This window comes from Micromonospora sp. NPDC049529, from assembly GCF_055586685.1.
Window position 1 is genome coordinate 205604 of sequence record NZ_JBVJHT010000013.1, and the last position, 55720, is coordinate 261323.

The 55720-nt window shown below is 70.0% G+C and carries 52 protein-coding genes and 1 pseudogene (1 of these 53 only partly in view); 30 read left to right on the plus strand and 23 right to left on the minus strand.

Going from position 1 to position 55720, the window contains the following annotated elements:
- Positions 1 to 100: 100 nt before the first annotated feature.
- From ACZ6QQ_RS23875 to ACZ6QQ_RS23920, 10 genes are all read right to left on the minus strand, one after another.
- Positions 101 to 1924: an adenylyl cyclase gene (locus tag ACZ6QQ_RS23875; protein ID WP_465879180.1), complete on the minus strand. Its 1824-nt coding sequence runs from the start codon at positions 1922 to 1924 to the stop codon at positions 101 to 103.
- Positions 1925 to 2183: 259 nt separating this feature from the next.
- A complete protein-coding gene (locus tag ACZ6QQ_RS23880) occupies positions 2184 to 3137 on the minus strand; it encodes a Dyp-type peroxidase (protein WP_465879182.1) in 954 nt (317 codons plus the stop codon).
- Positions 3138 to 3191: 54 nt separating this feature from the next.
- On the minus strand, positions 3192 to 4025 hold the full coding sequence (locus tag ACZ6QQ_RS23885; protein WP_465879183.1) for a glycosyltransferase family 2 protein: 834 nt from the start codon (positions 4023 to 4025) through the stop codon (positions 3192 to 3194).
- Positions 4022 to 4942 (minus strand): glycosyltransferase family 2 protein, encoded by a 921-nt coding sequence (locus ACZ6QQ_RS23890; RefSeq protein WP_465879185.1) that lies wholly within the window; start codon positions 4940 to 4942, stop codon positions 4022 to 4024. Before ACZ6QQ_RS23890 ends, ACZ6QQ_RS23885 begins: the two co-directional genes overlap by 4 nt.
- On the minus strand, positions 4942 to 6024 hold the full coding sequence (locus ACZ6QQ_RS23895) for a glycosyltransferase family 4 protein (protein ID WP_465879186.1): 1083 nt from the start codon (positions 6022 to 6024) through the stop codon (positions 4942 to 4944). Before ACZ6QQ_RS23895 ends, ACZ6QQ_RS23890 begins: the two co-directional genes overlap by 1 nt.
- Entirely contained in the window at positions 6021 to 6863 is an 843-nt protein-coding gene (locus ACZ6QQ_RS23900; RefSeq protein WP_465879188.1) for a glycosyltransferase, read from the minus strand. The genes ACZ6QQ_RS23895 and ACZ6QQ_RS23900 overlap by 4 nt, the downstream gene beginning before the upstream one ends.
- Before the next feature lies 1 nt (position 6864).
- Complete coding sequence (locus ACZ6QQ_RS23905) at positions 6865 to 8133, minus strand: lipopolysaccharide biosynthesis protein (RefSeq protein WP_465879190.1); 1269 nt, start codon at positions 8131 to 8133, stop codon at positions 6865 to 6867.
- 213 nt (positions 8134 to 8346) lie between these two features.
- Positions 8347 to 9429 (minus strand): LCP family protein, encoded by a 1083-nt coding sequence (locus ACZ6QQ_RS23910; protein WP_465879194.1) that lies wholly within the window; start codon positions 9427 to 9429, stop codon positions 8347 to 8349.
- 321 nt (positions 9430 to 9750) lie between these two features.
- A complete protein-coding gene (locus tag ACZ6QQ_RS23915) occupies positions 9751 to 10410 on the minus strand; it encodes a hypothetical protein (RefSeq protein ID WP_465879196.1) in 660 nt (219 codons plus the stop codon).
- A gap of 12 nt (positions 10411 to 10422) precedes the next feature.
- A complete protein-coding gene (locus ACZ6QQ_RS23920) occupies positions 10423 to 11592 on the minus strand; it encodes a DUF371 domain-containing protein (protein ID WP_465879199.1) in 1170 nt (389 codons plus the stop codon).
- A 193-nt stretch (positions 11593 to 11785) separates the two neighbouring features.
- Here ACZ6QQ_RS23920 and ACZ6QQ_RS23925 point away from each other — a divergent pair, with 193 nt between their 5' ends.
- Entirely contained in the window at positions 11786 to 13525 is a 1740-nt protein-coding gene (locus tag ACZ6QQ_RS23925; RefSeq protein ID WP_465879201.1) for an ATP-binding cassette domain-containing protein, read from the plus strand.
- The gene (locus ACZ6QQ_RS23930) at positions 13509 to 14936 is read left to right on the plus strand and encodes an aminotransferase class V-fold PLP-dependent enzyme (RefSeq protein ID WP_465879203.1); all 1428 of its coding nucleotides are present in this window, start codon (positions 13509 to 13511) and stop codon (positions 14934 to 14936) included. The genes ACZ6QQ_RS23925 and ACZ6QQ_RS23930 overlap by 17 nt, the downstream gene beginning before the upstream one ends.
- 29 nt (positions 14937 to 14965) lie before the next feature.
- Here the strand turns inward: ACZ6QQ_RS23930 and ACZ6QQ_RS23935 are convergent, their stop codons facing one another.
- Positions 14966 to 15715 carry a hemerythrin domain-containing protein gene (locus tag ACZ6QQ_RS23935; RefSeq protein WP_465879283.1) on the minus strand — a complete coding sequence of 250 codons (750 nt, stop codon included), beginning with the start codon at positions 15713 to 15715 and terminating at the stop codon, positions 14966 to 14968.
- A gap of 109 nt (positions 15716 to 15824) precedes the next feature.
- The gene (locus ACZ6QQ_RS23940) at positions 15825 to 17903 is read right to left on the minus strand and encodes a DnaJ-like cysteine-rich domain-containing protein (protein WP_465879205.1); all 2079 of its coding nucleotides are present in this window, start codon (positions 17901 to 17903) and stop codon (positions 15825 to 15827) included.
- Between the two features lie 265 nt (positions 17904 to 18168).
- On the opposite strand from ACZ6QQ_RS23940, the gene ACZ6QQ_RS23945 reads away from it, so the two are divergent.
- From ACZ6QQ_RS23945 to ACZ6QQ_RS23970, 6 genes are all read left to right on the plus strand, one after another.
- Positions 18169 to 19050 (plus strand): helix-turn-helix domain-containing protein, encoded by an 882-nt coding sequence (locus tag ACZ6QQ_RS23945; RefSeq protein WP_465879207.1) that lies wholly within the window; start codon positions 18169 to 18171, stop codon positions 19048 to 19050.
- On the plus strand, positions 19043 to 19246 hold the full coding sequence (locus ACZ6QQ_RS23950) for a DUF397 domain-containing protein (RefSeq protein ID WP_465879209.1): 204 nt from the start codon (positions 19043 to 19045) through the stop codon (positions 19244 to 19246). The genes ACZ6QQ_RS23945 and ACZ6QQ_RS23950 overlap by 8 nt, the downstream gene beginning before the upstream one ends.
- 203 nt (positions 19247 to 19449) lie before the next feature.
- On the plus strand, positions 19450 to 19713 hold the full coding sequence (locus tag ACZ6QQ_RS23955) for a hypothetical protein (protein WP_465879211.1): 264 nt from the start codon (positions 19450 to 19452) through the stop codon (positions 19711 to 19713).
- Between the two features lie 14 nt (positions 19714 to 19727).
- Entirely contained in the window at positions 19728 to 19988 is a 261-nt protein-coding gene (locus ACZ6QQ_RS23960; protein ID WP_465879213.1) for a hypothetical protein, read from the plus strand.
- Complete coding sequence (locus ACZ6QQ_RS23965; RefSeq protein ID WP_465879214.1) at positions 19985 to 20689, plus strand: hypothetical protein; 705 nt, start codon at positions 19985 to 19987, stop codon at positions 20687 to 20689. The genes ACZ6QQ_RS23960 and ACZ6QQ_RS23965 overlap by 4 nt, the downstream gene beginning before the upstream one ends.
- A gap of 64 nt (positions 20690 to 20753) precedes the next feature.
- Positions 20754 to 21068, plus strand: coding sequence for a hypothetical protein (locus ACZ6QQ_RS23970; RefSeq protein WP_465879216.1), 315 nt, complete (start codon positions 20754 to 20756; stop codon positions 21066 to 21068).
- 40 nt (positions 21069 to 21108) lie between these two features.
- On the opposite strand, the gene ACZ6QQ_RS23975 is transcribed toward ACZ6QQ_RS23970, so the two are convergent.
- On the minus strand, positions 21109 to 21516 hold the full coding sequence (locus ACZ6QQ_RS23975) for a nucleotide pyrophosphohydrolase (RefSeq protein ID WP_465879218.1): 408 nt from the start codon (positions 21514 to 21516) through the stop codon (positions 21109 to 21111).
- Between the two features lie 328 nt (positions 21517 to 21844).
- On the opposite strand from ACZ6QQ_RS23975, the gene ACZ6QQ_RS23980 reads away from it, so the two are divergent.
- The 3 genes from ACZ6QQ_RS23980 to ACZ6QQ_RS23990 all read left to right on the plus strand — a co-directional run bounded on the left by ACZ6QQ_RS23980 (position 21845) and on the right by ACZ6QQ_RS23990 (position 24889).
- Positions 21845 to 23149, plus strand: a complete 1305-nt coding sequence (locus tag ACZ6QQ_RS23980) for a family 16 glycosylhydrolase (RefSeq protein ID WP_465879220.1) — start codon at positions 21845 to 21847, stop codon at positions 23147 to 23149.
- Positions 23150 to 23254: 105 nt separating this feature from the next.
- Positions 23255 to 23779 (plus strand): acyl-CoA thioesterase, encoded by a 525-nt coding sequence (locus ACZ6QQ_RS23985; protein WP_465879221.1) that lies wholly within the window; start codon positions 23255 to 23257, stop codon positions 23777 to 23779.
- A gap of 150 nt (positions 23780 to 23929) precedes the next feature.
- Positions 23930 to 24889 (plus strand): serine hydrolase, encoded by a 960-nt coding sequence (locus tag ACZ6QQ_RS23990; RefSeq protein WP_465879223.1) that lies wholly within the window; start codon positions 23930 to 23932, stop codon positions 24887 to 24889.
- Positions 24890 to 24893: 4 nt separating this feature from the next.
- Here ACZ6QQ_RS23990 and ACZ6QQ_RS23995 read toward each other — a convergent pair whose 3' ends face one another.
- Together ACZ6QQ_RS23995 and ACZ6QQ_RS24000 are read right to left on the minus strand one after the other, a co-directional pair.
- The gene (locus ACZ6QQ_RS23995; protein WP_465879224.1) at positions 24894 to 26078 is read right to left on the minus strand and encodes a low temperature requirement protein A; all 1185 of its coding nucleotides are present in this window, start codon (positions 26076 to 26078) and stop codon (positions 24894 to 24896) included.
- 135 nt (positions 26079 to 26213) lie between these two features.
- Complete coding sequence (locus tag ACZ6QQ_RS24000) at positions 26214 to 27953, minus strand: hypothetical protein (RefSeq protein WP_465879225.1); 1740 nt, start codon at positions 27951 to 27953, stop codon at positions 26214 to 26216.
- A gap of 310 nt (positions 27954 to 28263) precedes the next feature.
- On the opposite strand from ACZ6QQ_RS24000, the gene ACZ6QQ_RS24005 reads away from it, so the two are divergent.
- From ACZ6QQ_RS24005 to ACZ6QQ_RS24020, 4 genes are all read left to right on the plus strand, one after another.
- A complete protein-coding gene (locus tag ACZ6QQ_RS24005; RefSeq protein WP_465879226.1) occupies positions 28264 to 29016 on the plus strand; it encodes a Scr1 family TA system antitoxin-like transcriptional regulator in 753 nt (250 codons plus the stop codon).
- Positions 29013 to 29198, plus strand: coding sequence for a DUF397 domain-containing protein (locus ACZ6QQ_RS24010; protein WP_465879284.1), 186 nt, complete (start codon positions 29013 to 29015; stop codon positions 29196 to 29198). Before ACZ6QQ_RS24005 ends, ACZ6QQ_RS24010 begins: the two co-directional genes overlap by 4 nt.
- Positions 29199 to 29470: 272 nt before the next feature.
- A complete protein-coding gene (locus ACZ6QQ_RS24015) occupies positions 29471 to 29722 on the plus strand; it encodes a hypothetical protein (protein ID WP_465879228.1) in 252 nt (83 codons plus the stop codon).
- Complete coding sequence (locus tag ACZ6QQ_RS24020) at positions 29719 to 30135, plus strand: hypothetical protein (protein WP_465879231.1); 417 nt, start codon at positions 29719 to 29721, stop codon at positions 30133 to 30135. Before ACZ6QQ_RS24015 ends, ACZ6QQ_RS24020 begins: the two co-directional genes overlap by 4 nt.
- A gap of 115 nt (positions 30136 to 30250) precedes the next feature.
- Here ACZ6QQ_RS24020 and ACZ6QQ_RS24025 read toward each other — a convergent pair whose 3' ends face one another.
- Complete coding sequence (locus ACZ6QQ_RS24025) at positions 30251 to 31558, minus strand: ThuA domain-containing protein (protein WP_465879233.1); 1308 nt, start codon at positions 31556 to 31558, stop codon at positions 30251 to 30253.
- 424 nt (positions 31559 to 31982) lie between these two features.
- Here ACZ6QQ_RS24025 and ACZ6QQ_RS24030 point away from each other — a divergent pair, with 424 nt between their 5' ends.
- Together ACZ6QQ_RS24030 and ACZ6QQ_RS24035 are read left to right on the plus strand one after the other, a co-directional pair.
- Complete coding sequence (locus tag ACZ6QQ_RS24030; protein ID WP_465879235.1) at positions 31983 to 33980, plus strand: acetoacetate--CoA ligase; 1998 nt, start codon at positions 31983 to 31985, stop codon at positions 33978 to 33980.
- 68 nt (positions 33981 to 34048) lie between these two features.
- Positions 34049 to 34396 carry a hypothetical protein gene (locus tag ACZ6QQ_RS24035; protein WP_465879237.1) on the plus strand — a complete coding sequence of 116 codons (348 nt, stop codon included), beginning with the start codon at positions 34049 to 34051 and terminating at the stop codon, positions 34394 to 34396.
- A gap of 69 nt (positions 34397 to 34465) precedes the next feature.
- Here ACZ6QQ_RS24035 and ACZ6QQ_RS24040 read toward each other — a convergent pair whose 3' ends face one another.
- Positions 34466 to 35230, minus strand: coding sequence for a TIGR03089 family protein (locus tag ACZ6QQ_RS24040; protein WP_465879238.1), 765 nt, complete (start codon positions 35228 to 35230; stop codon positions 34466 to 34468).
- Between the two features lie 168 nt (positions 35231 to 35398).
- Between ACZ6QQ_RS24040 and ACZ6QQ_RS24045 the strand changes: the two genes are divergently transcribed.
- From ACZ6QQ_RS24045 to ACZ6QQ_RS24060, 4 genes and pseudogenes are all read left to right on the plus strand, one after another.
- The gene (locus ACZ6QQ_RS24045; protein ID WP_465879239.1) at positions 35399 to 36547 is read left to right on the plus strand and encodes a glycosyltransferase family 4 protein; all 1149 of its coding nucleotides are present in this window, start codon (positions 35399 to 35401) and stop codon (positions 36545 to 36547) included.
- A gap of 64 nt (positions 36548 to 36611) precedes the next feature.
- Positions 36612 to 37709, plus strand: coding sequence for a mannose-1-phosphate guanylyltransferase (locus ACZ6QQ_RS24050; RefSeq protein WP_465879240.1), 1098 nt, complete (start codon positions 36612 to 36614; stop codon positions 37707 to 37709).
- A 37-nt stretch (positions 37710 to 37746) separates the two neighbouring features.
- Positions 37747 to 38808, plus strand: a pseudogene (locus ACZ6QQ_RS24055) (hypothetical protein); the annotation flags it as partial.
- Positions 38809 to 39074: 266 nt separating this feature from the next.
- Positions 39075 to 40076: an ArsR/SmtB family transcription factor gene (locus ACZ6QQ_RS24060; RefSeq protein ID WP_465879243.1), complete on the plus strand. Its 1002-nt coding sequence runs from the start codon at positions 39075 to 39077 to the stop codon at positions 40074 to 40076.
- Between the two features lie 37 nt (positions 40077 to 40113).
- Here the strand turns inward: ACZ6QQ_RS24060 and ACZ6QQ_RS24065 are convergent, their stop codons facing one another.
- Entirely contained in the window at positions 40114 to 41232 is a 1119-nt protein-coding gene (locus ACZ6QQ_RS24065; protein WP_465879244.1) for a coenzyme F420-0:L-glutamate ligase, read from the minus strand.
- 46 nt (positions 41233 to 41278) lie between these two features.
- A complete protein-coding gene (cofD, locus tag ACZ6QQ_RS24070) occupies positions 41279 to 42247 on the minus strand; it encodes a 2-phospho-L-lactate transferase (protein WP_465879246.1) in 969 nt (322 codons plus the stop codon).
- Between the two features lie 98 nt (positions 42248 to 42345).
- On the opposite strand from cofD, the gene ACZ6QQ_RS24075 reads away from it, so the two are divergent.
- The 3 genes from ACZ6QQ_RS24075 to ACZ6QQ_RS24085 all read left to right on the plus strand — a co-directional run bounded on the left by ACZ6QQ_RS24075 (position 42346) and on the right by ACZ6QQ_RS24085 (position 46728).
- The gene (locus ACZ6QQ_RS24075) at positions 42346 to 43377 is read left to right on the plus strand and encodes a hypothetical protein (protein ID WP_465879247.1); all 1032 of its coding nucleotides are present in this window, start codon (positions 42346 to 42348) and stop codon (positions 43375 to 43377) included.
- A 131-nt stretch (positions 43378 to 43508) separates the two neighbouring features.
- Positions 43509 to 46061, plus strand: coding sequence for a bifunctional FO biosynthesis protein CofGH (locus ACZ6QQ_RS24080; RefSeq protein ID WP_465879248.1), 2553 nt, complete (start codon positions 43509 to 43511; stop codon positions 46059 to 46061).
- Positions 46062 to 46470: 409 nt separating this feature from the next.
- Complete coding sequence (locus tag ACZ6QQ_RS24085) at positions 46471 to 46728, plus strand: WhiB family transcriptional regulator (RefSeq protein ID WP_101367926.1); 258 nt, start codon at positions 46471 to 46473, stop codon at positions 46726 to 46728.
- 33 nt (positions 46729 to 46761) lie between these two features.
- On the opposite strand, the gene ACZ6QQ_RS24090 is transcribed toward ACZ6QQ_RS24085, so the two are convergent.
- The gene (locus ACZ6QQ_RS24090) at positions 46762 to 47211 is read right to left on the minus strand and encodes a metallopeptidase family protein (RefSeq protein WP_326560882.1); all 450 of its coding nucleotides are present in this window, start codon (positions 47209 to 47211) and stop codon (positions 46762 to 46764) included.
- A 167-nt stretch (positions 47212 to 47378) separates the two neighbouring features.
- On the opposite strand from ACZ6QQ_RS24090, the gene ACZ6QQ_RS24095 reads away from it, so the two are divergent.
- A complete protein-coding gene (locus tag ACZ6QQ_RS24095; RefSeq protein ID WP_465879250.1) occupies positions 47379 to 47747 on the plus strand; it encodes a DUF3499 domain-containing protein in 369 nt (122 codons plus the stop codon).
- 19 nt (positions 47748 to 47766) lie between these two features.
- Here the strand turns inward: ACZ6QQ_RS24095 and ACZ6QQ_RS24100 are convergent, their stop codons facing one another.
- Together ACZ6QQ_RS24100 and ACZ6QQ_RS24105 are read right to left on the minus strand one after the other, a co-directional pair.
- Positions 47767 to 49116, minus strand: coding sequence for an NAD(P)/FAD-dependent oxidoreductase (locus tag ACZ6QQ_RS24100; RefSeq protein ID WP_465879286.1), 1350 nt, complete (start codon positions 49114 to 49116; stop codon positions 47767 to 47769).
- A gap of 23 nt (positions 49117 to 49139) precedes the next feature.
- Positions 49140 to 50486 (minus strand): aspartate aminotransferase family protein, encoded by a 1347-nt coding sequence (locus ACZ6QQ_RS24105; RefSeq protein WP_465879251.1) that lies wholly within the window; start codon positions 50484 to 50486, stop codon positions 49140 to 49142.
- A gap of 388 nt (positions 50487 to 50874) precedes the next feature.
- Between ACZ6QQ_RS24105 and ACZ6QQ_RS24110 the strand changes: the two genes are divergently transcribed.
- The 3 genes from ACZ6QQ_RS24110 to ACZ6QQ_RS24120 all read left to right on the plus strand — a co-directional run bounded on the left by ACZ6QQ_RS24110 (position 50875) and on the right by ACZ6QQ_RS24120 (position 53580).
- On the plus strand, positions 50875 to 51642 hold the full coding sequence (locus ACZ6QQ_RS24110) for a Scr1 family TA system antitoxin-like transcriptional regulator (protein WP_465879252.1): 768 nt from the start codon (positions 50875 to 50877) through the stop codon (positions 51640 to 51642).
- Positions 51633 to 51821, plus strand: a complete 189-nt coding sequence (locus tag ACZ6QQ_RS24115; protein ID WP_465879254.1) for a DUF397 domain-containing protein — start codon at positions 51633 to 51635, stop codon at positions 51819 to 51821. Before ACZ6QQ_RS24110 ends, ACZ6QQ_RS24115 begins: the two co-directional genes overlap by 10 nt.
- Before the next feature lie 268 nt (positions 51822 to 52089).
- The gene (locus ACZ6QQ_RS24120) at positions 52090 to 53580 is read left to right on the plus strand and encodes an amidase (protein ID WP_465879255.1); all 1491 of its coding nucleotides are present in this window, start codon (positions 52090 to 52092) and stop codon (positions 53578 to 53580) included.
- 131 nt (positions 53581 to 53711) lie between these two features.
- Here ACZ6QQ_RS24120 and ACZ6QQ_RS24125 read toward each other — a convergent pair whose 3' ends face one another.
- Positions 53712 to 54221: an Lrp/AsnC family transcriptional regulator gene (locus ACZ6QQ_RS24125; RefSeq protein ID WP_465879257.1), complete on the minus strand. Its 510-nt coding sequence runs from the start codon at positions 54219 to 54221 to the stop codon at positions 53712 to 53714.
- Positions 54222 to 54440: 219 nt separating this feature from the next.
- On the opposite strand from ACZ6QQ_RS24125, the gene ACZ6QQ_RS24130 reads away from it, so the two are divergent.
- Together ACZ6QQ_RS24130 and ACZ6QQ_RS24135 are read left to right on the plus strand one after the other, a co-directional pair.
- On the plus strand, positions 54441 to 55667 hold the full coding sequence (locus tag ACZ6QQ_RS24130; protein ID WP_465879259.1) for a polyamine ABC transporter substrate-binding protein: 1227 nt from the start codon (positions 54441 to 54443) through the stop codon (positions 55665 to 55667).
- Positions 55668 to 55673: 6 nt separating this feature from the next.
- Positions 55674 to 55720 carry the 5' end (the start) of an ABC transporter ATP-binding protein gene (locus ACZ6QQ_RS24135; protein WP_465879261.1) on the plus strand. Its footprint extends 1114 nt past the window's final position, so only the first 47 of its 1161 coding nucleotides appear in the window; its start codon is at positions 55674 to 55676; its stop codon lies off the right edge, out of view.

Below are 55720 nucleotides of genomic sequence, written 5' to 3' on the forward strand. Positions count from 1 at the left end.
GGCCGGAACCAACTAGTGAGGACCAGTGGGGGAGGGGGGGGTGCCCCGCCCCGGGGGCCCCCCCCCCCCCCCCCGCCGGTGGTGCTGACCGCTGTCCCGGTCAGCTTTCGGGGTAGCTCACGATGGTGCTGGTGCCGTACGAGCCGACGACCGGGGTGCCGGCGTCGTTGATGGTCCGTTCGATTCCGCCGCTGCCGTCGAGGAAGACGGTGACCATGTTGTGGAACTTGACCTTCGGGGTCTGCGGCACCTCGATGCCCCGGTCGGCGCGGATGTCGACCTCCTGGTTGAAGTACGAGTAGACGCCGAGCCCCCAGGCTTCGTGTTCGCGTACGTGCCGGCCGACCTTGTAGGAGGCGTAGCCCTTGCCGGTGGGGCTGGTCCAGGCGGCCTGGCTCGGCGGGTCGTACGGCAGTTCGCTCTGGTAGAAGATCGTCCGGCCGTCCTCGCCGTTCCAGATGGTCTGGTACTTCTGGTAGTGCTCGACGAAGAGCCCGTACGCGGTCACGTCGTCGCCGTTGATGACGACACCGGTGTCGGCGGTGTTCTCCGACCAGCCGATGCCGTTGCCGTGGTCGCCGCGCCAGGCCCAGATGTTGTCGATGATGGTGTCGTCGCTGTTCACGACGAGGCTGGTCTTGGCCTTGCCGACCCACGGGCCGCCGATGCGGAAGAAGACGTCCTGCAACGAGATCGGGTTGCGGGAGTGGTCCTTGCGGCTGTGCCGGTCACCGACCTCGACCAGCACGTCGGATTCGCGCGCACCGGCGTCGACCAGCACCCCGGCGATCCGTACGCCGTCGACGTCGTCGATCCGCAGTGCCGCGTCGCCCCGGTCGGGGGCGAGGCTCGGCATGCCGAGGCCGAGTACGACGGTGTTCTTGTGCTTGACCCGCAGGGCCCGGTCGAGGTGGTAGACGCCGGGGGTGAGCAGCAGGTGCTTGCCGCGCGCGAGGGCGTTGTTGATGGTGTGTTCGCTGTCGGACGGCTTGGCGATGTAGAAGTCGCCGATCGGCAGCGAGTAGCCCTGCTCGCGCTGCCCGTCACCCCAGGTGGTGCCGGAGGTGTTGTGCCGCAGGGTCGGCACGAAGACGCGGTAGTCGCCGCGCGCGTCGACGTACAGGTAGGGCTTCTCGCGGGTGACCGGGCTGGTCGGCAGCGTGGTGTACGGCGGGTTGGGGAAGCCGGTTTCGGGTGCCCCGACGACACCGGAGAAGACCTGGTTCCAGACACCGTTGGTCCAGACGTCGCCGAGGTGGCTGTCCCGGGTGAGCCACTGCTGCTGGGAGCCGTTGATGGTGACCCCGTCGACCTTGGAGTCGGCGATGTAGCCGCCGCTGGAGTACCCGGCGTTGCCGGGTTCGAGCCAGAGCACGCCCTTGATGTGCACCCGACGCATCGGCGACGCCTGCGACACCGCCCACTGGTTGGACCAGTCGGTCGGCGTCACGGAGAGGTTCTCCGCCGAGCGCCAGAAGTTGGTCAGGGAGGAGATGCCGGCGATCGAGTCGGGGTCGGCCTGGCCGATGACGCGTACGGCACCGCGGATGTCGACGTCGTCCGGGGACTGGCCGAGGCCGGCGACGGTGGTGTAGTAGCCGAGTTTGCCGTTGACGTCGTACTGGCCGGGCTTGAACAGGATGGCGTACCGGTCCGTACCCATCTCGTTCTCTTCCTGCTGTGCGAAGAGTTCGTCGAACTTGGCCTGGATCTGGGCGACCGGTGTCGACGGGTCGTAGATGAATACGTTCGGTCCGAAATCGGGGCGTCCGCCCCAGTGTGCGGACGCGCTGCCGGCGAGCGGCACCAGGCCGCCGGCGGTGAGCAACGCGGCCGAGGAGATGACCGTGCCGAGGCGGCGCAGCGTGCCACCGGTACGCGGGCGCGCGTTGGCTCGTACGCCCTGGTCGTGGATCGGTTTCATCGACCTGCCTATCGGGGACGGCGGCGAGTCGTCACCGACCGGCGAAGAGAGCGCTCTCTTTGCCGACCCGGCCCGGTCCAAGCCGCGAAGGAAGGGATCGGTGTGTTTCTACCCCGTCGATCGCCCCGGCGCTATAGCTGGCACCCGCATTTGCCAACCCGATTCACCGACGGTCCAGGTCCACATCGGACAGAGCCGCCATCAATCGCGCTATATCCGGCGGCCGCGAAGGCGATCTGCCGCGCCGTGCCCGCACCGGCTACCGGTCGGGCAGGTCGTCCAGGAAGTCGAGGGAGGGTACGAAGAAGAGGTTCCCGGTCACCGCCGTGGAGAAGTCCAGGATCCGGTCGTAGTTGCCCGGCGGATCACCGACGAACATGTTCTCCAGCATCCGCTCGGTCACCTCGGGCGTGGCCGAGTAGGCGATGTAGTAGGTGCCGAACTCGCCCCGTCCCGGCGATCCGAAGGCCATGTTGTCCCGCAGCACCTGCCGCTGCCGGCCGTCCGCGTCCTCGATCACGTTCAGCGCCACGTGCGAGTTCGTCGGCTTGACCTCGTCGTCCAGCTCGATGTTGTCGAGCTTGGTCCGCCCGATCACCTTCTCCTGCGCCTCGACCGGCAGCGCGTTCCAGGCCGTCAGGTCGTGCAGGTACTTCTGCACCACGACGTAGCTGCCACCGGCGAAGTCCGGGTCCTCGTCGCCGATCACCACCGCCGAGTGCGCGGCCGCACCGGTGGGATTCTCCGTACCGTCGACGAAGCCGAGCAGGTCGCGCCCGTCGAAGTACTTGAAGCCGTGCACCTCGTCGACCGCCCGCGCCGCCCCGGCCAGCCGCCTCATGATCTGCGAGGCCAGTTCGAAGCAGAGGTCGAGCTGCCCCGCCCGCAGGTGGAACAGCAGGTCGCCGGGGGTCGCCACGGCGCGGTGCCGGGAACCCGCGAACTCCCGGAACGGGTGCAGCCCGGCCGGACGCGGCCCGGCGAACAGCCGGTCCCAGGCCAGCGCGCCGATGCCGGTGACGCAGGAGAGCGCGGCCGACTCGGCCCGGGAGCCGACCGACCGTTGCAGCCCGGCGATGTCGGCGAGCAGATCCCGTACGACCTGCTCGCCGCCGGGGTCGATGGTGACGACGAGGAACATCGCCGAACTGGTCAGCGGGCTGAGCACCGACTGCGGCGTGACCGGTGCGACCGGACGTTCCGGCTGCGGCATCGGCGCTCCCTTCCCTGGTCGCGGGGCGGCCGCCCGCGCGCTCGGATCCTAGGCCTAGGCCCCGGTCGGAATGTGCGTGGCCCGCACCGGTGACCCGATCAGGGCCGCCGCCCGGGGATGACGGCGCGGTGCCGGCGGCATGCCGACCATGAACTCGGGGAACATGCCGTAGAACGTCCGGGCGCTCTCGATCTCGAAGGTGTGCGCCTTCGACCACCGGAACGAGTTGGTGGCGCGGGCCCAGTGGTGGGTCCACCGGACGTCGCCGATCAGCGCCACCGGCTCACCGTGCCGCCAGGCGCGCAGGCCGAGCTCGTGGTCCTCGTAGTAGAGGAAGAACCGCTCGTTCCAGCCGCCGATGCGCATGAAGTCCGCCGTCCGGGCGGCAACCGCGGCCCCCATCACCCAGGCCACCCAGATCGACTCGCCGGGATCGGCGATCAGCCGGTACGAGGCGTGCATCCGGGACAGCGGCCAGATCTTCCGGTTGCCCAGCTTGGCCGTGGCGTAGGGGAAACCACGCCCGTTGGGTTGCAGGGTGCCGGCCGAGGAGAGCAACTGCGGGGCGGCCAGTCCACCGTGCACCTCAAGATGGCCCCGCAGCACGTCGAGGCCGTCCGGGCGCACTTCGAGGTCCGGGTTGGCGAACAGGACGTACTCGGTGGTCACCTGGCGTACGGCGACGTTGTTCGCCTTGGAGAAGCCGACGTTCTCCGGCAGCCGGATGACCCGCGCGCCCAACTCCTGCGCGACCTCGGCCGAGTCGTCAGTCGAGTTGTTGTCGACGACGATCCATTCGTAGGGCTTGGGTACACCGCCCCAGCACTGCCTCAGCGCGTCCGCCGAGTTGTAGGTGACGGTCACCACACTCCAGAGGTGTCTGGTCATCCCGCTCTCCGAACCCTCAGGTAACCCAACAGCGAAGCGATTCCGAACCGCGCACCGGTCCACTGCCGGCGGGCACCCGGCGCCTCCCGCAGGCCGCGCCACACCCCCCGCAGGAACGGCCGCAGCAGGCCCTGGCGGATCCGCCGCAGGGCCAGGCCGCAGTGCGCCACCACGATCAGCGGGATCGCGAAGACCATCAGCGGCCGGGTGAAGGTCCTGGCCGCCACCAGCACCCTGTTGCGGGCGAGCAGGAAGGCCCGGAACCCGAGCAGCTTGCTGTCGCCCTCGACGCTGTGGCCACCGGCGTGCGGCAGCACCAGGTCCAGCGCCCGGGTACGCAGACCGCTGGCGTAGAGCCGGAACGCCAGGTCGGCGTCCTCGCCCCAGGCGAACAGGTGCTCGTAGAGCCCACCGAAACGACGCCAGAGCTCGATCGGGAAGACGGCGGCGCCGCCCGACGGTCCCAGCGGTCCGCGGGCCGCGTCGATCGGCCGGTCGATGAAGAGCGAGATCGGGTTGAGGTCGATGCCGACGTACTCGCCGCCGTGCATGGCGAGGCCGACCGCGACCGGTGCACCGGGGTCCTCGGCGATGGCGGCGAAGATCCTGGTCAGTGCGTCCTCGGGCAGCCAGACGTCCGGGTTCAGCAGCATCACGTGCCCGTCCGGCACGGCCGCGACGGACCGGTTGCACCCGGCCGCGAAGCCAGGGTTCGACGAGTCGGGCAGGTAGGTGTACCGGTCGGCGTCGAGCAACTCGGCGATCACCTTGTCGCAGCCGTCCTCGGGCCAGTTGTCGGCGAAGACGAAGTTCACCGGCAGTCCGGCAGCGCTGCGCACCCAGGTCGGCAGCGTGTCGGCGAGCATGTCGGCGGAGCGGTAGAGCACCGTGACGACGGTCAGCGTCTGCGTGGCCATCAGAGGAGCGACCGGTAGAGGGTCTGCCACCGCTGCACGCACCGGTCGAACGCGTACTCTTCCGCGTACCATTTCGCGATCGTCTGTCTCCGATCCGATGGTGTCCCCACGGTCGCCTCGCGGATGGCCGCGGCGAGCGCGGCGGGGGTGAGGTCCGCGCGGAAGGCGAGGGTTCCGGTGGCGTGCCGGGTGACCTCGGCCAGGCCGCCGGCCCCGGTGTGGACCACCGGTACGCCCAGCGACAGTGCCTCCAGGGCGCTGAGGCCGAACGACTCGACCCGCGACGGCACCACCAGGCAGTCGATCCCGCGCAGGAAGTCGGCGGCGTTGACCCGGCCGACCAGTTCGAGGTTCGGCTGCGGGGCGATCGGCACCGAACCGGCGCCGGCGATCTTGAAGTCGGCCTCCGGCAGGTTGGCCGCGACCTCGGAGAGCAGGTCGACGCCCTTCTCCTCTTCGAGTCGGCCCATGTAACCGATCACCGGCCGCCGGCCTGCGGCAGCGGGCTCGGGTGCGAACGTCGGCGCGGGCCAGGTGACCGGCAGCGGGTTCGGGATCAGGTGGATGTTCCTGGTGACGTGGCCACGGTTGCGCAGCTCGTCGGCCTCGAACTCGGAGACCGCGACGGTGGCGTGCGGGCGCAGCCGGCGCATCGCCAGGTCGAGGGTGATGTTGGACTGGATCGCGGCCTTCCGCTTCAACGACAACGCCATGTCACGGTACTGCCACAGGCTGTTGTGCAGGGTGACCACGAGCGGCGTACGGCGTTCGGTGCTCAACGCGGCCCGCGAGTGCATCGCGGCGGAGAGCAGGTGGGCGCAGACCACGTCCGGCTTGACCTCGTGCACGAGGCGACGCAGGTCCCGTACGTAGTTCAGGTCGATCCGGCTGGTGGCACTCAGCCCGACCCACGGCACCCCGGCCTCGCGCAGTTCGTGACCCACCTCGTCGTCGGTGGTGGCGGCGACGACATCGACGCCGCTGCGGGCGTGGGCCGGGATGATTTCGGTGAGGATCCGTTCCGCCCCACCGAGTTGCCGGCGACCGGAGCCACCGGTGGTGCACACGAACAACACCTTCATCGGGCGCGCAGTCCCTCGACCGCTCCCCGGGCGATCGCCCGGCGGACCGCGTTGCGGCCGATCGCCGCCCGCAGCACCGTGCCCCAGACGTACGCGGTGCACGCCGCCCGACCGCCCATGCTCCTGCTGGCCCGGATGAACTCCCTGGTCCGGCGCTGCGAGATCTCCTCCTCGGACCAGCGCCGCTTCGCGGTCGCGTCGTCCTCGTGCATGATCACCGCGTCGGGCAGGTACGCGAGGCGCATCCCGTGCTGGCGTACGGCCCAGCAGAGGCGCATGTCCTCGGAGTAGAAGAACGACGTCTCGTCGACGCCACCGATCGCGTCGAACGCGTCCCGCCGCATGGCGACGAACGGCCCGGTCAACCAGTCCGCCTTCTCCGGCGGTGCGATCAGCCGCAGGCTCGGCACGACCAGGCTGAGCCCGGTGGCGTGGGCGAGCCCGACCCGCATGCTCAGGAACCGCCCGCCCTCGGTCTGCTGCACTCCCTCGGGCGTGACCACTCCGGGGAAGGCCGCGCCCACCTCGGGGTCCTCCAGCGCCTTCAGCAGTCGGGCAACGGCATCCTCGTGGACGAGGATGTCGTTGTTCGACAGGATGACGTTCGACCGGGTGGTGTGCCGGACGCCGAGGTTCATCCCCCGGGCGTAACCGAGGTTCGAGCCGGACTGGACGTAGGTGACGCCCTGTTCGGCACAGAACTCGCTCAGTGCCCGCTGGATGTCCTCGGAGCTGCCGTTGTCGACGACGACGATCTCGGCCTCGACCGGCAGGGACAGAACGCAGGCGCGGGTCCGTTCGAAGTCCTCCCAGGCGAGGACCACAATCGAGACATCCATCTCAAACCGTCCCATTACTTGGCGGCTGCGGCTTGCGCAGGCTCGCTCGTGAGGCGAAGGCATGTACGGCGTAGGCAAACGACGAGGCGAGCGCCGCCCCGATCAGCCCCGCCCACGGGATGATCCCGAAGTACGCGGGAATGGCCGCCGCCAGCGTGATGAAGGCGACCACGGTCGTCGCCTGTTCACCCCGCTTCTTCAGCAGCATGGCACTCCAGGTCTTGCCGGCCGCCGTGGCAAGCGAACCGGGCAGCAGGCAGAGCCCGAGAATCCAGGCGTGCCGGTATTCCGGGTTCAGGAAGCCCAGCACCGCGAGCCCGACAACGGCCGCCAACGCGATCGGCAACGCCGCCTTGACCACCGCCCGGGTCCGGTCCGGCCCGTTCTCGTTGCCCCGCTCGGCGAGGATCTGCTGGGCCCGTACCACGGAACCGGCCTGCGCGAACTCGAGCGCGGCAACGGCCAGGGCGTACACACCGAGCGGTCCGGCTCCGGCGAATCTGGCCACCAGGATCTGGTTGAGCCGGAGCGTCAGCATCTGCGCGAAGACCCCTATGTGAAGCTTGCCCACCGCGACCACGTCAGCGCGGTAGTCCGAACCGGTGGCAGTCGCCGCCGGCATCGGGCCGGCACGCCACAGCAGGCGTAGTACGACACCGCAGACCGCAACGGCGCCGAGCCACTGAACCGCGAGCCAGACCATACTCCACAGACCACCGTCGAGATCCCCGCGGGCATAGAGGATCGCGTACCCGCCGACCAGGATCACGCCGCTGACCGCGCGCATCGAATAGACCAGCCAGAACCGTTTCTGCCGCAGGGCGAGCGACGACACGGTGTTGAAAACCGTCAGGCCGGCGGCGGCCCCGATGCCGATCACGTAACTGCCGATTCCGGCAATCGCGGTGAGTATCCCGGCGGCCACGCCGGACAGGAGCACCGAGACGGCGAGGATCGCGAACACCCAGAGACGGCCTCGGGAGAAAACCCAACCAGCCGGCCGGGACAGCAGGAACGTGTCCAGGGAGAGTCCGCCGATGGCGGCACCGAGGGTGGCGCTGACCATGTTGGCGGCGAGTTCGCCCCGCTCCGCCGCCGGCAGCGTGACCGACACCACCGCCGCGAGCCCGGTGAGGCCGAGGGCGCCGATGTAGAGGCGTTCGGGAGAGAGCAACCGCAGGCGGCGTCGCGGTTCCCGCGTTTCTCCGCCCGGCTCGCCGTTTCCGGCCGTGCCGCCTCGGCGCCTCTTGAGCAGGGTAACGCCCCCCACCGGGTCCTCCCCTATCAGAAGCGCGACGAAACTGTTTCGAAACCTGGGCTACGGCGTAGTTGTGGCCAATGTCGCTCGCACTTTGTACCCGACCACGCGGGGCCCCGCAACCGGCCCCCGAGCACGTTCACTCGGTCACTGCTAGCGGCCCGGGCCACCGGCGACGAAACTCTCGAAATGCACCACCGTACGGATTGTCGGGGTGACGTAACGCTACTTCGCGACTCCGGCGGCCAGGATCTCGGGAACGGCGTCACGGCGCATGGCATCGTAGAGAAGTTTCGCCTTCGCGGTATCCGCCACCACCACGCTCTCGTTGCCCCGCGTGCCGGTGCCCTCGGTGGGGCTCGTCATGAACGTCAGATTGCTGCTGCGCAGATGACGCAGGCTCATCGCCATGTCGGTGAGGGAGAGCGTGTCGTCCACCTTCACCGTGTCCGAGGAGGCCTTGACGAAGCTGTTGAGCTTCGCCGGGTTGGTGAGCAGCCCACCGGAGGCGGCCTTGTCCAGGATCGCCTTGATGACATCCTGCTGGTGCCGGATCCGGGCCAGGTCCCCGTCGGCAAAGGCGTGCCGCTCACGGGCGTAGTCCAGGGCGGCGGCGCCGTCCAGGGTCTGCAACCCCTTCGTGAACGTCCGCCGTCCGCTCGGGCTCAGCGAATAGACGGTGGTGAAGCTCTTCTCGACGTTGACCTTGACTCCGTCGAGCGCGTCGACAATGTCCTTGAACCCGGCGAAGTCGATGACCGCGACATGGTCGACGCGGACGCCGGTGAACGACTCGACCGTCTGCACCATCAGCGGAATACCGCCCCAGGCAAAGGAGGCGTTGATTTTCGCTTCCCTGTTGCCGTGCCGGCCGTCCTTGGACGCCGGCACGTGCACCCAGGTGTCCCGTGGGATCGAGACCAACTGGGCGCTCGACCGGTCCGCGGTCAGGTGGGCAAGAATGATCGTGTCGGTACGCGCTCCGGATTCGCTGCTGGGGTCACGGGTGTCACTGCCCAGCAGGAGAATGTTCATCGCACCGTCGGCCACCTTGTCCGGCCGCGACTCCTCCGGCACCTCGTCGAAGGCGTCGACCCGGGCGATACCCGACTCCAGCGAACGCAGGTAGAGCCCCGCGGCCATGGCACCGCCACCACCGAGCAGCGCGAAAACCAGCGCCGTGATGAGGATGGCCTTCTTTGCCCGTCGATGCTTGGAGGGGGCCTTCTTGGTCTTCTCCCGTCCTCCCCCGGACATGTCGATGACCTGTGTCGAGTCGCGCTCCGCAAGCGGTGTACGGCGTGGCATGGCACCGATGCTACTGACTCGGGGCACAGGACGCGTACCCTCGGTCGGCTCATCACACGGTCGCTGACGGGTACCCGACCACCCGTTCACGCAATGCCACCCCGACGACACTGTGCGAATCCGAATCCATCGATGAACACCAACCTGTGGATGGGACGAATACACAGTCCACGGGCGATGCGACCAGCCAACCGCCAGGTGGGGAACGGCCGCGGGCCGGCTGCCCTCCCCCACCTGGTCGGCGTACTTTCCACCCTCCACCCATCGACGGGTGACGTGACGCACCTGGTGTGCGACCGTACGAAACCGAAACGCTCCCCCTCAGCCCGGTGACCCGGCCGTCGCCCGTACGTGAATCACGACCTCCGGGTTGCTGGAACCGAGCCGACGCGCCCACGAGGAACTCATCCGGTCCATCGCGGCACCGCTGATCACCTCTGCTCCGGACACCTCCCAGCCGCAACCGGCCAGCCGCTCGGCGAGCACGGTGTCGACGTACTCGGGGGTGAGTTCGGGCAGCTCGCGGATCTCCAACGGCACCGGGTCCCGCCAGATGCTGGTGCCGACGGTGACGTCGAGCGTGGCCCCGGGCCGGGCCACCGACCGCAGGCCGGCGCAGACGTCCGCGTCACCCTGGACGATGCCGCGCAGCAGCTTGCCCCAGGGCATCAGCACCGACACCTCGTCGGCGATTCCGTGCAGGTCGGTCGGGACCGACTCGATCGCGGAGTTGACCAGGAGCAGGTTCGGCGCACCGCCCTTGGCCGGCTTGCGGCTCGCGCGCACGCTGGTCGGCGACATCCGCTGCCAGGCCGGGTCGACCCCGATCACCAGCCAGTCCGGCTGGGCCCGGGCAAGCCGGTACGCGGTACGCGCGTCACCCGTACCGACGTCGACGATCACCCGAGCGGCTGCGGCCCGGAGGGAGTCGAGCACCTCGCCGTCGGGCGTGACCAGGCGCTTGCCCTGTACGACCTGCATCCGGCGATTCTGTCAGGTGCGTACGGGCACACCGCCCGGACCGCCGGCGGACCGGTCCGGGCCCAGCGCGTCGTACACCCGACGCCGGGTCAGCCCGAACGGTGCCAGCGCCTCACTCAGCGTGCGCGGCGACACCCCGGCGGTGGCCAGCGCCCGGACCAGTGCGTCGAGGTCCACCGGCTGGTCGGTGACCGGCGACGCCGCCAGCACGATGGTGACCTCCGGCACACCGAGCCGGCGTACGGCGGCTCCGGCGCGCCCGGCCGTGGTCCAGCGCATCGCCGTGCCGACGTCCGGCTGCCCGTCCGGTACGGCCACCCGCCGCTCGGGGGTCGCCGCGACCACGTGTTCGAGCACCGCGTCGACCTCGTCGGACGGCAGTGCCAGCACGGTCGGTGCCAGGGCGGAACGCAGCGCCACCTCGACCTCCGGCCGACGTACCGCCCGCCGGTCGACCCGGCCCAGCGAGAGCGCCGGGGTCGGCGGCAGGCCGGCGGCGAACAGTGCCTCGGTCGGGCCGCCCACCGCGTTCAACAGCGCGAACCGGGCGCCGGTGCCGGCGGCGGCCAGCCACCCGAGCGCACCGGTGGAGAGGGGGTCCGCCGGACCGGGCAGGGTCACCGCGACGATCCCGGCCCGCTCGACGACCGCCCCCGCCGTCACCGGCTCACGGCCCCCGACGAGGTCGACCACCGCGTCGGCGTGCCGCCAGAGCAGGTCGAGCCGGCCGGCGGCCACGGCCGCCCCGGTCGGCCGGAGCAGGAACAACGGCGCGGGAGGGGCCACCTCGACCAGGGTCAGGGTCACCACCGTCGCCGGGTCGGTGAGCGCGGCGGCCAACTCGCGGTCGAGGTCCTCGGCGGTCAGCGTCGCCGCCACGGCCAGCGTGCCGGGATCGGTGTGGTGGCTGCGCCGCAGCACCAGCCCGTCGCGTACGGCATGGTCGGGGTTGATCGTCGCCTCGCCGCTCGCCTCGTGCCCGGCGGCCTCGACGGTGAAGCGCACCCGGCCGCGCAGCAGGCCGAGCTCGCTCGGATCCAGCTCGGCGGCGACCCCGACCACGCAGGTGGCCCGCTCGGTCACCTCGGCATCGTGGGTGAACTCCAGCGTCTTGGCGTGGGTCGCCCGGATCCGGGGGTGGCCGTGGCCGCGTACCAGCGCTCGGCGCCTCGTCCTCGCCACCAGCCAGCTCCTCCTCGAATGCCGCCCGACGCGGGGCGAGCCAACGCCAAACGATATCCCCTGCCCGATCCACGACCGGCGGCGTTGCCGCGCGGGGCGCCGATATCCGACTGGAATGAGCGCTGACGAAATGTGAATGACGTGCCATATTCGTCACACCCGTGAACGAACAGCCTCGCAGAAATCGACGAACATGATCCCCTCCGAAGTCACCACGGCACCACCCGCCGGGGTACGCGTCACCGCGTCCCGGCTGGGCCAGACCGTCCGCGGAGGTCGGCAGACCCTGCGCGACGTCTCGCTCACCATCGAACCCGGCGAACTCGTCGCGATCATCGGCGCCAGCGGCTCCGGCAAGACCACGCTGCTGGAAACGCTGGCCGGGATCCGACCACCGAGTACGGGCACAGTGGACCGCCGGCACAACGAAGCCGCCGACCCGACCGGTGCACCGACCGCCGTCGGCTACGTGCCGCAGGACGACATCATCCACCGCGAACTGCCGCTGGAACGGACCCTGCGGTACGCCGCCCGGCTCCGGCTGGCACCGCAAACCGAACCGGCCGCGCTCACCCGCCGGGTGCACGAGGTGATGGCCGAACTGGGGTTGACCGAACGGGCCGGGGTGCCGGTCGGGCGGCTCAGCGGCGGCGAGCGCAAACGGGCCAGCATCGCGGTGGAACTGCTGACCCGACCCGGGGTGTTCTTCCTGGACGAGCCGACCTCCGGGCTCGACCCGGCGATCGCCGTCGACCTGCTGCGCGTACTGCGCGGGCTGGCCGACTCGGCGGCCACGGTCGTGCTGACCACGCACCAGGTCACCGACGTGGAGTTCTGCGACCGGGTGGTCGTACTGACCCGGCAGGGGACACTGGCCTTCGTCGGCAACCCGGCGGCGGCGCGGGAGTTCTTCGGGGTGGGCACGCTCGCCGAGGTCTACCTGCGACTGGACGAGGAACCGGAGCCCGACGCGTGGCCCGACCGGTTCGCCGCCCGGCCCGAGCGGCGCGACCCGGAGCCGGCCGCCGTCGAACCCACGGCGCCGACGACACCGCCAGCCGGCAGACCGGGTACGCCCGGCGGGTCGCGTCGGCGGGTCGGCCCACTGCGCCAGTGGGCCGTACTGACCGGCCGCAACCTGGAGATCGTCGGCCGGAACCGGCTGACCCTGGCCATCCTGCTCGGCTCACCGCTGATGGTGCTCGGCATGTTCGCGCTGCTGTTCCGGCCCGGAGCGTTCGACCCGACCGACCCGAGCCCGAACGTGACGGTGATGATCCTGTTCTGGATCGCGTTCGGCGGTTTCTTCTTCGGGCTCACCTACGGGCTGCTCCAGATCTGCACCGAGCTGCCGATCGTCCGGCGGGAACGACTGGCCGGCGTACGCGTCGGACCGTACCTGTTGGCGAAGGTCGCGGTGCTGCTGCCGCTGCTCGCCTTGGTCGACCTGGCCCTGCTCGGGGTGCTGCGCGGCATCGACCGGCTGCCGGCGGCCGGCGGCGCCGCGTTCGCCGCCCTCTACCTCACCCTGCTCCTCTCCTCGGCCGGCGCGCTCGCCCTCGGCCTGCTCTGCTCCGCGTCGGTGGCCGACGCCGCCCAGGCGACCCTGCTGCTGCCGATGCTCTGCTTCCCGCAGGTGCTGTTCGTCGGCGCGATCCTGCCGGTGCCGGAGATGGCCGTCGGCGGGCAGTGGCTCAGCTACGCCATGTCCAACCGGTGGGCGTTCGAGGGACTCGGCCACACCGCCGAGGTGGAACGAATCTGGCGCGACGGCGCCTCCCCGCTCGGGCCGCCGCTGCTCGCCAGTTACGGCGACAGCTTCGCCCGACCGGTCTGGGTGAACTGGGTGATCCTCGGCGGGTTCCTGCTCGCCTTCCTCGGCGCCGCGTGGACCGTCCTGGCCCGGAGGGACTCCCGTGGCGCGGCGGCCTGACCCGCTGACCGCCGACAATCCGGTGTACGCCGGCACCGGTCGGATCGACGAACTGCGCGGCGACGAGTACGCCCACCTCGACCGCGACGGCCAGGTCTACCTCGACTACGCCGGTGCGGGTGTGCCCGCACGGGCCCAGATCGATGCCCACCACCAGCGGTTGACCTCGGGTCTGTACAGCAACCCGCACTCGGAGAACCCGACCTCGGTGGCCGCGGGTGCACTGGTCGAATCGGCCCGACGGGCGATCCTCGACTACTTCAACGCCGACCCGGCCCGGTACGCGGTCGTCTTCACCCCGAACGCCAGCGGCGCCTGTCGGCTGGTCGGCGAGGCGTACCGGTTCGGGCGGGGGGTGCCGCTCGTGCTCACCGCCGACAACCACAACTCGGTCAACGGCATCCGCGAGTACGCCCGCACCGCCAGCGCGACCTGCCGGTACGTGCCCCTACGCGGCGCCGACCTGAGAGTCGAATGGTCCGATGTAGAACGGGCACTGACCCGGCGCAATAATCGGCGGGGACTGTTCGCCTTTCCGGCGCAGAGCAACTTCAGCGGGGTGCAGCATCCGCTGGAGTGGGTCGGGCAGGCCCAGCGGCACGGGTACGACGTCCTGCTCGACGCCGCCGCGTTCGTACCGACCAACCGGCTGGACCTGAGCGCGGTCCAACCCGAGTTCGTCTGCCTGAGCTGGTACAAACTCTTCGGCTACCCGACCGGGATCGGCGCACTGGTCGCCCGCCGCGACGCCCTGGCCCGACTGCGCCGGCCATGGTTCGCCGGCGGCACCATCCGGGCGGTCAGCGTCCAGGGCGACTGGTACGAGTCGATGGACGACGAGTCCGCCTTCGAGGACGGCACGCTCAACTTCCTCGGCATCCCCGACGTCGAGTTCGGCCTGCACTGGATCGAGTCGATCGGGATCGACGTGATCCATGCCCGGGTCGGCGCGCTGACCGGCTGGCTGCTCGACAACCTCACCGAGCTACGGCACCGCAACGGTGAGCCCCTGGTCCGGGTCTACGGCCCGGCGACCAACGACCGCCGGGGCGGCACCATCTCGTTCAACTTCCTCCACCCCGACGGCACCCTGGTCGACGAGCGACTGGTCGCGGCCGAGTCGACCGCCGCCGGCCTCTCTCTGCGTACGGGCTGCTTCTGCAACCCGGGCGCGGGCGAGGGCGCGTTCGGGATCACGAAGTGGCGCCTGGGCCGGGCCCTGTTGCACAACCCGAAAACCGTGGACGAGTACCTCGACGTGCTGCGCGTACCGACCGGTGGCGCGATCCGGGTCTCGTTCGGGCTGGCGTCCAACGCCGCCGACGCCCACCGGTTCCTCAGCTTCGCCGAGTCGACCTACCTCGACCGGGCCCGCCCCGAGGTCGCCCTGCCCCCACGACTGCGCTGTTGAGCCGGTGGTCCGGCGCGCGGTAACGGAACTCAGCCGGCGACGTGCCGGGCAGGAGTGCGAGTGCCGTGGATCCGCTTGGCGTACGAGCCGAACAGGCGCGGTGCGAGGATCGGGATGAGCAGTCGCGGCGCGAGCGGCATCGTGGCGACGATCCCCTGGATCACCTCGGGGTCGCCCTCGTACATCGCCATGCCGAAGAGCAGGGGCAGCCGGTTCTTCGGCAGGCTCGCCATGGAGTGCTGGCCGAGTTGCTCCCACTCGGGCGCGGTGACGTACTTCGCGGCGAGCGGGAGAATGTGCTCCTCTTCCATGTTCAGGTGCTCGACCAACGGGACGTACAGGCGCTCCAGCGCATCCGCCAGCGTCTCCCGCTCGGCGGACGACGCGGTGCCGCGCCATGACACCAACGCCGCGTCGATGTCCGTGATGACCTTGTCCACCGCCTCGTGCTGGGACTCCATCGTGTGGACCAGGGGCGCGATCTCGGCGGAGCCCCGGTCGAGCAGCTTCGGCCAGAGCAGTTCGTCCTCGCCGCTGTGGTGGGAGTGCAACATGCCGCAGAGCAGTTGGACGTGACCCGCCAGCAGTTCGGCCCGCGCGGTGTCGCCGTCCGGTACCGCCCGGACCAGCGACGGCAGCTGGCCGAATTCACGCCGGAACACGATATGCACGGTGTACATGTCGCGGACATCGGCCATCTTGACGCTCATGGTGGGGTTCAGCTCTCTCTGCTCGGCACTGCTGGGCGTACGCCGCGAAGGACGACTGTTCCACAGCATCAGCTCCACCACAAAAAGGGCCATTAGTGATGCACCGCACATGACTACGGTGCTACGGATCGTGTCCCCTGCACCGTCCGGGCCCCTCGACGCAGCGGTCGGTGGTCGTCTACGCAGACATGCCCATCGCGGCGACAGCGCCGGCCAGGTCGCCCGCCATGGCCAACTGACGGAGACCGTCCCGCTCCCGCAGGTAGACGTGGCAGCCCGAGGCGGCAAAGTGGACCGACACTTGCTTACCCCCGTGTTCTGCGGCAAGGGCGGAGATGAGCGCCTCCGGGTCGTCGACCGTGACCGGATCAAGGCGGACCGGTACGGGTATCGGCTGGTCGGGGTCGGTCGGCACCTCGTCGGCGAGGGCGTTCTCCAGATATTCGAGGCTGTACGCGATCGCCGCTGGCAGGCTCGGCCGGGTGGCCGGGTCGATGGTGACGGTCGGCGGGTCAGCGGGCGTGAACTCGACGTGCCACGACCTGCCGTGGCGTCGGACGGGATCGTCCGCGTCGATCCGGTTGTCCCGAAGGCTGACCGTCAGACCAAGCCCGAGGCCGATGGCGAGCCGGATCAGGTCGGCCAGCGGCGGTACGTCGGGCGGGGCGGCAAGCACGAGCAGCCGCGCGCCGGGGTGCCCCCGCGCAGCTCGGGCGACGAACTGACTGAGCCCGTCGAGGTCGGTCCGGTGCACGGTGACCAGACCCTCGCGCAGGTCCTGGTCGACCGGCCAGCCGCCGTCGAGCTCGGTGAGGTCCTCCGGCCGTACGCCGAGCCTGCCGGCGTGGGTGTCGAGCCGGTAGCGCTCGGGAAGCTGGACCAGGGCCTTGCCGTTCGGGTGGACGGCGACCAGCGGGGTCGGTACGCCATGCCCGGCCCGCCAGTTGAGGTGCTCGATCCGGCGGTCCAGGTCGGTGATGGTCACGACAACGCCGGAGTGGACCCGGTGGGTGTCCCCGCAGGTGTGGCAGGGCAGCGCGAAGGCGCGTCTGCCGGATCCGCCGCAACTGGTGCAACCCGGGTCGACCTGACCGCCGCCGATGGTTCTGCAGAGACAGGCCCGCATCCTGCTGCCGGGCTCGCAGTCGGGGCAGGGCGAATGCTCGATCGGCTCGCCCGTCCAGGACGGTTCGGGCGGTTCCCAGCCCCGACGCAGCACCGGCGTAACCCGTCGGACGATCTGTCCGGTCTGCTGCTCGGCAAAGCTCTCGACGTGGCCGGCGATCCGCAGGCTGGTGTGCCACCACCTCCCGCTGCGCCAGATCGCCTGCGCGCCGGGCAGCACCGAGCCGGTACGCAGATCGGTGCAGTCGGCGACCACCCGCCGTTCCAACTCGTCCAGGTTCACGTGCGCACGCGCGGTCGCCGACCCGGCGTCCGCTGTGCCGGCGGACCGGTCGACGTAGTGGGCGGGGGCGGTCAGTCCGCGAGCGGAGATGCCGCCGATCGCGCGTACGACAGTAGCGGCGGCTGCGGCGCCGGCCAGGCTCGTCGCGTCCAGATGGGGCGTCGCCGGCACCGTGGCACCCGGTACGTCGTAGCGGACGTTCCAGTAGAGCGGGTGCTCCGTACGGTTGCGACGAGCCTCCACCACGAGGTCGAGACGGAGCAGGTCGGCGAACGCGCAGAGCTGACTCAACCGGTGTTCCGGGTCGACCACCGGCGCGGCCGTGCTCCTGCCGAGGTAGAGGTGCCACCCCTCGCCGGCCTGCGCGGCGATCGCCGCCGCCTCCAGTGCCCGCCACCGCTGCAACGGAAGGTCGGGCCGCCACTCGCGGGGCAGCGACACGTCCAGTTCGTTGTCCGGCCTCCCCCACAGATCACGCCAGGTGGCGGCCCCGACCGTGGCGGCCAGTTCGCCGACCAGCGGGCCGAGACGCAGCCGCCAGCCACCCCCGACGTCGGACACGGGGGTCACGCTGCCGGGTTCGACGCTGGTCGACGCGACCGCGCCGGTGTCGACGTTGGCGACCGTGAGCACGATCTGTGCCCGCTGCCGGCCGCGTTGTCCGCAGGTGCGGCAGGCGGTCACGACCGTGCCGGATCCGCCACATTTCCGGCAGTCCCGGTACGCCTCACGCGGCACCGGGTCGTCGGTGACCAGGGCCCGGTTGCCGCCACTGAGGCATCCGTACTGCTCCTCGGTAACCGTCTTTCCCGCGCATCGTTGACAGGTGACGATGATCGGCCCGCTCATCGGCGGTCCCCGGCCCGATGGCGACGGATAAACGTACGCACGACAGCATCGACCTTTCGACGGGGAATTGTTGATCAGCCCGGAGAACGGGAATCGGCGACATCGATATTCGCCCCTACCGACCCCATCTTGTAATGTGCGCTACGGGGACGGCAATGAATTCATAGGGGAAATCCGACCCAGCCGACTGACTTGCCTTCACCCAACTCGCAGGCGTTGCAGTGGAGACGACCGGATGTTAAAAAATCGAACGGGGCGTGATCAAATGACAGAGGACATGGGCTCGACGGTGCCTCGGCGGCAACTCGGCCGGAAGCTGCGTCAACTCCGTACCGAGGCCGGGGTGACCCTGGACGGGGCAGCCGAGGCACTGGAGTGCAGCCGACAGAAGGTCTGGCGGATCGAGAGTGGACTCGGAGCGGTCCGTTCTCTCGATGTCAAGGCAATGTGTCAGCTCTACGACGCGGCCCCGAAGCTGGTGACCGCCCTGGTCGGACTGGCCGCCGAGACCAAGGCCAAGGGCTGGTGGCACGCGTACGGCGACGCCATCCCCGAGTGGTTCGAGATGTACGTCGGCCTCGAAACCGCTGCCTCCCACATCCGCCGGTACGACGAAGCCCTGATTCCTGGCCTACTCCAAACCAGGGACTACGCCCGCGCCGTCTACGACCACCGCACCGAAGTTAGCTACGACGAACGCGAGCGCCTGGTCGACATCCGGTTACAGCGACAGTCCCTGCTGACCCGTCGTCTACCCTCGGCTCCCAAGCTGGAGGTCGTCATCCACGAGGCCGCGCTACTGCGCACGGTGGGCAGCCGGGCGGTGATGGCGGACCAGTTGCGGCATCTGCTCGTGGTGAACGACCTGCCCTCCACCTCGATCCGGGTCCTGCCACTGTCGGCGGGCCTGCATCGGGGCGTGGAAGCGGGAACCTTCGTCATGCTCGACTTTCCGCCGGGCAACCGGGCCACCCCGGAGCCGTCCGTCATCTACAGCGAGTCCTGGACCGGAGCGCTTTATCTGGACCGGCCGGACGAGGTCGCCGCCTACGAAACGATCTGGGACGGCCTGAAGCATCTCGCGCTGGATGAGGGACAATCGAAACACATGATCAACAAAATCATCGGGGAGGTTCACCATGCTTGACCTGACCGGCGCCCGATGGCGCAAAAGCACCCGCAGCGGCAGCAATGGCGGCGACTGCGTCGAAGTCGCCGACAACCTGACCGACGCCGTCGCCGTACGAGACAGCAAGGACCAGGCCGGACCCGTCCTTGTCTTCCACCCGTACGCCTGGTCCACCTTCGTCTCGGGAGTCAAGGCCACCATCCTCACCTCCTGATCGACCTGGCTCACTCGTGCCCCGGCCAGCTGACCGGGGCACGTTCGTCTTCGCTAACACGGCTGTCGGCTTCGGGGCAGCGAGAGATTGAATGCTCCCGATAGTGTTCGGTCGACTACCCAAACGTGACGGCCGCTCGGGTTGCTCACGCGCAAGTGCCCGCGAGTGGGCAGCCATGGCAACGGCGAGCCGAGGGAGCGGACGTGGCCAGCATCGAGGAAGTGAAGGCGGCCCTGATGCAGGCTGCCGAACAGGGCAGCAGCACGGTCAACCAGATCCAGGGCGCGATAAGCAGCACCGAACAGTTGCTCGCCCGACTCCGCGCGGTCGCATCCGGCAGCGGCCACCAGACAATCGGCGAGGCCATAGCCAGGGCCGAACAGAGCAAGCAACGCCTCACCGAAGCCGCGACCCTGATTCAGGGCAGCGAACAGGCTGCCCGCGCCTACATCGGCCTGCTCGGCTGACGGGAGCCGGAGCGGTGAGCGTCAACGAGGTGAAGGCGACCCTTCGCGAAGGCATCCAGGCGATCAAGCACGGCCAGAACACCTTCGAGCGGGCCGCCAGTGGCGCGGCCGAAACATCCCAACGCGCGCTCCAACTTCTGCACGACAGCCGGAACGCGGATGTCGAGAAGGTGCGGAAACTGTTGGACGAGGCGCAGACGGAGGTCGGCCCGATTGTGAGCAGGTTCGCCGCCGCCGCGTCGAACGCTGACGACTACCTCACCGGCCTCGGATGACAGCCAGCGTCGGCGACGTCGTCGCACAGCTACGTGCCGTACTCGAAAGCTTGGACGCCGCCGTCATCACCACGTTGCGCGCCCAGGCCGACGCCGACCAGGCGAAGGCCCACTTCACCGAAGCGGCAACCGGCACCGACCACAGCAAGATCCGCGCCGCCGTCACCGCCAGCCACACCGCCAGCGAAAAAACCGCCCGGTACGCCCGACTTCTGGCCAAGGCGAGCGAGAGCCTGACCAGCTATCTCAACACCATCGCCCCAGGCTCGGTGGCCTTACTCGCCGCAGATTCCGCTACGCCCACCGGCGAGCAGATTCTTGCGGACTCAGTCGAACGGTCAAACTCTCGACGAAGCATCGACAGCTTCCTGGGCAGGATGACGCGGGATGTCGAGAAGTTGCAGGATGGCGCCAAGTCCGGCACGGATCTCACCCAGCAGGTAATCGGAATCTTCCGCAGCCCATCGGGTCCCTCCGGAGGTCAGCAGGCGACCACAGGAACACCAAGCTTGCCTGCCTCGACCCCGAGGACCAAGATTGACGTGCCCGAGGCCGCAGGGCACGTACTCGTCGTCAGTCTGGTGGTCGGGATCGCGTTGCACCGATCAGGTCAGTTGATTCTCCGTGAGATAGCGAGGTTCAAGAACCGTGGGCACAAGGATCGAACTGAGCGACCTGATCCGCGCGATAGCTCGCCGTGACTGGGGTAGCGCCGACCGTCTCGCATCCGAGTTGGGCCAGTCGGGGTGGCAGGGGAGCACCCAGGTGATTGGTGCGGCGTTCGCGATAGCGGTGAATGAACGATTCGACTCGACCACGGACAGGCGCGAAATAACACGCTTCGTAGCCGATGCGCGCTCGCGCTACCAGGACGCGGGTCAGCTATCCGCCCTCGAAATGGAGGGGATGATCAGAGCCGCCCTCGGTGAGGTCGAACTGGTCGACAGCATCAGCCCCGAGGTTGCCTTCCAGCTACAGATCTTCGTCCTCGGGAATCTCCTGCATGACGCGGACTTGACCGAGACTCAGCTCGAAGAGTTCATCTCCGAGGTCGAGGAAACCGCGGCAAGGTTCATGTAACCCAGGGCTTCGCTGGTTGTAGCCAGCGATCGACCGGAGGCTACAACCCGGACGGTTGGTTGGGCGGGACCTTCGCGGCCGAGCCCCTGGACCGTTCGACGGTGTAGCGCAGGGCCGAGTCGTCGAGCTTGTCGTGGGCGGCGGCGACCAGGTCGATGTCGAGTACGTCGGCCAGCCGGGTCAGGTACGTCATCACGTCGCCGATCTCGGCGCGGATCCGTGCACCGGCCGCCGGATCGTCCGTCATCACCCGTGCCGCCTGGTCCGGGGTGAGCCACTGCAACTCGGCGACCAGCTCACCGACCTCGCCTGCCAGCGCCATGGCGAGGTTCTTCGCGGTGTGGAACTGCTGCCAGTCGCGCTCGGCCACGAACACCCGTAGCCGCTCGGTCAGCTCCGGCACGGTGTTGGCGCGGTCGTCACGGCCCGGTGCGGGTTCGATGCTCATGGCCAGGACGATATCGGCGAAATTTTTTGAGCAACCTGCGGAGCCGCTTCGAGCCTCGTGATCGACCACCCCGACCCTTGTTGCGGGAGCGCTCTCTACCTGGCAATTCAGACGTATCGTCGACTCGCAGGGGCGGCTGCCGGCCGGTCCGTGGACCAGAGCCGTGGGAGCGCTACCCCGGCCAGAAAACGCTCTCCGAGCCCTCGTTCGAATTGACAGCGGTGATGGTGCGGTTAAGAGTGGGTTACAAGGGAGCGCTCTCTTCATCCAGATGTCACTGATCCGTCACGGTTCGTTGACATTCGTCCTACTCCGCGAAGGAGGACTGATGGATCGGGTTCCTACTGCTCCTGCCACCGCAAGGTGGCGCGGCATCGCCACCCTGACCGCGTTACTTGCCCTGCTCGGCGGCTATCTGAGCATCACGCCGGGCACCGCCAGCGCCGCCGAGGAAGGGCTGCTGTCGTACGGCAAGCCGGCTGTCGCCTCCAGCGACCAGAGCGACGCGAACTGCTACCAGTGCACCCCGGCGAGGGCGTTCGATCTCGACCCGGCCAGCCGTTGGGCGACCAGTTCCACCACCGGTTGGGTCGACCCCGGCTGGATCTACGTCGACCTCGGCGCCACCGCCACGATCTCGCAGGTGGTTCTCCAGTGGGACCCGGCCTTCGGTCGGGCGTACCAGATCCAGGTCTCGCCGGACGCCACCACCTGGACCACGATCTACTCCACCACCACCGGCGCGGGCTTCAAGGAGACCCTCAACGTCTCCGGCACCGGCCGCTACGTCCGGATGTACGGCACCGCCCGGGGCACCGCGTACGGCTACTCGCTCTGGGAGTTCCAGGTCTACGGCACCGGCGGCGCCCCGACCACGCCCCCCGCGCAGCCGGCCGACCCGACCTTCCCGGCGACCCGGCTGGTCTGGAGTGACGAGTTCAACGGTGCGGCCGGCAGCAAGCCGGATCCGGCGAAGTGGACCATCGACCCGGGCACCGGGCAGAACAACGAGATCCAGTACTACACGAACAACAACAACGCGAACATGGACGGCACCGGCTCCCTCGTCATCGAAGCGAGACGGGAAACCGCCGGCGGACGCGACTACACCTCGCACCGGATGAACACCGGCGGCAAGTTCACCGTCCAGTACGGCCGCGTCGAAGCCCGCGTCAAGGTCCCGAAGGGCAACGGCCTCTGGCCCGCGTTCTGGATGATGGGCGCCGACTTCCTCACCGGCCGCCCCTGGCCCTACAACGGTGAGATCGACATCATGGAGGTCCTCGGCCGCAACACCTTCGAGGGCTACTCCACCCTCCACGCCCCGGCCTACAACGGCGGCGGCGGGTACGGACAGAAGTACACCACCCCCGGCAACCTGGACCTGTCCCTGGACTACCACGTCTGGTCCGCCGAATGGGACAGCCGGGGCATCACCTTCAAACTCGACGGCACCACGGTCTTCTACGCCAGCAAGGCCACCGTCGAGGCGACCCGCGGCCCGTGGGTCTTCGACCACCCGTTCTACATCATCCTCAACCTCGCCGTCGGCGGCGACTTCCCCGGACCGGTGGACCCCAGCACCCCGTTCCCGGCCCGGATGCTCGTCGACTACGTCCGCGTCTACCAGTAATCACCGCTGGTGATCGATCGGCGGGTGGCTGGCCAGCGGAGACGCAGGTCATCCACCCGCCGGTGTCCGTACCGGCGGATCCGGCGGGGCCGTACCGTCTCGGGCATGACCGAGCAGACCACGGCCCCGCTGTCGGGCAAGCCGACCTCGTACTCGCGGGTGACGCTGAGCCGCATCATGACCGCGGTCGACGTCAACCTCTACGGCACCGTGCACGGCGGGGTGCTGATGAAGTTCGTCGACGACGTGGCCGGTGCCTCGGGAGCCCGGCACAGCGGCGGTACGGCGGTCACCGCCGCGATCGACGAGATCGTCTTCTCCGAGCCGGTCCGGGTCGGTGACCTGGTGCACGCGCACGCGCAGGTCAACTGGACCGGCAGCACCTCGATGGAGGTCGGGGTGAAGGTGGTCGCCGAGCGCTGGGACAGCGCCGAGGACCAGCCGTTGCGGGTGGTCACCGCGTACCTGGTGTTCGTGGCGGTGGACGTGGCCGGCAACCCGCGCGAGGTGCGCCCGGTGCTGCCGGAGACGCCGGAGGACGAGCGGCGGTGGCGGGAGGCGGAGATCCGCCGCGCGCACCGGCTGGCCAAGCGGAAGGCGATCCAGGCGAACCGGGCGGCGACCGAGTAACACTCGGGGCGGGTTTCGGCGCTGGCCGAATGGAGTGGTCTCGGGGATCGGGCGGGCAGCCGGGAAAGTTGTTGCCCCGTAAGCTTTGCGGCACCGATTCAGTCGGATCCCCGTACCCCCTCGGCCCCGCCCCTCTGGAGCCCGCCACTCATGCGCCCCCGCGTGATTCTGCTGTTCGCCGCCGCAATGATTGTTCTCGGTGCCGGTCTGCTGGTCCCCGCCGCGTACGGCAAGCTCACCGCGACCGACCCGACCGGGCCCGACCCGGTCGCCGCCGCCACCGCGCCGGCCGCGCTCGCCCCGCCGCCGCCACCGACCCTGGGCGCGGCACCGGTCTCGGTGCCGGCCGACGGTTTCGTCGCCTGGGCCCTGCGCGACCGCAGGAGCGGGCAGACCACCGGCTCGCCGAACAGCGCCGAGGCGACCAACTCCACCGAGTCGATGATCAAGGTGTGGATCGTCTCGGACTTCCTGCGCCGGACCGAGGAGGCGGGCAAGACCCCCTCGGCCGACCGGCTGAAACAGGGCAGCGCCGCGCTGCGGTACAGCGACGACAACGCCACCTCGGCGCTCTACGACGCTGGCGGCGGAACAGTGGTGACCAAACGGATGATCAGCATGTGCAAGCTGACCAAGACCCGGCTCGGCACCGTCCCCGGCTACGTCGGCTGGTGGAGCTTCACCGAGATGACCGCGCAGGACGCCGTACGGCTGGGCGAGTGTGTCCGCGACGGCACCGCAGCGGGTCCGAAGTGGACCGAATGGGTGCTGGAGGAGATGCGCAACGTCTGGGGCACGGCGGCCAAGAAGGACCAGCAACGGACCCGGGGCGGAGGCCGCTGGGGCATCATCGACGGCCTGCCGCCCGAACTCGTCCGGCACGATCCGGTCAGTATCAAGAACGGCTGGACCAGCCTGCTCTACGACGGGAACTGGCACGTCAACTGCCTGGCGATCAGCAACAACTGGGTGCTCGCGGTGCAGCAGCGCTATCCCGACCGGCGCGGCCTGGAATACGGCGCCCGGGTCTGCGCGAACGTCGCCGCCCAGCTCGTCACCCCGGGAGTCGGCGCCGCGCTGAAGATTCCCCTGCCCCTCACCCGAACCTGACCGGTCAGCCTCCCGGAAGGCTGAAATCGGGCCTGGCCGACGAGCCGCGCCGGGCGCGCACCGCGTCGGAGACCACGACGCCGAGCAGGATCACGCAGGTGGTGGTCGTGACCAGCACCGGCGGCAGGAGCACCATCGTCGGTGCCGCCAGCAGCAGGAGCAGCACCCAGCCCAGCCGCCACCGCGAGACGGTCCGGAACACCGCGTACTCGAAGACGATCCGGCCGACGAGGAACAGCAGCGGCCCGCCGAAGATCACTCCGACCCAGCGGGCCGGCGTCGATCCGCCCGGTTGGCCGATCACCAGGTCGAATCCGGCCGCGCTGGAGACGACGCCGACCACCATCAGCAGGTGGGTGTAGGGCGCCCACCGGGTCACCCGGCTCGGCTTCACGTGCAGGGCCACCTGGAGGAAGGCACCGGCCCGGAAGACGTAGATCTGCCAGAACATCAGGGTCGTGACGAAGGCCAGCGCGAACGCCCCGACCCGCATCGCGCTGAAGTCGCTGCTGCCCATCCGCAGGGTCGGGATCAGTAGCAGATCACCGAGCGCGAGGATGAGAAACTGCTGGTAACGCTCGCCGAGATGCTCGCTGGCCTTCTCGTACTGCTTCATCGGCACCCGGCCGACGAAGGGCGTGGGATACCGGATCGCCCCCGCGACATAGTCGATCGTGATCGCGACGGCCCAGCACCCGAAACGGTCCCAGCCGTCGACGAAGATGCCACCGACCCAGAACACCCCGGACACCACGAACCAGAACAGGAAACGAGCCGCCCGGGTCTGGGCAATATGCCCGCGCAGCACGCTCACCAGCACGATCCCGCGCCCGACGTGCATCGCCACGTACGCGCTCGCGAAGATCCAGCCCTTGGTGCCGAACGCGTGCGGCAGGGTGGCCGCGAGCAGGATGCTGCCGAGCAGCTTGCCGGCGATCATCGCCTGGATCGGCAGCCGCTCCGGATTGTAGAAATCGGTGAGCAGTGCGGTGATCGCCCAGGTCCACCAGATGGCCATCAGCAGCACGAGCAACTTCACGGCCCCGGTCGGGGTCACGTCCCCGGCCAGCCGGATCGACGTCAGGGCGAGCGCGGCGACGTACGCCACGTCGAACAGCAACTCCAGCAGGGTGGCCCGTTCCGGCGCGTCGGAGCTGCGGATCAGCCCGGTCCGACCCTCGTCCGTCATCGATCAGCCGTCCCGGTCCGCGCTCGGCGCAGGCCGGGCCGAGGTGCTCAGGTTGACGAAGGAGCCGGCCACACCTGCCCAAGTTAAGCAAGCCGGGGGACCGCCGGTGCCGGTACCGGAAAATCGACGCCCCGGTCAGGCCGGCGGGCGGCAGTGACCCGTGCGGTAGACCCAGATCCGGGCGGTGCCGGTCACGACGTACGCGCGGTAGGTCCGCGTACCCACCAGTTGCCAGCCGGGCTCCCCGGTCTGGGCGGAGGAGGCGAGCACGAAGCAGGGGCGGTTGTCGGCAAACTTGTTCGCGTACCAGTTCACCCTGGGGGCGCCCGCCGGTGCCCAGTTCACCCCGTCCGGAGAGTGGTAACCCGACCACTCGAAGCCGGCGTCGACGTCGGTCGGCGGCACCCCGTCCGCCACCAACCGCTCGGCGGCGTGCCACCGGGCCGCGTCGAGCGCCGACCCGTACGCGGTGACGGTCAGCGCCAGGACGGCCAGGAACCCGCCGGCCGCGACACCGACCGCCGTACCGACCCGGCGGAACCGGGCCCGGACCCGGCGCGTGCGCCCGGACCGCGCCCGCTGGTGCGGCTGGCCCCCGACGAGCACGACAACCAGCAGGACCGGCACCAGGACGACGAGGTAGCGCCCGAAGACCGTCTGACCGGCGGCCCGGGTCGCGAGCATCCCGGCCACGGTGAGCAGCAGGAACCAGCACAGCAGCGCGGCGGGCCGCCGGGCCCGCGTCACGACCAGACCCGCCAGGAGTACGCCCGAAGCCCCCGCCAGCAGCGCGAGAAGCTGGAGCACCCAGTCGCCGAACATCTCCCGCTCGCCCCGGAACACCGCCGGGTACGGCCCGCCCGGCAGCAGGTAGTCGCTCATCAGGAAGCCCCGGAGCCCGTAGTCGTGCCAGCCGAGGGCGGCGACCCCGGCGGTCCCCGCCGCGACGAGCCATGCCCCGACACCCCACCGCCACGGCCGGGCGACCGCCAGCACGGCCGGCGACACCGCGAGCGCGAGCAGGAAGTACCCACGCACCGTCACGTCCAGTACGTCCGGCAGCACCGGACCGGCCGGCGGTGGCGGCGGCGGGTCGTCTCCGGGGAGGGAACGCCGCCACCACTCGAACGCCACGAACCCGACCGCGAACAGCGCACCCAGCCCGACCACCGCCCAGCCCCGCCCGTTCAGCACGGGCTTCCGGCTGTCACCCCCGGTGGCCGAGGCGCCCCCGCTCGACGCCCGACCCGAAGGGTCGCCGCTGGACGTCTGACTGGAAGCGTCGCCGCTCGACGTCTGACCGGAAGGGTCGTCGCTCCACGTCTGACCCGAAGGTTCGCCTCGCCACGCCTGCCACAGTGCGGTGAGCAGGACCGCCGCCGGTGCGGCCAAGACCTGCTCGCGGATGGTCGTACCCCAGAGCCCCACCGCCAGTGACGCCGCGAGCAGCGGCAACGACGGGCCGGCGAGTGCCCGGCGGGCGAGCGCGAGGCAACCGAGGGTGGCGGCCAGCGCCGGCACGTCGCTCATGAACGAGGTGGCCAGCAGCCCGAGTTCCGGCCACACCGCCAGCACCAGCGCCGCCACGGCTGCCCGTAGCCGGCCCAGCGCCGGGACCAGCAGGTCGTAGCAGGCCAGCACCGCCACGGCCGCGAGCAGGGCGACGAAAACGTGCTGCGCGGTGATCGATGCCGCCAGCGGCCCGAGCACCACGATCTGCCCGACCAGTGCCGAACGATTCCACCCCAGCAGCCTGATCTCACCCGTCCGCCCGAACTCCTGCCCGATCCGGCTGTACGCCCACGCGTCGTTGTGCGGAATGGAAAGGCTCCCCGAAACAGCGGCGAGTACGACCGGCGCCACGGCCACGATCAACAAAGCGAAGCCGAGGATAATTCGCGGCGCGGTAACCGCCGTGAACCACATGGGCCGCCGTATCGGCTCGGGTTCGGATATCCCTTCCGCGTCCTCGGTGAACCGCCCCGGCTGCGATGTTGTCGAGGCCATTCATTTCCTCCACGGTCTCCGGTCCGCACGAAAGATCGATTCAAACTACCTACCAGCAGGGCGAACGGTACGCATTGTCGAGCACACATTCGTACGGACACATCGGTCTGTCCTGTTCGTGTCCCTGACGTCATCGATAGGGTGCGTCTTCGGGCCTCCTCACAAGGAGAGATCATCAATGAACGAAATCTTGCGTCTGGCCATGGTCGAGAAGGGTTTCACCACCGATTCCCTGGCCGAGGCCGTCGGTGTGGATCCGAAGACGGCCGCCCGGTGGATCAGCCCCGCTCACCGCATCCCACATCCGAAGACCCGCACCGCGGTCGCCACCGTCCTGGGCCGCGAGGTCGGCGAGCTGTGGCCAGAGGTTATGCGGCCGAAGGAGCTGTCGTGGTTCCGGCCGTGGGCCGAGGTCGAGGAACTTGCGACGTCTCTTCGGTCGTTTCAGTCCAGCGTGATTCCGGGCTTGCTCCAAACCGAGGACTATGCCCGTGCGGTGTTGTCAAGTGGTCCGCTGATCAACGACGACATCGAGCAGCTCGTTGCGAATCGTCTGCAACGACCTACCGTCGTGTTCGAACGGCCTTGCCCGCCCATGTGCGTGTTCGTAGTGGACGAGGCCGCGCTCCAACGCGGGGACCCCGAGATTCTGCACCCGCAACTCGACCACTTGGAGATCATGGCGACTCGGCCGAACCTGTTCCTGCACGTGCTGCCCCTGCGAGCGGGATTCCACCCCGGCCAGGCAGGGGCGTTCGTCATTGCCTGCATCGAAGGCGCGGACGACAGGGGCTACCTGGACGACCAGGAGGCCGGACGGGTGACTGACAACGTTGCCCCGCTCTGGCGCACCTGGGACACTCTGAGGTCAGTCGCGCTGCCGCGTGACCAGTCCATCGAGCTGATTAAGGCGCGCCCATGGATGAGATGACCGGTGCCCGTTGGCACAAGAGCACGAAGAGCAGTTCCAACGGTGGGGATTGCGTCGAGGTGGCGGAGAACCTGCCCGGTCGGGTGTACGTGCGGGACACCAAGGACCGCGACGGCGGCACCCTGACCTTCGAGCCGGCCGCCTGGAGCGTGTTCGTCGCGGACGTGACCCGTACCCGGTAAGCCCCGAAACGATTGATGACGGCCGTGGCGCGCTGGTGCGGGTCGCGGCCGTCATCTCGTACGGCTGGGGCGGTGGTGCAACACGACCGAGCGCTGGCGCCTCCGGGAAACTTACGCCTTCGTCTCGTACATCGTTTTCGGCATAGGCACACCCAAGACGATGTTCGAAATTGACGCGTTTGCGTGCGACGAGTGTCCGTTTTCCGCGCTTCCAGCACCTTCGTCGGCGTGGTAGCACCGGTGGTAATACCGGTTGAGGTAGGCTCGGCCACGTGACCGTGAAGCGCAGTATCAGCGTCCCGGACGACGTCGGCCAGTGGCTGGACGACCAGCCCAATGCCTCGGCCGCGATCGCCGCCGCCGTGCGTGCCCAGATGGCCGGTGGACGGGTTGACGAGGTGATGCGTCGGGCCGGGATCGAGGTCACCGAGGTGGGCAAGGCCCGTTGGCGTGACCGGCTGGCCGAGCCGATGCCGGCCGATGTGCTCGACGCCGGACGCCGGCTGCTCGACGGCGCCGCATGAGCCAGGAGATCGCGATCGTCCTCGACGACACCGCGCTGCGGGCGTACGTCGCCGGCCATGTCGCCGTCGGCGAGCTGATCTCCGAGATTGCCGATGAGGAGCGGTCGGTCGGTGTCCCGGCCGCGTGTCTGGCCGCTGCGTACGCCGCCACCACCGACGAGTTCGGTAGCGCGCTGCTTGCCCTGTTGATGACCACCCCGGCCGTGCAACTCCTGCCGCTCGGGGCGGAGCCGGGTGGTGACGATGTGCGGCAGACCGGGGCGTTCGCCCGTGCGGTCGGCGACGATCTCGCCGCCGGCCACGCCATCCGGTCAGCCCTGGCCCACCAGGCCCACTACGTCACGGCCAAGCCCGGCCCGGCCGCCGCCGTCCTCCCGCACGGATGGGGCGTGATCGACCTCAGCGAGTCCTAGCCACTGTCTCGCGGGACTCCCGCTGGGTGCTCCACGATCTCGGAGAGTTTGGCCGGTCATAGCGAGCCAAACTCTCCGAGATCATGAAGGCGGACAGCCGTACGGGTGGGACGGGTCAGGGCTGCTGGACCAGGCGGAACGACTGGGCGGCGGAGCCGTTGCAGGCGTACTGGACGAGCTGGACGCTGTTGGCGGTCGACGCGCCCGGCACATCGAGGCACTTGCCGCTGAGCCGGTTCACCAGCCGGTAAGTGCCACCGGTCTCGGCGACCGGCTGCCACTGCTGGTTGTTGCCGCCGGTGTAGGTCCAGAGCTGGATCGGCGCGTTGTCGGCCGTGGACACGTTCGTCACGTCGATCGACCGGGCGCTGTTGCCACGGTTGTTGACGCGTACGAAGCCGCCGCTGGTCGGCTGGAACTGGAACTGCTGGGCGTTGCTGTTGTTGCAGGTGTACTGCTGGATCGCGGTTCCGTTGGCGGTGCCGGCGGCACGGCTGTCGACGCACTTGCCGTTGCCCGCGTTCGCCACCGTGTACCAGGCGGTCGGGGAGATCGGACCGGTGGGCGGGGGCGTGGTGCCGCCGCCACCGCCGAGCCAGAGCAGCCCGTCGATGATGAACCGGTTCTGCACCTCACTGGCGAAGGTGGACGAGAGCGGGGTGTTGTTCTCGTAGTTCATCGCGTTGTGGCCGAAGTTCGCGTACAGCATCTTGTAGTTGACGTTTCGCCAGATGATCGGGTAGTAGCCGTTGTACCAGGTCTGGTTCGGGTCCGTGCCGAGCGGGAAGCTGCTCTGGTCGACCGAGGCGAGAATGTCGATGTTCGGGTTGTTGCGCAGGTCGTTGTTCCAGCTGTACCACTCGCTCACCGACGAGGTGAAGGTCAGCGGCAGGCGCGCGGTCGACGGGTGCGACTGGTCCTCGACGCGCAGGGTGGCCGTGGTCGGTCCCCAGGTGTTGTTGCGGAACGCGCCGGTGCCGAGGAACTGGTTGTGGTACCAGTCCCAGCCGCCCGGATTCGTGTTGAACGCGGAAACGTGGAAGCCGAGCCAGGCGCCACCGTTGCGCATGTACTGCTCGAATGCCGGGCGTTGCGCCGCCGGCGGCAGGTCGTCCAGGAAGAGCACCACCTGGTACTGGGCCAGGTTGCTGGTGTTGAGCCGGCTCCAGTCGGTCGTCGCGGTGTAGGTGAAGTTGTTCTGCGCGGCGATCTGCGGGAACCACTGGTTGGCTTCCCGGACGAAACTGATGTGCGCCGCGTCCCAGGTGCCGTTGTAGAAGGCGATGACGTTGAACGCGGGTGCGGCGGCGGCCGCTTTCGCGTTTCCGATCGCCGGGCTGGACGACACGCAGATCAGCGCCAGGAAGAGCGCGAGGAGTTGGACCAGTCTTCTGCTGACTGGCCGATGGGCACCGATATTCATGACAGGTCCTCTCGGACCGCCGGCGGCTGGTCACGGCTGACCAGGGCGATGCCGCAGACGATCGACCACACGCTATGTCCCCCTGGATCATGTGTCCACCCACTCCCCGCCCGCCCAACCCCCCTCGCGATCTAGGGCAAATACGTGTGAATGGAGATCAACAAGCACGTATTTGCCCTAGATCGACGAGGAGAGGGGGTGGGGGGGTGGGGGTGGGGAGGGCAGGGGGTGGGGGTGGGCAGGGGGTGGGCAGGGGATGGGGGTGGGGGTGGGGCACATGGGTGGGGGGAAAGGGTGTGGGGTGGGCACGCGTTGGGTGGGGTGGGGTGTGCGGAGAATGGCAGCCTTGGGGTGCGGCAGGATCGGGCCGGATGGCGGGCTGGGTCGGGTCACGGTGTTGTGGCGCGGCGGGGAGGGGAGGACCATGGGTGACGTGCTCTGGGAGCCGCCGGTAGATGTCCGCGAGACCACGCGGATCGGTGACTACCTGCGCTGGTTGAAGGAGCACCGGGGGCTCGACTTCGCCGACTACCCCGCCCTGTGGCAGTGGTCGGTCGACGACCTCGACGGCTTCTGGCGCTCGATCTGGGACTACTTCGAGGTCATCGCGCACACCCCGGCGAGCGAGACGCTGCGCGGCGACCGGATGCCGGGCGTCGAGTGGTTCCCCGGCGCCACCCTCAACTACGCCGAACACGTCCTGCGGATGCCCGGCCTGGCCGACGACGACCCGGTGGTGATCGCGCACAGCCAGACCCGCGCGCCGGTCACCCTCACCGCCGGGCAGCTCCGCGAGGACGTACGGCGGGTGCGGGCGGGACTGCGCCGGCTCGGCGTGGGTCGGGGGGACCGGGTGGCGGCGTACGCGCCGAACATTCCCGAGACGTTCGTGCTGATGCTCGCCACCACCAGCCTCGGGGCGATCTTCTCCTCCTGCGCACCCGAGTTCGGCACCCGCAGTGTCACCGACCGGTGGCAGCAGATCGAGCCGAAGGTCCTGGTGGCGGTCGACGGCTACCGCTACGGGGACAAGCCGGTCGACCGGCGGGGCGAGGTGGCGGCGATCCGGGACGCGCTGCCGTCGCTCGTACACACGGTGATCTTGAACTATCTGCATCCGGACGCGGCGCCGCCGGACGGCACCCTGGCCTGGGCGGACCTGGCCGCCGTGACCGACGAGCCGTTGGCGTTCGAGGCGGTGCCGTTCGACCACCCGCTGTACGTGCTCTACTCCTCCGGCACGACCGGGCTGCCGAAGCCGATCGTGCACGGGCACGGCGGGATCCTGCTCGAACACCTCAAGATGCTCGCCCTGCACCACGACCTCGGCCCGGCCGACCGGTTCTTCTGGTTCACCACCACCGGCTGGATGATGTGGAACTTCCTCGTCTCCGGGCCGGCGGTCGGCGCGGCGATCGTGCTCCACGACGGCAACCCGGCGGTCCGCGCCGAACCGGGCCGACCGGCCGAGCCCGACCTCGGCGCACTGTGGCGGCTCGCCGACGAGACCGGCACCACCTACTTCGGCACCTCGGCGCCGTTCCTGCTGGCCAACCGCAAGGCCGGGGTACGGCCGAAGGAGATCGCCGACCTGAGTCGGCTGCGCGGCCTCGGCTCGACCGGCGCACCGCTGCCCGCCGAGGGCTTCACCTGGGTGTACGACGAGGTCAGCACCACTGTGCAGCTCCAGTCGCTGTCCGGTGGCACCGACGTCTGCACCGGCTTCGTCGGCGGTGTCCCGCTGCTTCCGGTCTACGCCGGGGAGATCGCCTGTCGGGCCCTGGGCGCCAGGGTGGAGGCCCGCTCGGCCGACGGGAAACCCGTCGTCGGCGAACTGGGCGAGCTGGTGATCACCGCGCCGATGCCGAGCATGCCGGTCGGCTTCTGGAACGACCCGGACGGGCGCCGCTACCGGGAGGCGTACTTCGACCACTATCCGGGTGTGTGGCGGCACGGCGACTGGATCACGATCAACGAACGCGGCGGTTGTGTGATCACCGGCCGGTCCGACGCCACCCTCAACCGGGGCGGCGTACGCCTCGGCACGGCCGAGTTCTACTCCGTCGTCGAGGGGTTGGACGAGGTCACCGACTCGGTCGTGGTGCACCTGGAGGACAACGAGGGCGGGGCCGGTGAGCTGCTGCTCTTCGTCGTCCTCGCCGACGGGCTGGAACTCGACGACCCGATGAAGAAGAAGATCGCCCGCGAGCTGCGCAGCGCGCTCTCGCCCCGGCACGTACCGGACGAGATCCACCAGGTCCGGGCGGTGCCCCGGACGCTCTCGGCGAAGAAGCTGGAGGTGCCGGTCAAGAAGATCCTCACCGGTACGCCGGTGGCCGCCGCCGCTGCCACCGGGGCGCTGGTCAACCCCGAGTCGCTGATCGCCTTCGAGGTCTTCGCCAAGGAGCGGGCCCGGGGCTGACCGATGGGTCGGGTATTTGATCCACCCGACCGACAACGTGAGTACGCCTCCGGAGCGTTTCACCTTTCGTGGGCGCCTACCTACAGTTGACCATCACCGACACCGTTGATCCGAGCACCGGCCGTGGCGAGGCGCTGAGCCCGTTCGCCCGAATGGTCCGTACCGCCTGGTGCCACCTGCCGGCGGACTGGGTCGTCGACGGGGCACTCGTCTCCGGCCGTCGAGCGGTCCTGATGGACGGGCTGGTGGGTCCGGGGCGGACGCCGTACCGGGGGCGGTTCGTGGTGCTGCGGGTCCAGGCCACGGTGCTCACCCCGGCCGAGGCGAGGGCGCGCCCGTGGCTCGGTGACGTCGCCGGCTGCTACCGCTGGGGCCCGGACGGGGTGCTGCGCGAAGTTTCCCCGTCCGAGCTGTGAACAGCGGGTGACCCGTCCGAGCTGTGAACAGCGGGTGACCCGTCCGAGCTGTGAACAGCGGGTGAAAGGTCAGGACAGGTCGAGGGTGACCCGCTCCGAGGCCAGCCGGTCGGCCAACCGGGCCCGGTCGAGGTTGCCGCAGAGCACCACGCTGGCCCCGGCGACCAGGGGCGCGAGCAGCCACTCCACCGGATCGGGGTGGGTGGCCGCGTCGATCAGCACCCGTGCCCCGGCGGTGATGCCGAGCGTCGCCGCCGACTGGGCCGCCAGCCCGGTCAGGCCGGCGTCCTGCGGGCCACCGCCCGGTTGCGGGGTGAAGTGGTCGCCGTGGCCACGCACCTCGACCACGTAGTCGGCGAAGCCCGGCGGGACCGTACGCAGCGGGGCGGCCATCGGGGCGAGCGCCAGCGCGTACCGGTCACCGGCCGACCAGGCGGCCGCGGTGTCGATCCGGTCGGCGGCGGCGAAGAGCACGTCGACCGGGCGCGGCGGCTCGGGACTGTACGGGCCGGTTGGCGCCGCTCCGACGCCCGGCACGGCCAGCCCGGCCCCGTGCACCGCCAACCCCGCCGACCAGCAGCCGAGCAGTACGGCGGCGGTCTGCCAGTGCGGCGGCAACAGCACGCAGGCCCGGTCGCCGGGAGCCAGCCCGGTCGAGTCGACCAGCAGGTTCCCGGTCTTGGCGACCCAGTTGGCCAGCGTCGCCCCGGACAGCTCCGTACGGTCGCCGGAGGCGTCGTCGTACCAGGTCAGCAGCGGTCGGGTCGGGTCGGCGGCGACCGCTGCGGCGAGCACCCGCGCGATGTTGTCGGCCGTCGTGGTTTTGTCCGTCATCGCCACTGAGGATAGCCTTCGCGGCTGGGTCCGCGCCCGGCCGCCGGCTCACGTCAGTCGCCGGAAAGACAACCGGCTGTCGGGTCGCAGTCGACGCCGGGACAGCGGGGCGGCGTAGGCTTGGCAAGAGTGTTGTTCCCCACAACCCGCAGTTTGAGGAGTCGCCCAGTGACCCCCGGTCGCCCGCCCCGCGTGCTCATCGACGCCACCAGCGTCCCCGCTGACCGTGGCGGCGTCGGTCGATACGTCGATGGCCTGCTCGGCGCGTTGGGCAAGCTGTGCGCATCCGGCGGTGTCGATCTGGCCGTGGTCGGGCTGCGCACCGACACGGAGCGATACACGCGGATGCTGCCGGCCGCCGAGGTGATCTCCGCCCCGGCCGCCGTCGCCCACCGCCCCGCCCGGCTGGCCTGGGAACAGACCGGCCTGCCACTGCTCGCCCAGCAGGTCGGCGCACAGGTGCTGCACTCGCCGTTCTACACCTGCCCGCTGCGGGCAGGTGCCCCGGTGACGGTCACCGTGCACGACGCGACCTTCTTCACCGAGCCGGAGCATTACGACAAGTCGCGGCGAACCTTCTTCCGCAGCGCGATCAAGACCTCGCTGCGCCGGGCCGACCGGGTGATCGTGCCGAGCAAGGCCACCAGGGACGAGCTGATCCGGCTCCTGGACGCCGACCCGACCAAGATCGACGTCGCGTACCACGGGGTCGACCAGAGCGCCTTCCACGCCCCCAGCGAGGAGGAGAAGGCCCGGGTACGCGCCCGGCTCGGCCTCGGCGGGCACGACTACGTGGCGTTCCTCGGGGCCAAGGAGCCGCGCAAGAACGTGCCGAACCTGATCCGGGGCTGGGTGCTCGCCGTACAGGACCGGCCGGACCCGCCCGCCCTGGTCATCGCCGGTGGTCAGGGGCACGACGACGACATCGACCAGGCCGTCGCCGACGTACCCGGACACCTGCGCCTGCTCCGCCCCGGCTATCTGCGCTACGCCGACCTGCCCGGTTTCCTCGGCGGTGCCCTGGTCGCCGCCTACCCGTCGTACGGGGAGGGTTTCGGCCTGCCGATCCTGGAGGCGATGGCCTGCGCGGCGCCGGTGCTCACCACCCCCCGGCTGTCGCTGCCCGAGGTCGGCGGCGACGCCGTCGCCTACACCAGCGAGGACCCGCAGCAGATAGCCACCGACCTGGCCGCGCTCCTCGACGACGAGGCACGCCGCCTGGCGCTGGCCAAGGCGGGCCTCGACCGGGCCAAGGAGTTCACCTGGGAGTCCAGCGCCGAGGTGCATCTGGCGGCGTGGACCCGGATCAGCGGATGAACCGGACGTCCAGGGTGAGGGCAAGCATGCATATGAGGGGCAAAACGTCCGGCATGATGTGTTGATGTTTTTCGCCGTCATCCCGGCCGGCGGCAGTGGCACCCGCCTCTGGCCACTGTCCCGCGCCGGACACCCGAAGTTCCTCCACCCGCTCACGGGCACCGACGCGTCACTGCTCCAGGCGACGGTCGACCGCATCGGCCCGCTCACCACCCCCGACCGCACGATGGTGGTCACCGGGGTGGCGCACGTCACCGCCGTCGCCCGCCAACTGGCCGAGCTGCCGGAGGAGAACATCCTGGTCGAGCCGTCGCCGAGGGACTCCTGCGCGGCGATCGCCCTGGCCGCGTCGGTGATCGCTCTGCGCGAGCCGACGGCGGTGATGGGCTCGTTCGCGGCGGACCACCTGATCCGCGACCCGGCCCGCTGGGTGGAGACGGTCCGGCTGGCGATCACCGGTGCCGAACAGGGCCTGCTGATGACGGTGGGGATCACCCCCACCCGCCCCGAGACCGGCTACGGCTACCTCCAGTGCGGTCCACTGATCGACGGCGGCCCGTTGCGCAAGGTGGACGAGTTCAAGGAGAAACCGGCCGCCGACGTCGCCGAGGCGTACGTCCGGTCCGGGCACTACCTCTGGAACGCCAGCATGTTCGTCTGGCAGGTGGACGTCTTCCTGACCGAACTGGCCCGGCAGCAGCCCGAGTTGCACGCCGGGGTGACCGCCATCGCCCACGCCTGGCACACCCCGGAACGGGAGGACGTACTCGGCCGGATCTGGCCCACGCTGACCAAGATCTCGGTCGACTACGCGGTGATGGAGGGCGCGGCGGCGGCCGGTCGGGTGGCCACCGTTCCCGGTGACTTCGGCTGGAACGACATCGGCGACTTCCACACCCTCGGTGACGTACTGCCGGCGGACTCGGCGGGCAACGTGGTGCTCGGCGGCGAGCAGACCGGCAAGCCCGGCGTCCTGCTCTGGGACAGCACCAACCTGGTCGTGGTGCCGCACTCCGGCCGGATGGTGGCCGCGCTCGGCGTACACGACCTGATCGTGGTCGACACCCCCGACGCACTGATGATCTGCCCCCGCGACCGGGCCCAGGACGTGAAGAAGCTGGTCGACGAGTTGAAGCAGCGGGACGAGGAGAGCTACATCTGATCCGGTGGCGTTGGCGCCGGTCCGTACCCTGATCCACATGACCGGCGCCGTGCACACCGTGGACCTGGCCCTCGGCGGTAACGAGGCAAGTGACCTGCTGCCCGTACGCGCACCCGGGGTGCTCGCCGCGTACGACGCCCGGCGGGCGTTCTGGACTGTGCTCGACGAGGCCCCGGTCGAGCGGAGCATCGGCCTGCTGGTCCAGCACCACAGCGGCCGGTGGGCGGCGTACCCGCTGACCGGGGACGCGGGGCCGGAGCAGGGCCGGACCGAGGACGCCGAGGCGCTCGCCCGGTCCGGCGAGTGGATCTACGTGTTCGGGTCGCACTTCGGCTCGAAGGCCGGCCCGCTGCGCCCCCGCCGCGCGTTCGTGGCCCGGTTCCGGGAGACCGACGCCGCCACCGGACTGGTCCGGCTGCGGGTGGTCCGCAACCAGTTCCGCCTGCACCGTGCGGTCAACGACGTGCTGGCCGGCGCCGACATCGCCGTCCTGCCCTCGGGCGAGCGGGTCCGGCACCGGTTCATCGCCGAGACCGTCGCCCGGGGCACCGCGCGGGCGAAGACCTGGGTCAGCCGGCTGGCCCCGGACGACCATCCGCTGAACGTGGAGGGGGCGGCCTTCACCCCGACCGGGTCACTGCTGCTGGGGCTCCGGTTCCCGGTCACCGACCGGGGCGAGCCGATCCTCGTCGAGGTGGCGGGAATGGCCGGCATGTTCGAGTCGGGCGGCTGGCCGGTGGTGGTCCGGGCGTACGCGTTGACCGGGGTGACCCCGCCCGGTGCGCTGACCGGGTTCCGGGCGCTGTCGGCCGACGCCGACGGGTCGTACTCGGCGGTGATCGGCTCGATCGACGCGCTCGGCAAGGGTTCGGTGCTGCTCGACGACCACCCGAGCGGCGGGGACGTGACCTCGCGCCACGTACGGTTCCGGCTGCCGGCGGATGCCGAGGTGCCGCCGACGGTGGACGGACCGGGGCGGCGGGAGATTCCGGCGGAACTGGTGGCCGATCTCGCCCCACTGCGCAATGTGGAGGGACTGGCCGAGGCGGCGGGCGGGCATCTCTACGTCACCGACGAGGACCAGCGGATCGGGCTCTGGTCCAGCGCCTCGCTGGAGTGGGACGTCCGGGCGGCACCTCCGCGGATCAACGGCCGCGAAACCTCGTGGTGACCTGCCCGGACGTCCGTACCTCCCCTTACCCCCGGCAAGACTTGCGTTCCGCTGGGCAATAGCGAGCATGCCGGCACGGCACCGGCTGCGTCGAGGTCTTTCACCTCAGACTGAAAGATGCACGTGGATCCAGCCGGGTACGATCCGACAGGTGTCGGAATGCCGCCTGGCCGCCACCATCGGGAGCCGCCCGGATGCTGAAAATCTTCTTCTCCAGTGAGGACATCGCCCGGACCCGCGTCGCCGCCGCGGCCGATCCGGTCTGGGAACTGATCCTGAGCCTGCACCTGTTGCAGGGCCGCACCCACGACCCGGTCATGTCCGGCTGGCGGCGGGACGTCTATCGGGGCCTGCGCGGGGAGAACCTGGCCAGCCAGCAGAGCCTGCTCTTCGCCCTCAACCCGCCGCGCGGCTACTTCCCCGACTTCCTCACCCCGGCGCAGAGCTCCCGGGGATTCGACGCGGGCCTCGACGCGATCCGGTCCACCCCGGCCCGGCTGCTGCGACGAGACCTGTCCGTGCTCGCCACCGAGAACGCCCTACCCGGTACGGCCCAGGCGCTCGCCCGTGGCGAGCCGGAGGTGCTGCACCACCTCACCGACTCGATGCGGCAGTACCGGTCGGTGGCGCTCGGACCGTACTGGGACCGGGTCGAGGCGGCGATCGAGGCGGACCGGATCCGGCGGGCCAGGGCACTGCTCGACGGTGGTGCCGAGGGGCTGCTGGCGAGCCTGCGCCCGGCGGCCCGCTACTCGGCCGGCGTACTGGAGGTGTCGGACTACCCGTACAGCCGGGAACTGCACCTCGGCGACCGTGGGCTGCTGCTCATCCCGTCGTTCTTCTGCTCCCGTACGCCGGTGGCGCTGTTCGACCCGGACCTGCCGCCGGTGCTGGTCTATCCGGTCGACCGGCTCGGCGGACTCACGCCCGCTCCCGGTGAGGGGGCCGGTCCGTTTCCCTCCGCCGGCCGGGAGGCGCTGGCCGCGCTGCTCGGCCGGACCCGGGCCAACGTGCTGGAGGTGGTGGACGAGGGCTGTTCGACCGGGGAGGTGGCCCGCCGGCTGCACATCTCGCCCGCCGCCGCCAGCCAGCACGCGACCGTGCTGCGCAACGCCGGGCTGCTGGTCAGCCAGCGGGACCGCAACACGGTGCGACACACGCTCACCCCGCTCGGCCGGGCGATGCTGCACCAGTGACCCGTCCGCTGCCGCCTGCCGGTGGCCGGGTTGGGGCTCAGAGGGCCAGGGTGGCTGCCGCGCTGCTGCCGGCCGGCGGTGCGGTGACCGAGGACGGGACCCCTTCGGCGGCCAGTGCGGCGCGCAGCCGGTGCAGGTCGGCGCCGAACCGGACGAGTGTTCCGGCGACCGGACCCGTCGCGGCGGTGTCGTCCGGGGGAGTGCAGAGCACCATCGAGGTGGCGCCCGCCGGCCAGTCCGGCACGGTGCCGGCCAGCCGGTCGCGTACCTCCTCGTGGGTGACCGGGGAGAAGAGCGTGCCGGGCGCGACCACGTCGGCCACCGTGGCGATCGCCCGGTCCACCGCCGCCGGGTCGACGCCGGTGCCGTCCGCCCCGGTCGGTGCCGCCTCGGCCAGGGTGGCGGCCGCCCGCAGCCCGCTGGCCCGCGCCTCGGCCGTGCCGAGCGAGAACAGGTCCTGTTCCGCGTTGCGCACCAGGACCGCCGCGCCCGGCCCGTCGGCCGGTCCGGTGGCGTTGAGGTAACCCCGGATCACCGCCACCGGCACCTGGTCGCGCTTGCCCTTGACCAGCTCACCCGCGCCGGCCAGTTCGTCGACCACGGCCATCTGGGTGATGCTCAGTTCGTTGCCGTACGGGTCGACCTCGCCCCGGTGGTCCCGGATCGCACCCATGCCGGCGACACCGAGCGCCACGTCGGTCAGGCCGTTGCGCCACGGCCGCCCCATCGTGTCCGACACGATGACCGCCACGTCGGCGCCGTGCCGCTCGCGCAGTGCGGCCCGCAGGCCCCGGGCGGAGGCGTCCGGATCCTTCGGCAGCAGCACCAGCCGTGAGGGGTCCACATTGGACGCGTCGATGCCGGCCGAGGCCATCACGAAGCCGTGGTGGGTCTGCACGATCCGGGTGGGCCCGCGCCGGGCCACCGGCCGGGCCGTCTCCGCGTTCAGCACCTCCTCGCGCGCCGCGTCCCGCTCCGGTCCGTCGGCCGCCGGTACGTCGACCAGCCGACCCTCCGCCTTCGAGACGATCTTGCTGGTGACGATCAGTACGTCCCCGTCGCGCAGCCACGGCGCGGCGGTCGTGATCATCGCCGCCAGGTCGTCGCCCTCGGCCACGTCACCGATGCCGAGCACCGGCAGGATCTCCAGTTTCATGCCAGCTCCAGGGTCATCCGGGGAACACGGGGCGCCGGTCCCCGGGTCATGCCAGTTCCAGGGCCGCCCGGACCATTTCCACGGTCGCGGCCTCGTCGGTCATCCAGAGCGGGGCGGCCCGGACGGTCAACTCCGGCACCGTCGTCCCCGCGTCGGTGGTGTCCACCAGCCAGCCGTCGAGAATCCCGCCGGTGGCGCGGGCGCCGTACAGGGCACCGACCCCGGCGGCCGTGACCGGCACGCCCAGCACCGACAGGCACCGGTCGGCCATGCCGCGTACCGGCGCGTCACCGATGATCGGCGACACCCCGATCACCGGAGCCCGGTTCGCGGTCAGCGCCTCCCGCAGCCCCGGCACCGCGAGGATCGGAGCGATGCTCACCACCGGGTTGCTCGGCGCCACCAGCACCACGTCCGCCCCGGCGAGCGCGTCGAGCACGCCGGCCGCCGGTTTCGCCGCCTCGGCACCGACGAAGACGAACCGGTGGGTCGGGATCGCGCCCCGGTGGCGTACCCACCACTCCTGGAAGTGGATCGCCCGCTGCCCGGCGGCGTCGGCGTCACCCTCGGCCGGTGCGTCGACGACGACGTGCGTCTCCAACCGGTCGTCGGTCGCCGGCAGCAGCCGTACGCCGGGCTGCCAGCGGGCGCAGAGCGCCTCGGTCACCGCGGAGAGCGGGTAACCGGCGTTGAGCATGGTCGTACGCACCAGGTGGGTGGCGACGTCCTTGTCACCCAGACCGAACCAGCTCGGCTCGGCGCCGTACCCGGCGAGTTCGTTCTTGATCGTCCAGGTCTCGCCGACCCGTCCCCAACCGCGCTCCGGGTCGGCGCCGCCACCCAGGGTATACATGACGCTGTCCAGGTCGGGGCAGATCCGCAGCCCGTGCATGATCACGTCGTCGCCGACGTTCACCACGGCGGTCACCTCGTCGCCCGACTGCCGGGCGTACGCCCGTACGCCGGTCAGGAAGCGGGCCCCGCCGATGCCGCCGGTCAGTACCACGATGTGCATGGCTCCCATCCTCCCGCACCCGGCGCGCCGAGCCGTGATGCGGGTTGGCGACTAGGCTCACCTGCGGCACCCGTACGCACACCGCCCCAGGGGGAGCTATGACCAGTCAGCCTGGGCCCGCGCCGACCGATTCGACGCAGGCCCGACAGATAACGCACCCACTGCGGGAGCCGGCGGCGCTGGCCCTGGTGGGCGCCAACGCACTCCTGCTCTTCGTCGCGGTGATCAACCTACTGATCCCGCGCGGCGAGGGTGACGAGTTCACCCGCCGGGCCGGGAGCAGCTTCGGCGACTTCGTCGGCCTCACCGCGATCCTGCTGCCGCTGCTCGCCGTGCTGATCGCCACCCACCTCCAGCCGATCGTCGGCCAGGCCAAGCTGATCACCCAGATCGCCCTGGTGGAGTACGCCGTCTCCGCGCTCTTCGGGGCCATCAGCGTGCTCGCCTGGCTGGTCGGCACCCTGGCCGAGGGGGAGTTCCGGCAGGCGTTCACCGGGCTGCTGACCCAGATCGCCTTCCTGGCGGTCTTCGGCGTCGCCGCCTTCCTGGTCTTCAAGGTCTGGCGGACCCTCTACTACGTGCCCAAGCCCAAGCCGCAGCCGGGTTACTACGGCCAGCCCGGCTTCCCCCAGCAGGGCTTCCCGCAGCAGGGCTACCCCCAGGGCTACCCGCCGCAGGGTTACCCGCAGCCGGGCCAGCCCCAGCCGGGTCAGCCGGGCTACCCCCAGGGTTACGGGCAGCCGGGGCAGCCGCAGCCGGGCTACCCGCAGGGTTACCCGCCGCAGGCGTACCCGCAGGGTTACGGTCAGCCGACCGGGGGCTTCGGCGTACCCGCACCGGCGTCCGCACCGCCGGTCTCGGCACCGCCCTCGGCGTCCACCTCCGGGGCCCAGGCACCGGTGTCGCCGGCCCAGGCCCCGCCGCCGGTCGGTTCGCCGTTCGCCGCTCCGACCTCCGCGCCGCCGGCCACCGCCGAGCCGACCCAGGTGATTTCGCGGGCTCCGGAGGGCGACGACAACGCCGAGCGGACCCAGCTGATCAACCCGGCGAGCCAGCAGCCGACCGCCGGTGGCCCGCCGCCGGCCAGCCGCATCGACGGCGACGAGCCGACCGAGCCGTACCAGCGCTGAGCGTCGACCGGAGCGGACCCGGCCGAGGTGTCCGCTCCGGTCGAGCTGACCGGGAAGCATGTGACCGGCACCATGCGATCGTGTCGCCGGCAGCATGCGATCGTGTCGTCGGTACGGCCTAGGCTGCACGGGTGGCTGATCGCACCGACTCCGGTCCGAACCAGGCGAGTCCGACCGAGGCGAGTCTGCGCCGGGCGCTGCGCCGCGTCGCCGACGGCCGGGCCGTGGACACCGACGAGGCGGCCGCGCTGCTCACCGCCCGTGGTGCCCTGCTCGACGAGCTGCTCACCGTCGCCGGTGGAATCCGGGACGCCGGGCTGCGCGACGCCGGGCGGCCGGGTGTGGTCACGTACTCCAAAAAGGTTTTCATCCCGCTGACCCGGCTCTGCCGGGACCGGTGCCACTACTGCACCTTCGCCACCGTGCCGCACCGGCTGCCCGCCGCCTACCTGGACCGCGACGAGGTGCTGGCGATCGCCCGCGAGGGTGCCGCGCAGGGCTGCAAGGAGGCGCTGTTCACCCTCGGTGACCGCCCGGAGGAGCGGTGGCCGGCGGCCCGACAGTGGCTCGACGAGCGCGGTTACGACTCCACACTGGACTACGTGCGCGCCTGCGCGGTGGCGGTGCTGGAGGAGACCGGCCTGTTGCCGCACCTCAACCCCGGTGTGCTCTCCTGGGCCGAGTTGCAGCGGCTCAAGCCGGTGGCGCCGAGCATGGGCATGATGCTGGAGACGACCGCCACCCGGCTCTGGTCCGAGCCGGGGGGCCCGCACTTCGGCTCACCGGACAAGGAACCGGCGGTACGGCTGCGGGTGCTCGACGACGCCGGCCGGGTCGGGGTCCCGTTCACCACCGGACTCCTGATCGGCATCGGTGAGACGCTGGCCGAGCGGGTGGACGCGCTCTTCGCGATCCGCCGCAGCGACCGGGAGTACGGCCACATCCAGGAAGTCATCGTGCAGAACTTCCGTGCCAAGCCGGACACGGCGATGCGCGGCATGCCCGACGCCGAGCTGCACGACCTGGCGGCGACGGTGGCGGTGGCGCGGGTCCTGCTCGGCCCGAAGGCCCGGATCCAGGCGCCACCGAACCTGATCGCCGGTGAGTTCGACCTGCTGCTGCGGGCCGGCATCGACGACTGGGGCGGCGTGTCGCCGGTCACCCCGGACCACGTCAACCCGGAACGCCCCTGGCCGCAGATCGAGGAGCTGGCCCGGCGTACCGCCGCCGCCGGCTTCACCCTGCGGGAACGGCTCACCATCTACCCGGAGTACGTCCGTCGCGGCGACCCGTGGCTGGACCCGAGGATCGGCCCGCACGTGAGCGCGCTGGCCGACCCGGCGACCGGGCTGGCGGTCGAGGCGGCGCTGCCGGTGGGGCTGCCGTGGCAGGAGCCGGACGACGCGTACGTGCCGGGCGGCCGGACCGACCTGAACACCACCATCGACACCAGCGGGCGGACCGACGACCGGCGCGGCGACTTCGACAGCGTCTACGGCGACTGGGCGCAGCTCGCCGCCCAGGTCGACCAGGACGCGGCGGCGTTGCGGGCGCACGACGGGGCGTCGCCCCGGTTGCCTGCCGACCTGCTCGCGGGGCTGCGCCTGGCCGCCGACGACCCGGCCGCGCTGCTGGAGCCACGGCACGAGGCGGCGGCGATGGCGTTGTTCGGCGCCGACGGCACGGCCCTGGACGAGCTGTGCCGGCTGGCCGACGACGTACGCCGGTCGGCCGTCGGCGACGACGTGACGTACGTGGTCAACCGCAACATCAACTTCAGTAATGTCTGCTATGTCGGGTGCCGGTTCTGTGCCTTCGCCCAGCGGGAAAAGGACGCAGACGCGTTCCGGCTCTCCGTCGAGCAGGTCGCCGACCGGGCCGAGGAGGCGTGGCAGGCCGGCGCGACCGAGGTCTGCATGCAGGGTGGGATCGACCCGAAGCTCCCGGTCAGCGTCTACGCCGACATCGTCCGGGCGGTCAAGGCGCGGGTGCCGGGCATGCACGTGCACGCGTACTCGCCGATGGAGATCGTCACCGCGGCGGCCAAGGCGGGCGTGTCCGTACGGGACTGGCTCACCCGGTTGCGCGACGCCGGGCTCGACACCATCCCCGGCACCGCCGCCGAGATCCTCGACGACGACGTGCGCTGGGTGCTGACCAAGGGCAAACTGCCGACCGCCACCTGGGTCGAGGTGGTCAGCACCGCCCACGAGTTGGGCATCCGGTCCAGCTCCACGATGATGTACGGCCACGTCGACCACCCCGGACAGTGGCTCGGGCACTTCCGGGTGCTGGCCGGGATCCAGGACCGCACCGGCGGCTTCACCGAGTTCGTGGGGCTGCCGTTCGTGCACACCAACGCCCCGATCTACCTGGCCGGCATCGCCCGCCCCGGACCCACCTGGCGGGAGAACCGGGTCGTGCACGCGATGGCCCGGCTGCTGCTGCACGGACGGATCGACAACATCCAGTGCTCCTGGGTGAAGCTCGGCGACGAGGGCACGGTCGAGATGCTCCGGGGCGGCTGCAACGACCTCGGCGGCACGCTGATGGAGGAGACGATCTCCCGGATGGCCGGCTCCGACAACGGCTCCGCCCGTACGGTGGCGCAGTTGGAGGCCATCGCGGCGGCGGCCGGACGGCCCGCGCGGCGACGTACCACCGCCTACGGGCACGCCGGCTGATCCGTCGCCGGGTGCCCCGGACGGTCGTCCCGGTGACTGGGCGGTTGCGGCCGGATCCAGGGTTGGATATCCGACAGTTACCCGGCGACACGCCGATCGCCCCCTTGGCGTGTCCCGTCGCGCCACGCCGGATTTCGGCCACAACTCGCCGATGAGGCGTTACTCCCGCCGGGTCTCAATCGGTAGGGCAGGCGGCGAGACCGGAAGGCCCCGCAGGTCGTCCGAGGCGTACCGGAAGGGTGACCCCATTTATCAGGTTCGGCTTGACGACGCACGCATTACACCCGTGTAATTTCAGTGGGGTCGTTCGAACGGAGCGCATCAAACTGCCACCGTACGGACAAAAACACGCCTTCCGCGTGGGGGGTTGCGCCGGCCTTGTTGCCGGCGCGCGATAAGGAGGCATCTGATGGACGGCCGACTCGAGGTGGCCGACCTGCTCGGGAATGCGCCGGAGTGGCAGGAGCGGGCGCTCTGCTCGCAGACTGACCCGGAGGCGTTTTTTCCCGAGAAGGGCGGCTCGACCCGTGAGGCAAAGCGGATCTGCTCGCGCTGCGAGGTCAAGGCCGAATGCCTGGAATACGCGCTCGGGCACGACGAACGGTTCGGCATCTGGGGCGGACTCTCCGAGCGGGAGCGCCGCAAGCTCAAGCGTCGGGTCGCCTGACGTACGCCGGCCGGGCGGTGGGGGCCGCCCGGCTCAGGCTAGTTCGTCCGGATCGACGCCGAGCAGGTTCGCAACCTGTTCGATGATCACATCGTGGACGAGGTCGGCCAGGTCTTCCCGGTCCATCGCCCGGAACTCCAGCGGTCGGCGGTAGAGCACGATCCGGGGCGGCACCTCCTGCCGGCCCGGTCGGCCCGGCAGCAGCCGCGCCAACGGCACCTCGCCGTCCTCCAGCACGTCGGAGTCATAGACGTTCAGGTCCGGGGGTACGTCCTCGACGGCGAACTCGACACCCGCCAACTCCTTGGCGAACCGCCGCTCCAGAGTCTCCACGGTGTCCAGCACGAGATCGTCGAAGATCTCGGCCTTGGTACGCGCCAGCGGCACCGTCGCCGGCACCAGCCGACCGCGCAGGCCTCGGCCGTGGCGGTCCCGGCGGGTGCGCCGCCCGGGCCCCGGCCGGCGATGGTCCGGACTGGTCATGTGCACAGGGTAGACCCAGGTTGGCCGGATCCCGGATCGCGGACCACCCCGTGTCGGGGCCGGGATCGGGTCCGGTTCGCGCTGTTGCCCGAATTGTGGTCAGGACGGTCGGCGTGTCGTACCGGCAAGCGGTGTGTTGGAGGCGGTAAGAGAGATACCGTGCCGCCGTGAGGTCACCACGGCGTTGTTCGCGCAACGGCTGCCCCCGACAGGCCGTCGCCACGCTGACCTATGTCTACAACGAGTCGACCGCCGTGGTGGGACCGCTGGCCGCCTTCGCCGAGCCGCACACGTACGACCTCTGTGAGCAGCACGCCCGCAGCCTGACCGCCCCGCGCGGCTGGGAGGTGGTCCGGCACGAGGGCGAGTTCGAACCGCCGCCGCCGACCACCGACGACCTGGTCGCGCTCGCCGAGGCCGTACGCGAGGCGGCCCGCCCGGTGCAGCCGCGTCAGGACGAGATCGACATCGACCTGCCGCCGGGGCAGCAGACCGGCCGGCGCGGTCACCTCCGGGTCATCCCGCCCACGCACTGAACCGGGTTCTGTGCCGGTGTCAGCCGCCGAGGTAGCGATTGAACAGGGCGGCCCGGCGCGAAGGTGCGTCGGCTCCCGCCTCGGCGGTGTCCGCCGACGACATCACCCGTAGTCCAGCGTTCACCCCGAGCCAGCGCAGCGGCTCCGGCTCCCAACGCCGGGACCGGTGCCCGACCCAGGGCAGCGTGGTCAGGTCGCTCGGCACGCCCCGGATCAGGTCGGCGAGCGTACGCCCGGCGAGGTTGGTGGTCGCCACCCCGTCGCCGACGTACCCGCCGGCCCAGCCGAGCCCGGTGGACCGGTCCAGCCCGACCGAGGTCGACCAGTCCCGGGGCACCCCGAGCGGTCCGCCCCACCGGTGACTGATCGGCACCTCCGGCCCGAGCACCGGAAAGAGCGCCGCGAGGCAGTCCCGCAGCGCGTCGAAGATCCGTGGCTCGTGGTCGTACTCGGGCCGCACCCGCGACCGGAAGTGGTACGGCGCACCCCGACCGCCGAAGGCGAGCCGATTGTCGGCGGTCCGCTGACCGTAGATGATCATGTGGCGGAAGTCGGAGAAGGTTTCCCGCTCGGCCAACCCGATCCGCTCCCAGACCGCCGCCGGCAGCGGCTCGGTGGCCACCATCAGCGAGTAGATCGGGGCCAGCGTGCGCCGGTGACCCGGCAGACCGGCGGTGTAGCCCTCGGTGGCCCGGATCACGATCGGCGCCCGGACCGTCCCGGCGGGGCTGCGCACCCGGCCCTGACCGATCGAGGTGACCGGGGTCCGCTCGTGCACCCGTACGCCGTGTTGCCGGACCACCCGGACCAGGCCGCGGGCCAGCTTGGCCGGGTGGATCGCGGCGCAGTGCGGGGTGAAGGTGGCGCCGAGCACGCCGTCGGCACCGCACCGGCGGGCCGCCTCGGTCGCGTCGAGCAGGGCGAGGTGGGACTCGTCGAAGCCGTACTCGCGTGCCTCGTCGACCTCGGCGCGGGCCCGGACGAGTTGGGCCGGGGTCCGGGCCAGGGTGACCGTGCCGCCCCGGGACCAGTCGCAGTCGATGCCCTCGGCGGCGGTGACCCGACCGACCTCGTCCACCGTCGCCTGCATCGCCCGCTGCATCGCGATCGCCGCGTCCCGCCCGTGCCGTCGGGCGAGCTTCGGCATGGTGGTGGCGAACAGCGCCGAGCACCAGCCGCCGTTGCGCCCGGAGGCGCCGTAGCCGGCAATCTCCTTCTCCAGTACGGCGATCCGCAGCGACGGGTCGGCGACGGTCAGGTAGTACGCCGTCCAGAGCCCGGTGTAACCGGCGCCGACGATCGCCACGTCGACGTCCCGGTCACCGGTCAGCGGGTCGTGCGGGGTCAGCTCGCCTTCTACTGTGGACATCCAGTAGGAGATGTCCCGGTAGCTCACACCAATCGCCACGCCTCGGTCAGCACGCCGCGTAGGATCTGCTCGATCTCGTCGAACTGCCGCTGGTCGGCGATGAGCGGCGGGGCGAGCTGCACCACCGGGTCGCCCCGGTCGTCGGCCCGGCAGTAGAGCCCGGCCTCGAACAGCGCCGTGGACAGGAAACCGCGCAACAGCCGCTCGGACTCGGCCTCGTCGAACGTCTCCCTGGTCGTCTTGTCCTTGACCAGCTCGATCCCGTAGAAGTAGCCGTCGCCCCGGACGTCGCCGACGATCGGCAGGTCGTTCAGCCGCTCCAGAGTGGACCGGAAGGCGTCCTCGTTCCTGCGTACGTGGCCGACCAGGTCCTCGCGGGCGAACACGTCGAGGTTGGCCAGGGCCACGGCACAGGAGACCGGGTGACCGCCGAAGGTGACGCCGTGGGCGAACATCTCGGTGTTGGCGAGGAACGGTTCGATCAGCCGGTCGGTGGCGATCATCGCGCCGAGCGGGGCGTAGCCAGAGGTGATGCCCTTGGCGGTGGTGATCATGTCGGGCTGGAAGCCGTACCGCTGGGCGCCGAAGTACTCACCGAGTCGGCCCCAGGAGCAGATCACCTCGTCGGAGACGAGCAGGACGTCGTACCGGTCGCAGATCTCGCGTACCCGGGCGAAGTAACCCGGCGGCGGCGGGAAACAGCCGCCGGAGTTCTGCACCGGCTCCAGGAACACGGCGGCGACGGTGTCCGGCCCCTCCCGTTCGATCGCCCGGCCGATCTCGTCGGCGGCCCACCGGCCGAACGCCTCCGGGTCGTCACCGTGCTCCGGCGCCCGGTAGAAGTTCGTGTTCGGCACCTTGATCGCGCCCGGCACCAGTGGCTCGAAGTCGGTCTTGATGCCCGGCAGCCCGGTGATCGACAGCGCACCCATCGACGTCCCGTGGTACGCGATGTACCGGCTGATCACCTTGTACTTGTTCGGCTTGCCGGTGCGCTTGAAGTACGCCCGCGCCAGCTTCCACGCCGACTCCACGGCCTCCGAGCCACCCGTGGTGAAGAAGACCCGGTTCAGGTCGCCCGGCGTCAGCGAGGCGATCCGCTCAGCCAACTCGACAGCGGTCGGATGCGCGTACGACCACAGCGGAAAGTACGCCAACTCGGCGGCCTGCTTGGCGGCTGCCTCGGCCAACTCCGTACGCCCGTGTCCGGCGTTGACCACGAAGAGCCCGGCAAGCCCGTCGAGATAGCGGCGCCCCCGGCTGTCCCAGACGTACGCGCCCTCGCCCCGGACGATGGTCGGCACCTCCGCGTCGCGGTAGCTCGACATCCGGGTGAAGTGCATCCAGAGGTGGTCGGTGGCGTTGGCCATGGCTGCCTGCCCCTGTTCCGTGATCGGGCCGGATCCCGGCCGCTGTGACCACGGTTATCGCACACGCTGCCGCCATGACGCAAGTGTTAACGCCACTCATTCGCGCTCACGACGACGGTTTCTGTCGGCTGTGTCGCCCTCCGCAACGAAATCCGTAGGACCTGGTGAGGGGTTGGGGTCCACTGCCGGAGGGACGTCCTACCGGACATCTGTAGGGCCTTTTCGGGGCGGTTCGCGGGTTCCCGGCTGATCCGATCTGATCCGTGAATGCCCAGCTCATGCCCCACAAATGATCGATGTTCGGCGTGTTGCTCTGCGGGACGCATATTGATCTCCGTCATCGATATGGTGCAAGGGGCGTTCACAAGACCGAGGGAGGGGCTGGACGATGAACGAGGTTCTGCGGTTGGCGATGGCGAAGGTGGGCGTGACCGCCGAATCGCTTGCGGCACAGGTGCAGGTCGATCCGAAGACGGCGGCACGGTGGGTGGCGGTGGGACGGATCCCGCATCCGCGTACCAGGGTGGCGGTGGCGAAGATCCTGGGCCGGGATCCCGCCGAGCTGTGGCCCGATCCGTTCCGGCGGCGGGACATGCCGTGGTTCCGCCAGTGGGCCGAGGTCGAACCGGACGCCGTCGCGATGTGGGCGTATCAGCCGCTGCTCGTGCCGGGCCTGCTCCAGACCGAGGCGTACGCCCGCGCGATGCTCAACGTGGGCCGGGTGCTGCCGCCGGAAACGGTGGAGCAGATCGTGGCGAGCCGGCTCAAACGACAGTGGATCCTGTCGCGCGACCAGCCACCGCAGTTCCACGTCGTGATCGACGAGGTGGTGCTCCGGCGGCTGCTCGGCAGCCGGGACCTCATGCGAGAGCAGCTCGAACACCTGGCGAAAATGGCCGAGTTGCCGTATGTGCAGTTCCGCGTCATCCCCAGTGACACACCGTGGCACACCGGCCTGGCCGGTCCGTTCGTCCTCGCCCAGCTCAGGGACGGCAAGGAGCTGGCCTACCTGGACAACCAGCTCCGTGGTCAGATCGAGAAGGAGGCGTCCGACATTGTTATGCTCAAAAAGCGTTGGGACAGCCTGACCGGTGAGGCGCTGTCCCGCCGGCAGACGATCGAGCTGATCAGGGATGTGGCGCAGACATGGACATGACCGACGCCCGCTGGCGCACCTCCACCCGCAGCAGCAACAACGGCGGGGACTGCGTCGAAGTGGCGGACAACCTGCCCGGACGGGTCCTGGTCCGGGACACCAAGAACCGCGACGGCGGCACCCTCAGCTTCGCCCCGTCCGCGTGGCAAGCCTTCGTGGCCCTGGCGAAAGAGCACTGACCTCTCTTCTCTTCACCGCACGCCCCCGCCGCCGACTCCCTCGGCGCGGGGGCGTCGCCGTTCCTGCGCGCGGGGTGTCGCCGTCCCGAAACGTGTAACGCGGAAAGTTCGTACACCAAAGATGGCGCACCTACACCATCCCCGATGTCCCCCTCCAGCGCCCCACCCCACCTGCACCCCCGGCGACCGAAGTTGACCATGAAGTTAGCGCGGGAGATCGGCCTATTCTGTGTCGCTAACTTCATGATCAACGGGGTCTGGGGGGTGGGTGGGGGTGGGTGGGGGTGGGTGGGGGGTGGGGGAATGGGGGCTATTTGCTTCGGTGGGGTGGCTTTTGCGGGAGGATTTTCTCGTGAGCACTGATCTCAATCGTTTGGACGCGACCGAGCTGGCCGAGCTGATCCGTACCGGGAGGGCTTCCTCTGTCGAGGTGGTTCGGGCGCACCTCGACCGCATCAAGGCCGTCGATTCGAAGATCAACGCCATCGTCACGCTCGCCGACGGTGCGCTCGACGCCGCGAGGGCGGCCGACGACGAGCTTGCGGCGGGGGCGGAGGTCGGGCCGCTGCACGGCGTGCCCTTCACGGTCAAGGACTCGTTCGACACCGCCGGGGTGCTCACCCAGCGCGGTTCGCCGATCTTCGCCGGTCGTGTCCCGGACACGGACGCCACCAGCGTGGCGCGGATGAAGCGCGCCGGTGCGATCCTCCTGGCGAAGACGAATCTCCCGGAATTCGCGTACTGGATCGAGTCCGACAACCTCCTGACGGGCAGGACGAACAACCCCTGGGACCTCGACCGCAGTTCCGGCGGGTCGAGTGGCGGGGAGTCCGCAGCGATCGCTGCCGGGATGTCGCCGCTGGGAGTCGGGAGCGACCTGTCCATCTCGTTGCGCGGGCCGGCGGCCGACACCGGTATCGCGGCCCTCAAACCAACGCACGGGCGCATCCCGATGACCGGGACCTGGCCGCGGGAGCCGCGTCGTGACTGGCACGCCGGCCCCATGGCCCGCAGCATCCGCGACCTCGCACTGGCGTATTCGCTGCTGGCCGGTCCTGATGGCGCCGACGGCTTCGCCATCGTCCCGCGAGAGTTTGACATCGGCCTGGGGGCCTCGCCGGACCGGCCCGCACGGGTCGGCTGGCTGGTCGATTCGGGACTCGGTCCGATTGACCCGGAGATCGCGGCAACCGTGCAGGCGGCCGCCGACGCCCTGCGGGAAGCGGGGGTCCGGGTCGATGCCGTGAGCATCCCGGCTCTCGAACGGGACAATCCTTTCGAACTCTTCGCCCGGCAGCACGTCATGGAGATGAAACCGGCGATGGAGGAGGCCACTGCCGGGCGCGAGGACCAGCGGTTCACGTACTCGAAGACCATGATCGCCACACCCGACACCTCCGTGCGGGAGTACGTCCGGGCCGAGCAGGGCGTCGAGCGGCTCCGGGACGGTTTCGCGGAGTACTTCCAGCGGTACGACGCGCTGCTCCTTCCGGTGACGTCGATCCCCGCGCACGCGCACGGGCTCACACAGTTCACCGTCAACGGCCAGACCGTGGACGCCTTCCGCCTGATGACGCCGACCGTCCCGTTCAACCTGACCGGACTCCCCGCCCTGTCGATGCGGTTCGGCACGAACAGCGACGGCATGCCGATCGGGGTGCAGCTGGCGGCCAACTGGCACGCGGAATCGACGATCCTGTACATCGCCTCGCTGCTGGAGTCACTGAGCCCCGTCCGCAACCAGCACCCCGCCCTCTAACGGCAGGCATGGCCCCCACGCCGGACCATCCCGAGCGAGGTTGACCATGAAGTTAGCGACGGAAGCTGGCCGATTCCGCTGCGCTAACTTCATGATCAACGGGGCGGCGGCGGGCGGCGGCGGGCGGGGGGTTAGGCGGTGCCCCAGGAGTAGGTTTGTTTGCGGAGTTTTAGGTAGACGAAGGCCTCGGTGGAGACGACGCCGGGGACGGCGCGGAGGCGTTGCAGGATCTCCAGGAGGTGGTCGTCGTTGCGGCAGACCACCTCGGTGAGCAGGTCGAACGAGCCGGCGGTGATGACGACGTAGTCGACCTCGTCCAGTTCGGCCAGGCGATCGGCCACCTGTTCCAGGTCGCCGTCGGTCTTCAGGCCGATCATCGCCTGGCGGGGGAAGCCGAGCTGGAGTGGATCCGTCACGGCGACGATCTGCATCACTCCGGCGTCGAGCAGGCGTTGCACCCGCTGGCGTACGGCCGCCTCGGAGAGGCCGACCGCCCGGCCGATCGTCGCGTACGCCCGGCGCCCGTCCTCCTGTAGTTGCTCGATGATCTGTTTCGCGACATCGTCGAGCAGTACGTGATTGGCGCCCTCGCGTACGGTGACCCGACGTGCGCGGCGATCCTCGGTGGGCCCGTTGGCCATCTTTCCCCCAGTCGCTGACCAGGCAGTGAATGCCTGTTGTGTTACCACGGTGAGTCTGGCGCATTTCGTTGCGAACAGCTACTTCCGCGACGGAATCCCTTGTAACAAGCGGTGCTGCATGCCAGGATCGTCGTCACATTGGATCAGTCGCGATGACATCCGGCCGGCGGGCGCCACCCCCCACGTTCCGCACGCTGGCTCGACCCCCGAGGAGCCGTCATGCGTAACCGTTTCCGCCCACCGCCGCCGCCCGGTGTCCTGCGCCCGGCCCCGCCGCCCGGTGTCTCCCGTCGGACGCTGTTGCACGGTGCCGCCGGCTCGGCGGCGCTGCTCGCCGCCGGTGGCGCGCTGAGCGCCTGTGGCACCAAGGGGGCGCAGCAGACCGAGGCCGGCTGTGTCAGCGAGGACCTTTCCGGCACCGAGAAGACGCTCGCCTTCTCCAACTGGCCGCAGTATCTCGACGTGGACGAGGCCGACGAGTCGAAGCGGCCCACCCTCGACGCGTTCCAGGCCAAGTCCGGCATCAAGGTCACGTACACCGAGGACATCAACGACAACAACGAGTTCTTCGGCAAGGTGCAGAACCAGCTCGCCGCCTGTCAGTCGACCGGTCGCGACATCATCGTGCTCACCGACTGGATGGCCGCCCGGATGATCCGGCTCGGCTGGGTGCAGAAGCTGGACAAGACCAAGCTGCCCAACGTCGAGAAGAACCTGCTCGCCTCGCTGCGCGGTCGCTCCTTCGACCCGAACGCCGAGTACGCCCTGCCGTGGCAGTCCGGTCTGTCCGGGCTCGCGTACAACGGCAGTGTCACCAAGGAGATCCGTACCGTTGATGAACTGCTCACCCGCCCGGACCTCAAGGGCAAGGTGACCGCGTTGAGCGAGATGCGCGACACCATGGGGCTGCTGTTGCAGTCGAACGGGCACGACCCGGCGAAGTTCACCGAGGCCCAGTTCGACGACGCGCTGGCCAAGCTCCAGAGGGCCGTCGACAGCGGGCAGATCCGCCGGTTCACCGGCAACGACTACGCGCCCGAGTTGGCCAAGGGCGACGTGGCCGCGTGCATCGGCTGGTCCGGTGACGTCATCCAGCTCGCGGGCGAGAACGACAAGATCCAGTTCGTGGCGCCGGACTCCGGGGTGATGCTCTTCTCGGACAACATGGAGGTGCCGAACAAGGCGACCCACAGGGGCAACGCCGAGGCGTTGATCGACTACTACTACGACCCGGCCGTGGCCGCCCAGCTCGCCGCGTACGTCAACTACATCTGCCCGGTCGAGGGGGCCAAGGCGGAGATGGAGAAGATCGATCCGGAGCTGGCGGCGAACCCGCTGATCTTCCCGGACGCGGCGCTGCTGGCCAAGGCGAAGGTCTTCATGGCCCTGGACGAGGCCCAGGAGCGCGCCTACGAGGGCAAGTTCCAGCAGGTCATCGGTGCGTAGCCGGCGATGACCGAAGCAATCAGAGAGCAGGCGGCGGGCGACCTGCGGCTGGT

What these genes read in the sequence shown, in the direction of transcription:
- ACZ6QQ_RS23995 (WP_465879224.1), bottom strand. Translation starts at nt 26,078, where the DNA reads ATGACGGACGAGGGTCGGACCGGGCTGATCCGCAGCTCCGACGCGCCG.
- ACZ6QQ_RS23950 (WP_465879209.1), top strand. Translation starts at nt 19,043, where the DNA reads ATGCTTGACCTGACCGGCGCCCGATGGCGCAAAAGCACCCGCAGCGGC.
- ACZ6QQ_RS23875 (WP_465879180.1), bottom strand. Translation starts at nt 1,924, where the DNA reads ATGAAACCGATCCACGACCAGGGCGTACGAGCCAACGCGCGCCCGCGT.
- ACZ6QQ_RS23990 (WP_465879223.1), top strand. Translation starts at nt 23,930, where the DNA reads ATGCGCCCCCGCGTGATTCTGCTGTTCGCCGCCGCAATGATTGTTCTC.
- ACZ6QQ_RS23965 (WP_465879214.1), top strand. Translation starts at nt 19,985, where the DNA reads ATGACAGCCAGCGTCGGCGACGTCGTCGCACAGCTACGTGCCGTACTC.
- ACZ6QQ_RS24110 (WP_465879252.1), top strand. Translation starts at nt 50,875, where the DNA reads ATGAACGAGGTTCTGCGGTTGGCGATGGCGAAGGTGGGCGTGACCGCC.
- ACZ6QQ_RS23910 (WP_465879194.1), bottom strand. Translation starts at nt 9,429, where the DNA reads ATGCCACGCCGTACACCGCTTGCGGAGCGCGACTCGACACAGGTCATC.
- ACZ6QQ_RS23925 (WP_465879201.1), top strand. Translation starts at nt 11,786, where the DNA reads ATGATCCCCTCCGAAGTCACCACGGCACCACCCGCCGGGGTACGCGTC.
- ACZ6QQ_RS24130 (WP_465879259.1), top strand. Translation starts at nt 54,441, where the DNA reads ATGCGTAACCGTTTCCGCCCACCGCCGCCGCCCGGTGTCCTGCGCCCG.
- ACZ6QQ_RS23935 (WP_465879283.1), bottom strand. Translation starts at nt 15,715, where the DNA reads ATGCTGTGGAACAGTCGTCCTTCGCGGCGTACGCCCAGCAGTGCCGAG.
- ACZ6QQ_RS24040 (WP_465879238.1), bottom strand. Translation starts at nt 35,230, where the DNA reads ATGACGGACAAAACCACGACGGCCGACAACATCGCGCGGGTGCTCGCC.
- ACZ6QQ_RS23945 (WP_465879207.1), top strand. Translation starts at nt 18,169, where the DNA reads ATGACAGAGGACATGGGCTCGACGGTGCCTCGGCGGCAACTCGGCCGG.
- ACZ6QQ_RS23900 (WP_465879188.1), bottom strand. Translation starts at nt 6,863, where the DNA reads ATGGATGTCTCGATTGTGGTCCTCGCCTGGGAGGACTTCGAACGGACC.
- ACZ6QQ_RS24090 (WP_326560882.1), bottom strand. Translation starts at nt 47,211, where the DNA reads ATGACCAGTCCGGACCATCGCCGGCCGGGGCCCGGGCGGCGCACCCGC.
- ACZ6QQ_RS23985 (WP_465879221.1), top strand. Translation starts at nt 23,255, where the DNA reads ATGACCGAGCAGACCACGGCCCCGCTGTCGGGCAAGCCGACCTCGTAC.
- ACZ6QQ_RS23885 (WP_465879183.1), bottom strand. Translation starts at nt 4,025, where the DNA reads ATGACCAGACACCTCTGGAGTGTGGTGACCGTCACCTACAACTCGGCG.
- ACZ6QQ_RS24100 (WP_465879286.1), bottom strand. Translation starts at nt 49,116, where the DNA reads ATGTCCACAGTAGAAGGCGAGCTGACCCCGCACGACCCGCTGACCGGT.
- ACZ6QQ_RS23915 (WP_465879196.1), bottom strand. Translation starts at nt 10,410, where the DNA reads ATGCAGGTCGTACAGGGCAAGCGCCTGGTCACGCCCGACGGCGAGGTG.
- ACZ6QQ_RS24115 (WP_465879254.1), top strand. Translation starts at nt 51,633, where the DNA reads ATGGACATGACCGACGCCCGCTGGCGCACCTCCACCCGCAGCAGCAAC.
- ACZ6QQ_RS24010 (WP_465879284.1), top strand. Translation starts at nt 29,013, where the DNA reads ATGACCGGTGCCCGTTGGCACAAGAGCACGAAGAGCAGTTCCAACGGT.
- ACZ6QQ_RS24105 (WP_465879251.1), bottom strand. Translation starts at nt 50,486, where the DNA reads ATGGCCAACGCCACCGACCACCTCTGGATGCACTTCACCCGGATGTCG.
- ACZ6QQ_RS23940 (WP_465879205.1), bottom strand. Translation starts at nt 17,903, where the DNA reads ATGAGCGGGCCGATCATCGTCACCTGTCAACGATGCGCGGGAAAGACG.
- cofD (WP_465879246.1), bottom strand. Translation starts at nt 42,247, where the DNA reads ATGCACATCGTGGTACTGACCGGCGGCATCGGCGGGGCCCGCTTCCTG.
- ACZ6QQ_RS23895 (WP_465879186.1), bottom strand. Translation starts at nt 6,024, where the DNA reads ATGAAGGTGTTGTTCGTGTGCACCACCGGTGGCTCCGGTCGCCGGCAA.
- ACZ6QQ_RS24125 (WP_465879257.1), bottom strand. Translation starts at nt 54,221, where the DNA reads ATGGCCAACGGGCCCACCGAGGATCGCCGCGCACGTCGGGTCACCGTA.
- ACZ6QQ_RS23890 (WP_465879185.1), bottom strand. Translation starts at nt 4,942, where the DNA reads ATGGCCACGCAGACGCTGACCGTCGTCACGGTGCTCTACCGCTCCGCC.
- ACZ6QQ_RS23975 (WP_465879218.1), bottom strand. Translation starts at nt 21,516, where the DNA reads ATGAGCATCGAACCCGCACCGGGCCGTGACGACCGCGCCAACACCGTG.
- ACZ6QQ_RS24085 (WP_101367926.1), top strand. Translation starts at nt 46,471, where the DNA reads ATGGACGGCCGACTCGAGGTGGCCGACCTGCTCGGGAATGCGCCGGAG.
- ACZ6QQ_RS24020 (WP_465879231.1), top strand. Translation starts at nt 29,719, where the DNA reads ATGAGCCAGGAGATCGCGATCGTCCTCGACGACACCGCGCTGCGGGCG.
- ACZ6QQ_RS24025 (WP_465879233.1), bottom strand. Translation starts at nt 31,558, where the DNA reads ATGAATATCGGTGCCCATCGGCCAGTCAGCAGAAGACTGGTCCAACTC.
- ACZ6QQ_RS24005 (WP_465879226.1), top strand. Translation starts at nt 28,264, where the DNA reads ATGAACGAAATCTTGCGTCTGGCCATGGTCGAGAAGGGTTTCACCACC.
- ACZ6QQ_RS23980 (WP_465879220.1), top strand. Translation starts at nt 21,845, where the DNA reads ATGGATCGGGTTCCTACTGCTCCTGCCACCGCAAGGTGGCGCGGCATC.
- ACZ6QQ_RS24060 (WP_465879243.1), top strand. Translation starts at nt 39,075, where the DNA reads ATGCTGAAAATCTTCTTCTCCAGTGAGGACATCGCCCGGACCCGCGTC.
- ACZ6QQ_RS24065 (WP_465879244.1), bottom strand. Translation starts at nt 41,232, where the DNA reads ATGAAACTGGAGATCCTGCCGGTGCTCGGCATCGGTGACGTGGCCGAG.
- ACZ6QQ_RS24075 (WP_465879247.1), top strand. Translation starts at nt 42,346, where the DNA reads ATGACCAGTCAGCCTGGGCCCGCGCCGACCGATTCGACGCAGGCCCGA.
- ACZ6QQ_RS24050 (WP_465879240.1), top strand. Translation starts at nt 36,612, where the DNA reads ATGTTTTTCGCCGTCATCCCGGCCGGCGGCAGTGGCACCCGCCTCTGG.
- ACZ6QQ_RS23880 (WP_465879182.1), bottom strand. Translation starts at nt 3,137, where the DNA reads ATGCCGCAGCCGGAACGTCCGGTCGCACCGGTCACGCCGCAGTCGGTG.
- ACZ6QQ_RS24030 (WP_465879235.1), top strand. Translation starts at nt 31,983, where the DNA reads ATGGGTGACGTGCTCTGGGAGCCGCCGGTAGATGTCCGCGAGACCACG.